Source organism: Haloprofundus salinisoli (assembly GCF_020097815.1).
Lineage (GTDB): Archaea > Halobacteriota > Halobacteria > Halobacteriales > Haloferacaceae > Haloprofundus > Haloprofundus salinisoli.
In genome coordinates this window covers 162,022-215,974 of sequence record NZ_CP083663.1, presented here as the reverse complement: position 1 = coordinate 215,974, position 53,953 = coordinate 162,022, and the positions used below count along the sequence as shown (strand labels likewise).

At 67.0% G+C, this 53,953-nt stretch carries 60 protein-coding genes (2 of these 60 running past the window's edge); 28 read left to right on the top strand and 32 right to left on the bottom strand.

Going from position 1 to position 53,953, the window contains the following annotated elements; all coding sequences use genetic code 11:
• Positions 1 to 757: the 5' portion of a zinc-dependent alcohol dehydrogenase gene (locus LAQ73_RS01155; RefSeq protein ID WP_224269432.1), read on the bottom strand. 290 nt of this gene lie to the left of the window's left edge; 757 of the gene's 1,047 nt are visible here — the first part of the coding sequence; it begins with the start codon at positions 755 to 757; its stop codon lies off the left edge, out of view.
• A gap of 2 nt (positions 758 to 759) precedes the next feature.
• Positions 760 to 1,539, bottom strand: a complete 780-nt coding sequence (locus LAQ73_RS01150) for a GTP cyclohydrolase III (RefSeq protein ID WP_224269431.1) — start codon at positions 1,537 to 1,539, stop codon at positions 760 to 762.
• A 177-nt stretch (positions 1,540 to 1,716) separates the two neighbouring features.
• Here LAQ73_RS01150 and LAQ73_RS01145 point away from each other — a divergent pair, with 177 nt between their 5' ends.
• The gene (locus LAQ73_RS01145) at positions 1,717 to 2,511 is read left to right on the top strand and encodes an HAD-IIA family hydrolase (protein WP_224269430.1); all 795 of its coding nucleotides are present in this window, start codon (positions 1,717 to 1,719) and stop codon (positions 2,509 to 2,511) included.
• Between the two features lie 10 nt (positions 2,512 to 2,521).
• Here the strand turns inward: LAQ73_RS01145 and LAQ73_RS01140 are convergent, their stop codons facing one another.
• Positions 2,522 to 3,085 (bottom strand): cupin domain-containing protein, encoded by a 564-nt coding sequence (locus tag LAQ73_RS01140; RefSeq protein WP_224269429.1) that lies wholly within the window; start codon positions 3,083 to 3,085, stop codon positions 2,522 to 2,524.
• 113 nt (positions 3,086 to 3,198) lie between these two features.
• Between LAQ73_RS01140 and LAQ73_RS01135 the strand changes: the two genes are divergently transcribed.
• Together LAQ73_RS01135 and LAQ73_RS17575 are read left to right on the top strand one after the other, a co-directional pair.
• Entirely contained in the window at positions 3,199 to 3,795 is a 597-nt protein-coding gene (locus LAQ73_RS01135) for a DJ-1/PfpI family protein (RefSeq protein ID WP_224269428.1), read from the top strand.
• 74 nt (positions 3,796 to 3,869) lie between these two features.
• A complete protein-coding gene (locus LAQ73_RS17575; RefSeq protein WP_255634951.1) occupies positions 3,870 to 4,001 on the top strand; it encodes a hypothetical protein in 132 nt (43 codons plus the stop codon).
• Positions 4,002 to 4,058: 57 nt separating this feature from the next.
• On the opposite strand, the gene LAQ73_RS01130 is transcribed toward LAQ73_RS17575, so the two are convergent.
• The 5 genes from LAQ73_RS01130 to LAQ73_RS01110 form a co-directional block, all read right to left on the bottom strand.
• Positions 4,059 to 4,454 carry an OsmC family protein gene (locus LAQ73_RS01130; protein WP_224269427.1) on the bottom strand — a complete coding sequence of 132 codons (396 nt, stop codon included), beginning with the start codon at positions 4,452 to 4,454 and terminating at the stop codon, positions 4,059 to 4,061.
• Between the two features lie 163 nt (positions 4,455 to 4,617).
• On the bottom strand, positions 4,618 to 5,013 hold the full coding sequence (locus tag LAQ73_RS01125; protein ID WP_224269426.1) for an OsmC family protein: 396 nt from the start codon (positions 5,011 to 5,013) through the stop codon (positions 4,618 to 4,620).
• A 98-nt stretch (positions 5,014 to 5,111) separates the two neighbouring features.
• Positions 5,112 to 5,846, bottom strand: a complete 735-nt coding sequence (locus LAQ73_RS01120; protein ID WP_224269425.1) for a metal-dependent hydrolase — start codon at positions 5,844 to 5,846, stop codon at positions 5,112 to 5,114.
• A 137-nt stretch (positions 5,847 to 5,983) separates the two neighbouring features.
• Entirely contained in the window at positions 5,984 to 7,096 is a 1,113-nt protein-coding gene (locus LAQ73_RS01115) for a M24 family metallopeptidase (RefSeq protein ID WP_224269424.1), read from the bottom strand.
• Between the two features lie 51 nt (positions 7,097 to 7,147).
• The gene (locus LAQ73_RS01110) at positions 7,148 to 7,471 is read right to left on the bottom strand and encodes a hypothetical protein (protein ID WP_224269423.1); all 324 of its coding nucleotides are present in this window, start codon (positions 7,469 to 7,471) and stop codon (positions 7,148 to 7,150) included.
• A 134-nt stretch (positions 7,472 to 7,605) separates the two neighbouring features.
• Between LAQ73_RS01110 and LAQ73_RS01105 the strand changes: the two genes are divergently transcribed.
• From LAQ73_RS01105 to LAQ73_RS01080, 6 genes are all read left to right on the top strand, one after another.
• On the top strand, positions 7,606 to 8,337 hold the full coding sequence (locus tag LAQ73_RS01105; protein ID WP_224269422.1) for a fumarylacetoacetate hydrolase family protein: 732 nt from the start codon (positions 7,606 to 7,608) through the stop codon (positions 8,335 to 8,337).
• Positions 8,338 to 8,556: 219 nt separating this feature from the next.
• Entirely contained in the window at positions 8,557 to 9,498 is a 942-nt protein-coding gene (locus tag LAQ73_RS01100; RefSeq protein ID WP_224269421.1) for an ABC transporter substrate-binding protein, read from the top strand.
• Between the two features lie 201 nt (positions 9,499 to 9,699).
• On the top strand, positions 9,700 to 10,782 hold the full coding sequence (gene hisC / locus LAQ73_RS01095) for a histidinol-phosphate transaminase (RefSeq protein ID WP_224269420.1): 1,083 nt from the start codon (positions 9,700 to 9,702) through the stop codon (positions 10,780 to 10,782).
• Positions 10,779 to 11,363: an adenylate kinase family protein gene (locus LAQ73_RS01090; protein ID WP_224269419.1), complete on the top strand. Its 585-nt coding sequence runs from the start codon at positions 10,779 to 10,781 to the stop codon at positions 11,361 to 11,363. Before hisC ends, LAQ73_RS01090 begins: the two co-directional genes overlap by 4 nt.
• Entirely contained in the window at positions 11,360 to 11,974 is a 615-nt protein-coding gene (locus LAQ73_RS01085; protein WP_224269418.1) for a CDP-alcohol phosphatidyltransferase family protein, read from the top strand. The genes LAQ73_RS01090 and LAQ73_RS01085 overlap by 4 nt, the downstream gene beginning before the upstream one ends.
• A gap of 57 nt (positions 11,975 to 12,031) precedes the next feature.
• A complete protein-coding gene (locus LAQ73_RS01080) occupies positions 12,032 to 12,562 on the top strand; it encodes a multiprotein bridging factor aMBF1 (RefSeq protein ID WP_224269417.1) in 531 nt (176 codons plus the stop codon).
• Between the two features lie 6 nt (positions 12,563 to 12,568).
• Here LAQ73_RS01080 and LAQ73_RS01075 read toward each other — a convergent pair whose 3' ends face one another.
• The gene (locus tag LAQ73_RS01075) at positions 12,569 to 12,787 is read right to left on the bottom strand and encodes a DUF8028 family protein (protein ID WP_224269416.1); all 219 of its coding nucleotides are present in this window, start codon (positions 12,785 to 12,787) and stop codon (positions 12,569 to 12,571) included.
• Positions 12,788 to 12,960: 173 nt separating this feature from the next.
• Between LAQ73_RS01075 and tpiA the strand changes: the two genes are divergently transcribed.
• Positions 12,961 to 13,605 (top strand): triose-phosphate isomerase, encoded by a 645-nt coding sequence (tpiA, locus tag LAQ73_RS01070; RefSeq protein ID WP_224269415.1) that lies wholly within the window; start codon positions 12,961 to 12,963, stop codon positions 13,603 to 13,605.
• Between the two features lie 158 nt (positions 13,606 to 13,763).
• Here tpiA and LAQ73_RS01065 read toward each other — a convergent pair whose 3' ends face one another.
• The 3 genes from LAQ73_RS01065 to LAQ73_RS01055 form a co-directional block, all read right to left on the bottom strand.
• The gene (locus LAQ73_RS01065) at positions 13,764 to 15,839 is read right to left on the bottom strand and encodes a helicase HerA domain-containing protein (RefSeq protein ID WP_224269414.1); all 2,076 of its coding nucleotides are present in this window, start codon (positions 15,837 to 15,839) and stop codon (positions 13,764 to 13,766) included.
• An 86-nt stretch (positions 15,840 to 15,925) separates the two neighbouring features.
• Positions 15,926 to 16,555 carry a hypothetical protein gene (locus LAQ73_RS01060; protein WP_224269413.1) on the bottom strand — a complete coding sequence of 210 codons (630 nt, stop codon included), beginning with the start codon at positions 16,553 to 16,555 and terminating at the stop codon, positions 15,926 to 15,928.
• Between the two features lie 63 nt (positions 16,556 to 16,618).
• Positions 16,619 to 18,031 (bottom strand): DNA polymerase Y family protein, encoded by a 1,413-nt coding sequence (locus tag LAQ73_RS01055; RefSeq protein WP_224269412.1) that lies wholly within the window; start codon positions 18,029 to 18,031, stop codon positions 16,619 to 16,621.
• A gap of 100 nt (positions 18,032 to 18,131) precedes the next feature.
• On the opposite strand from LAQ73_RS01055, the gene LAQ73_RS01050 reads away from it, so the two are divergent.
• On the top strand, positions 18,132 to 18,446 hold the full coding sequence (locus LAQ73_RS01050) for a MotA/TolQ/ExbB proton channel family protein (RefSeq protein ID WP_224269411.1): 315 nt from the start codon (positions 18,132 to 18,134) through the stop codon (positions 18,444 to 18,446).
• Positions 18,447 to 18,453: 7 nt separating this feature from the next.
• Here the strand turns inward: LAQ73_RS01050 and lrpA1 are convergent, their stop codons facing one another.
• From lrpA1 to aroC, 4 genes are all read right to left on the bottom strand, one after another.
• Positions 18,454 to 18,882, bottom strand: a complete 429-nt coding sequence (gene lrpA1, locus LAQ73_RS01045) for an HTH-type transcriptional regulator LrpA1 (protein WP_224269410.1) — start codon at positions 18,880 to 18,882, stop codon at positions 18,454 to 18,456.
• 150 nt (positions 18,883 to 19,032) lie between these two features.
• Entirely contained in the window at positions 19,033 to 19,971 is a 939-nt protein-coding gene (locus LAQ73_RS01040) for a thiamine pyrophosphate-dependent enzyme (protein ID WP_224269409.1), read from the bottom strand.
• Between the two features lie 2 nt (positions 19,972 to 19,973).
• A complete protein-coding gene (locus LAQ73_RS01035; protein WP_224269408.1) occupies positions 19,974 to 21,875 on the bottom strand; it encodes a 2-oxoacid:acceptor oxidoreductase subunit alpha in 1,902 nt (633 codons plus the stop codon).
• A 244-nt stretch (positions 21,876 to 22,119) separates the two neighbouring features.
• Positions 22,120 to 23,277 (bottom strand): chorismate synthase, encoded by a 1,158-nt coding sequence (gene aroC, locus LAQ73_RS01030; RefSeq protein WP_224269407.1) that lies wholly within the window; start codon positions 23,275 to 23,277, stop codon positions 22,120 to 22,122.
• A 122-nt stretch (positions 23,278 to 23,399) separates the two neighbouring features.
• On the opposite strand from aroC, the gene LAQ73_RS01025 reads away from it, so the two are divergent.
• Entirely contained in the window at positions 23,400 to 23,873 is a 474-nt protein-coding gene (locus LAQ73_RS01025) for a DUF6653 family protein (RefSeq protein ID WP_224269406.1), read from the top strand.
• Between the two features lie 209 nt (positions 23,874 to 24,082).
• Here the strand turns inward: LAQ73_RS01025 and aroA are convergent, their stop codons facing one another.
• Positions 24,083 to 25,378 (bottom strand): 3-phosphoshikimate 1-carboxyvinyltransferase, encoded by a 1,296-nt coding sequence (gene aroA, locus LAQ73_RS01020; protein WP_224269405.1) that lies wholly within the window; start codon positions 25,376 to 25,378, stop codon positions 24,083 to 24,085.
• Between the two features lie 113 nt (positions 25,379 to 25,491).
• On the opposite strand from aroA, the gene LAQ73_RS01015 reads away from it, so the two are divergent.
• The gene (locus LAQ73_RS01015; RefSeq protein WP_224269404.1) at positions 25,492 to 26,670 is read left to right on the top strand and encodes a M24 family metallopeptidase; all 1,179 of its coding nucleotides are present in this window, start codon (positions 25,492 to 25,494) and stop codon (positions 26,668 to 26,670) included.
• A gap of 24 nt (positions 26,671 to 26,694) precedes the next feature.
• Here the strand turns inward: LAQ73_RS01015 and LAQ73_RS01010 are convergent, their stop codons facing one another.
• Both LAQ73_RS01010 and LAQ73_RS01005 read right to left on the bottom strand, forming a co-directional pair.
• The gene (locus LAQ73_RS01010) at positions 26,695 to 27,540 is read right to left on the bottom strand and encodes an SDR family oxidoreductase (RefSeq protein WP_224269403.1); all 846 of its coding nucleotides are present in this window, start codon (positions 27,538 to 27,540) and stop codon (positions 26,695 to 26,697) included.
• Positions 27,537 to 27,824, bottom strand: a complete 288-nt coding sequence (locus LAQ73_RS01005; RefSeq protein ID WP_224269402.1) for an NAD(P)H-binding protein — start codon at positions 27,822 to 27,824, stop codon at positions 27,537 to 27,539. Before LAQ73_RS01005 ends, LAQ73_RS01010 begins: the two co-directional genes overlap by 4 nt.
• 117 nt (positions 27,825 to 27,941) lie before the next feature.
• Here LAQ73_RS01005 and LAQ73_RS01000 point away from each other — a divergent pair, with 117 nt between their 5' ends.
• Positions 27,942 to 29,114, top strand: a complete 1,173-nt coding sequence (locus tag LAQ73_RS01000; RefSeq protein WP_224269401.1) for an MFS transporter — start codon at positions 27,942 to 27,944, stop codon at positions 29,112 to 29,114.
• Between the two features lie 26 nt (positions 29,115 to 29,140).
• Here the strand turns inward: LAQ73_RS01000 and LAQ73_RS00995 are convergent, their stop codons facing one another.
• Positions 29,141 to 29,359 carry a hypothetical protein gene (locus LAQ73_RS00995; protein ID WP_224269400.1) on the bottom strand — a complete coding sequence of 73 codons (219 nt, stop codon included), beginning with the start codon at positions 29,357 to 29,359 and terminating at the stop codon, positions 29,141 to 29,143.
• 108 nt (positions 29,360 to 29,467) lie between these two features.
• Between LAQ73_RS00995 and LAQ73_RS00990 the strand changes: the two genes are divergently transcribed.
• Both LAQ73_RS00990 and LAQ73_RS00985 read left to right on the top strand, forming a co-directional pair.
• Positions 29,468 to 30,256 (top strand): prephenate dehydrogenase/arogenate dehydrogenase family protein, encoded by a 789-nt coding sequence (locus tag LAQ73_RS00990; RefSeq protein ID WP_224269399.1) that lies wholly within the window; start codon positions 29,468 to 29,470, stop codon positions 30,254 to 30,256.
• Positions 30,253 to 31,659 (top strand): small ribosomal subunit Rsm22 family protein, encoded by a 1,407-nt coding sequence (locus tag LAQ73_RS00985; RefSeq protein ID WP_224269398.1) that lies wholly within the window; start codon positions 30,253 to 30,255, stop codon positions 31,657 to 31,659. The genes LAQ73_RS00990 and LAQ73_RS00985 overlap by 4 nt, the downstream gene beginning before the upstream one ends.
• A gap of 49 nt (positions 31,660 to 31,708) precedes the next feature.
• Here the strand turns inward: LAQ73_RS00985 and LAQ73_RS00980 are convergent, their stop codons facing one another.
• The 4 genes from LAQ73_RS00980 to LAQ73_RS00965 are packed head-to-tail and all read right to left on the bottom strand — an operon-like array spanning position 31,709 to position 36,246.
• Positions 31,709 to 32,341, bottom strand: coding sequence for an SDR family oxidoreductase (locus tag LAQ73_RS00980; RefSeq protein ID WP_224269397.1), 633 nt, complete (start codon positions 32,339 to 32,341; stop codon positions 31,709 to 31,711).
• 59 nt (positions 32,342 to 32,400) lie between these two features.
• A complete protein-coding gene (locus LAQ73_RS00975; protein WP_224269396.1) occupies positions 32,401 to 33,450 on the bottom strand; it encodes an ABC transporter permease in 1,050 nt (349 codons plus the stop codon).
• Entirely contained in the window at positions 33,443 to 35,335 is a 1,893-nt protein-coding gene (locus LAQ73_RS00970) for an ABC transporter permease (RefSeq protein ID WP_224269395.1), read from the bottom strand. The genes LAQ73_RS00975 and LAQ73_RS00970 overlap by 8 nt, the downstream gene beginning before the upstream one ends.
• Positions 35,332 to 36,246 (bottom strand): ABC transporter ATP-binding protein, encoded by a 915-nt coding sequence (locus LAQ73_RS00965; protein WP_224269394.1) that lies wholly within the window; start codon positions 36,244 to 36,246, stop codon positions 35,332 to 35,334. The genes LAQ73_RS00970 and LAQ73_RS00965 overlap by 4 nt, the downstream gene beginning before the upstream one ends.
• Before the next feature lie 165 nt (positions 36,247 to 36,411).
• Here LAQ73_RS00965 and LAQ73_RS00960 point away from each other — a divergent pair, with 165 nt between their 5' ends.
• Entirely contained in the window at positions 36,412 to 36,624 is a 213-nt protein-coding gene (locus tag LAQ73_RS00960; protein ID WP_224269393.1) for a hypothetical protein, read from the top strand.
• Positions 36,625 to 36,644: 20 nt separating this feature from the next.
• On the opposite strand, the gene LAQ73_RS00955 is transcribed toward LAQ73_RS00960, so the two are convergent.
• The 4 genes from LAQ73_RS00955 to LAQ73_RS00940 form a co-directional block, all read right to left on the bottom strand.
• A complete protein-coding gene (locus LAQ73_RS00955; RefSeq protein ID WP_224269392.1) occupies positions 36,645 to 36,785 on the bottom strand; it encodes a DUF7989 family protein in 141 nt (46 codons plus the stop codon).
• Between the two features lie 257 nt (positions 36,786 to 37,042).
• Complete coding sequence (locus tag LAQ73_RS00950; protein ID WP_224269391.1) at positions 37,043 to 37,627, bottom strand: flavin reductase family protein; 585 nt, start codon at positions 37,625 to 37,627, stop codon at positions 37,043 to 37,045.
• Positions 37,628 to 38,113, bottom strand: coding sequence for a VOC family protein (locus tag LAQ73_RS00945; RefSeq protein ID WP_224269390.1), 486 nt, complete (start codon positions 38,111 to 38,113; stop codon positions 37,628 to 37,630).
• Positions 38,114 to 38,177: 64 nt separating this feature from the next.
• A complete protein-coding gene (locus tag LAQ73_RS00940; protein WP_425601137.1) occupies positions 38,178 to 38,597 on the bottom strand; it encodes a DoxX family protein in 420 nt (139 codons plus the stop codon).
• 152 nt (positions 38,598 to 38,749) lie between these two features.
• Between LAQ73_RS00940 and LAQ73_RS00935 the strand changes: the two genes are divergently transcribed.
• The 3 genes from LAQ73_RS00935 (at position 38,750) to LAQ73_RS00925 (ending at position 40,684) form a co-directional block, all read left to right on the top strand.
• Complete coding sequence (locus tag LAQ73_RS00935) at positions 38,750 to 39,115, top strand: winged helix-turn-helix transcriptional regulator (protein WP_224269388.1); 366 nt, start codon at positions 38,750 to 38,752, stop codon at positions 39,113 to 39,115.
• A gap of 451 nt (positions 39,116 to 39,566) precedes the next feature.
• Positions 39,567 to 39,998, top strand: coding sequence for a DUF7960 family protein (locus LAQ73_RS00930; RefSeq protein ID WP_224269387.1), 432 nt, complete (start codon positions 39,567 to 39,569; stop codon positions 39,996 to 39,998).
• Positions 39,999 to 40,126: 128 nt separating this feature from the next.
• Positions 40,127 to 40,684 carry a response regulator gene (locus tag LAQ73_RS00925; RefSeq protein WP_224269386.1) on the top strand — a complete coding sequence of 186 codons (558 nt, stop codon included), beginning with the start codon at positions 40,127 to 40,129 and terminating at the stop codon, positions 40,682 to 40,684.
• Between the two features lie 97 nt (positions 40,685 to 40,781).
• On the opposite strand, the gene LAQ73_RS00920 is transcribed toward LAQ73_RS00925, so the two are convergent.
• On the bottom strand, positions 40,782 to 41,744 hold the full coding sequence (locus tag LAQ73_RS00920; RefSeq protein ID WP_224269385.1) for a sensor histidine kinase: 963 nt from the start codon (positions 41,742 to 41,744) through the stop codon (positions 40,782 to 40,784).
• A 256-nt stretch (positions 41,745 to 42,000) separates the two neighbouring features.
• On the opposite strand from LAQ73_RS00920, the gene LAQ73_RS00915 reads away from it, so the two are divergent.
• From LAQ73_RS00915 to LAQ73_RS00900, 4 genes are all read left to right on the top strand, one after another.
• On the top strand, positions 42,001 to 43,533 hold the full coding sequence (locus tag LAQ73_RS00915) for a COG1361 S-layer family protein (protein WP_224269384.1): 1,533 nt from the start codon (positions 42,001 to 42,003) through the stop codon (positions 43,531 to 43,533).
• Positions 43,534 to 43,535: 2 nt separating this feature from the next.
• A complete protein-coding gene (locus LAQ73_RS00910; protein ID WP_224269383.1) occupies positions 43,536 to 46,076 on the top strand; it encodes an efflux RND transporter permease subunit in 2,541 nt (846 codons plus the stop codon).
• A complete protein-coding gene (locus LAQ73_RS00905; protein ID WP_224269382.1) occupies positions 46,073 to 46,861 on the top strand; it encodes a TrmB family transcriptional regulator in 789 nt (262 codons plus the stop codon). The genes LAQ73_RS00910 and LAQ73_RS00905 overlap by 4 nt, the downstream gene beginning before the upstream one ends.
• A gap of 236 nt (positions 46,862 to 47,097) precedes the next feature.
• Complete coding sequence (locus tag LAQ73_RS00900) at positions 47,098 to 48,003, top strand: DMT family transporter (protein WP_224269381.1); 906 nt, start codon at positions 47,098 to 47,100, stop codon at positions 48,001 to 48,003.
• Positions 48,004 to 48,109: 106 nt separating this feature from the next.
• Here the strand turns inward: LAQ73_RS00900 and LAQ73_RS00895 are convergent, their stop codons facing one another.
• The 3 genes from LAQ73_RS00895 to LAQ73_RS00885 form a co-directional block, all read right to left on the bottom strand.
• Entirely contained in the window at positions 48,110 to 48,319 is a 210-nt protein-coding gene (locus LAQ73_RS00895; RefSeq protein ID WP_224269380.1) for a DUF8132 family protein, read from the bottom strand.
• A 120-nt stretch (positions 48,320 to 48,439) separates the two neighbouring features.
• Positions 48,440 to 48,934, bottom strand: coding sequence for an SRPBCC domain-containing protein (locus LAQ73_RS00890; RefSeq protein ID WP_224269379.1), 495 nt, complete (start codon positions 48,932 to 48,934; stop codon positions 48,440 to 48,442).
• Positions 48,935 to 49,024: 90 nt separating this feature from the next.
• Positions 49,025 to 49,321, bottom strand: a complete 297-nt coding sequence (locus LAQ73_RS00885; RefSeq protein ID WP_224269378.1) for an acylphosphatase — start codon at positions 49,319 to 49,321, stop codon at positions 49,025 to 49,027.
• Between the two features lie 92 nt (positions 49,322 to 49,413).
• Here LAQ73_RS00885 and LAQ73_RS00880 point away from each other — a divergent pair, with 92 nt between their 5' ends.
• The 4 genes from LAQ73_RS00880 to LAQ73_RS00865 form a co-directional block, all read left to right on the top strand.
• Positions 49,414 to 50,778 (top strand): phosphohexomutase domain-containing protein, encoded by a 1,365-nt coding sequence (locus LAQ73_RS00880; RefSeq protein ID WP_224269377.1) that lies wholly within the window; start codon positions 49,414 to 49,416, stop codon positions 50,776 to 50,778.
• 93 nt (positions 50,779 to 50,871) lie between these two features.
• Positions 50,872 to 52,017 carry a BMP family lipoprotein gene (locus tag LAQ73_RS00875; RefSeq protein ID WP_345778389.1) on the top strand — a complete coding sequence of 382 codons (1,146 nt, stop codon included), beginning with the start codon at positions 50,872 to 50,874 and terminating at the stop codon, positions 52,015 to 52,017.
• 88 nt (positions 52,018 to 52,105) lie between these two features.
• On the top strand, positions 52,106 to 53,758 hold the full coding sequence (locus tag LAQ73_RS00870; protein ID WP_224269376.1) for an ABC transporter ATP-binding protein: 1,653 nt from the start codon (positions 52,106 to 52,108) through the stop codon (positions 53,756 to 53,758).
• On the top strand, positions 53,755 to 53,953 hold the 5' end (the start) of the coding sequence (locus LAQ73_RS00865; RefSeq protein ID WP_224269375.1) for an ABC transporter permease. It continues 1,124 nt past the right edge of the window; the window shows 199 of its 1,323 coding nt (coding positions 1-199); it begins with the start codon at positions 53,755 to 53,757; the stop codon falls past the right edge of the window. Before LAQ73_RS00870 ends, LAQ73_RS00865 begins: the two co-directional genes overlap by 4 nt.

Genomic DNA, 53,953 nt, shown 5'->3' with positions numbered 1-53,953 from the left:
CGACGACGCGGCCGTCGTACCCCGTCACGCCGACGGCGGCGTCGAGCGCCGCCGGATTACCCGACAGCTCGAACGTCAGATCCGCGCCGTCGCTGGTGTGTCCGCGCGCGTCGCCGTCCAGCGACGGACCCGAGGGGTCGAAGCGGTCGTCTATCTCCTCCGGCGCGACGCTCTCGTCGGCACCGAACGCCCGTGAGAGGGCGCGGCGCTCGGCGACGCTGTCGACGGTGACGAGTTCGGCGAGCGGAAACGACGAGAGCACTGCCGTCGTCAGCAGACCGACCAACCCCTGTCCGAAGACGACGACGCGCTCGCCGACCATCGGCCGGCCGTCCATGACGAAGTTGACCGCCGTCTCGACGTTCGGAAGCAGCGCCGCCGCCGCCGTCGAGCAGTCGTCGGGCACCGGGTGGAGTTCGGTCGGCGGGGCGCAGAAGTGACTCTCGTGGGGGTGAAACGCGAACACGCGACGGTCCAGCCACGCCTCGTCGACGGCGTCGCCGACGGCGGCGACGGTACCGACGGCGGCGTAGCCGTACCGCAGCGGGTAGTCGAGCGAGCCGTCGAGCGCGCCGATGGTCTCGTCGGCTTCCAGTTCCCGGGGGGCTTCGCCGCGGTAGATGAGCAGTTCCGTCCCCGGACTGATAGCCGAGTACGCCGTCTCGACGAGCACCTCGCCGTCGTCGGGCGTCGGAACTTCGGACTCCGTGACGCGGACTTCGCGTGGAGCGGTGAACGTCACGGAGCGTGCGGGCATGGTCAGTCGTCGCTGACGTGCGCCGGTGCGGCGGCGAACTCGATGTCGGTGCCGCGGTGTCGACAGTCTTCGAGCGCGTGTTTGGCGGCGAAGCCGGCGACGTGGGCGCTCTCGCCCGCGCCGACGCCGACTTTCAGCTCGACGCCGACTTCCGACTCGACGTGTTCGATGGCGCTTCGGTACTTGCTCTCCGACAGCGAGGGGCAGACGGAGATGATGTTGTCGCCGCCGACGAAAAAGGAGAGCGCGCCGTGGGCCTCGCGCATGTGGCGCATCAGGCTCGCGTAGCCCTGTTCGATGTGGATGAACGAGTCGAACTCGTTGAGGCGGTCGGTGTACTTACCGGTGGCGTCGTTGACGTCGAAGTGGGCGATGTGGAGGTCGTCGGTGCCCGAGGAGGCGTGGAACTCGCCGCCGAGCACCTCGCGGCGGTCGCCGTCCTGGGCGCTGCCGGCGAGTTGAACCTCCTCGGTGGCGCGTTCGAGGGCCTCGACGGGTACCTCGTCGACGCCGACGCCGAGGCTGAGCGTCACGGGGTAGCGGTTCCGAATCGACTCCTGCATGAGCTCGTGGTCGGCGCGGTCGAGGCCGTTCGTCACCGCGACCATGTTGTCGAAGCGTGTGAAGAAGGCGTAGCCGTCGCGGCTGCCGACGAACTGCGCGAGGTCCGCAAAGAGGCGAGACTGCAGCGTCTGGAGGTCCATCTCCCGTCTCGGTTCGGGGGTGACCGTCCAGGGTCCGTAGTTGTCTATCTGGATGAGCGTCAACTGCGTGTTCGTCACGGTGGCCGATAGAAGGGTTCGGTATACATTGTTCTTTGGTTCGATTCCGACCGTCGTCGCGAAAACGCCCTGCACGGGGACGAATACGACCGAACGCCTCACTGGAGACTGCACGACAACGACTGACGGTGCACGGTCACCGCCGGGTTCAACATCGCGGGTGTCCTACGGCGGACGATGGAGTTTCGCGGGGCAGTACTCGACGTCGATGGGACGGTTCTCAGGGGAAACGAACGGATACCGGGAGCGACGACCGGGCTCGACGCCCTGCGTCGGGCGGGCGTCGACCGCGTCTTCTTCTCGAACAACCCGACGAAAGCGCCCCCGGTGTACGCCGAGCGCTTCGCCCGCGCCGGTATCGACGTCGACCCCGACGAGGTGCTCACGTCGGGGACGGCGACGACGGCGTACCTCGAAGCCGAACACGCCGCCGACTCGCTGTTCGTCGTGGGCGAGACCGGCCTCACGGCCCAGTTCGAGGACGCGGGCCTGACCGTCACGGCGGACCCGACGGCCGCCGACGCCGTCGTCGTCTCCGTCGACCGCGAGTTCCACTACGACGACCTCGTGGCGGCGATGGTCGCGCTCGAAGACGAGTCGGTTCCCTTCCTGAGCACCGACCCCGACATGACTATCCCGGCGGTCGACCGCGACGTACCGGGTTCCGGGGCGATGACCCACGCCGTCGCGGGCGTCGCCGGCCGCTCGCCGGACGCGACGCTCGGCAAACCCTCCGCGCACGCCCGCCGATCGGCGCTCGACCGCCTCGGCCACGACGCCGAGCGATGTTTGATTGTCGGCGACAGACTCGACACCGACATCGCGCTGGGCGCGTCGGCGGGGATGACGACGGTGCTCGTGAAAACCGGCATCACCGACGACCGCGCGCTGGCCGAGTCGGCGGTCGAACCCGACTACGTACTCGACGCTTTCGCCGACATCGAGCAGGTGCTGGGCGGCCGCCGTTTCTGATCCGACGCGCTCAGATGTGGTCTTCGAACTCGCCTCCGCAGTCGGGACACGCGGCGACGATTTTTCCCGCTTTACTCAGCGCGACGCGCATCTCGGCGTGACCGCAGGCCGGGCACGGTTGCGGCGAATACGCGGCGTCGCAGGCCGGACAGATGAGTTCGGGGTCGCCGTCGGCGGCTCTCAGCCGTAACTCGTCGTGACCGCACTCACGGCACCGAAGCGGCACTCGGACGTCGCGGCTCTCTCGGGGTGCGCCGACTGCCAGCACCACGAGCTCGTCGTCGGAACCGTTTCGTCCCGACTGGAACTCGCCGGGAGCGAACCGAATCACCTCGCTCTGCTCGACGACGACTTCCCCGTCCAACGTCTCGAAGGTCGCCTCGCCTTCCGTGACGACGAACGCCTCCTCTTGGTCGGCGTGCGCGTGGAGACCACCGGGGAGGCCACTGCCGGGCGGAACGCGGTAGCGGTTGAGCGCGATAGCGGCCGTCTCCAGCGAATCGGAGAGGCGGTGGCGCTCCGTACCGTCGTCGAAGGTGGTCGATTCGACGTCGTCGACGGCGGTTCGTCTCATACTCCTCGCGTCGTGCGGTGCGTACTACCGCTTTGGGGTGGCGCTGTCGGCGGCGTCGCAAACGGGCGCTCCGACGAAACGTTATCACTCTGCGTGAGTCACTCATACATGCCATGTCAGGTAAGAAACTACTCATGATAGTCGGCGACTTCGGCGAAGACCTCGAACTCATGGTGCCGTTCCAGGCGCTGCAGATGGTCGGTCACGAAGTCGACGCCGTCTGCCCGGAGAAAGAAGCGGGCGAGACGGTCAAGACCGCCGTCCACGACTTCCGCGGCGACCAGACGTATCTGGAGGAGCGCGGCCACGACTTCACGCTGAACGCGACGTTCGACGACGTAAATCCCGAAGCGTACGACGGCCTCGTCGTCCCCGGCGGGCGCGCGCCGGAGTACCTCCGTACGTACGACGCGGTGCTGGAGTACGTCCGGCACTTCTTCGAGGAGAACAAGCCCGTCGCGTCGCTCTGTCACGGCCCGCAGATTCTCGCCGCGGCGGGCGTCCTCGACGGCTACGAGATGACCTCCTACCCCGCTGTGCGCGCCGAGTGCGAGGCCGCCGGTTGCGCGTGGGTCGACGAGGTGACCACCGACGGCAACCTCGTCACCGGCCACGACTGGTCGGACCACCCCGAGTGGCTCTCGCAGTTCCTCAATGTTTTGGGGACGAGCGTCGACCACGAACCGGCCTCCGTCGCGGCCGACGACTGAGAGCGAGTCGCCCACGATATGTGGTCATTGAGAACACACCACACTGTTTTGTACGAGAACGACGAACGGATGGTATGGAAGGTGACGACAGTCCCTACCGCTTCCGCGACGAGCGGATGTCTGCCCCCATGTACGACCCCGAGGAACGCGAGACGGTCATCGTCGACGGCCACGCGATGAGCTATCGAAGCTATCGCCGACAGTAGTTACTTCTCGACTCGTCCTCCGGTCCGGAAAAAATTCGGTGTCGCGTCGAGCGTCGCTTAGAACGCGTCGTCGGTGACCGAAACCTCTGCGTGCAGTCCCTCGCGGAGCCCCGCGTGGACGTGACAGATGTCCTCTGCACGCGAGACGACTTCGTCGACTTCGTCGCCGAGGTCGGCCTCGACGTAGATATCGAAGCGAATCCCCGTGAGGTCGTCGTCGTCGTCGAGGTTCGCTTCGGCGTCGATCTGGACCGTACCGAGATCGTCGAAGCCGCGCTGGGAGCCGCCGACGCGGAACGCGGGCAGGAAACACGACGCGTAGTCCGCGACGAGCACCGAGTTCGGGTCCGGTCCCTGCTCGCCGGTGGCGTCGATAGAGAGTTCGAAATCGCCGACCTCGCTCGTGCTCGCGTAGCCCTCTTCGCTGACCGTGGTCGTCTGGATATCCGTCATACGTACTAAGCGTGGAACTGGAACGTCCTAAAGATTGCTTCATCGGCGACCAAATGACGGCGCGGTCGTCTGGAAATTAATCGCCTACGTCACCCTGCTACCGATTCGAAGGGTCCGCGCGGGGACGACGCGACTCCACCGACGTGGATCCGACCGCTGCGGGTTAGCCTGACCCGCCTTCGATGGTCGTGTCCGCGTGGAGGCTCTCCTTGAGCGCGTCGTGGACCTTGCAGAGTTCGAAGGCGCGCTCGAGGATCTCCTCACCCTGACCGTCTTCGAGCGTCGGTTCGACGTGGACGTCGAAGGTGACCGATTCGAGCTTGTCGTCGTCGTTCAACTCCCCGGTCACGTCGATCTCGATGCGTCCGAGGTCGTCGGCGCCCCGCTGTTGCGCTCCGACGCGGAGCGCCGGAACGAAGCAGGACGCGTATGCGGCGAGCAGGCTCTCGAGCGTGTCGGGGGCCTCCTCGCCGTTCGAGTCGATATCCACCTCGAACTCCCGTATCTGACTGGTCGCGCTGTACCCTTCCTCGGAAACGGTATGTACTTCTTTCGCCATACACCTCTCTCAACCACTGCCGCGCACAAAAATGGTCGTTTCAGTGGGATGAATAACTCGAAATTTGAACAATCGCTGACGCCGACCGACCCCGCGGTTCAGTATCCCTCTTTGAGCGTGAACGACTCGTCCGCTTCGGGGACGACGACTTCCGCGTCAGAGCCCGTCGCCTCCACCTCGCGCCGGAACGCTTCGGGGTCCTGTTCGATGGGCGGGAACGTGTCGTAGTGCATCGGATACGCGTAGTCGACGTCCAACCAGTCAACGGCGATGGCCGCCTGCCACGGACCCATCGTGAAGTGGTCGCCGATGGGAACCGCCACCGCGTCGGGTTCGAGGTACGGACCGATGACGTCGCGCATCTCGGTCATCAGCCCGGTGTCGCCGGCGTGGTAGAAGGCGGTCGACTCTTCGTCGGACATCTGTGTCGGCTTGGTGTCGGAGATGACGAACCCGCCGGGCATCCCGACGTCGTACTCGTAGCCGGTGTTGACGCCGTTGGTGTGGTCGGCGCGGTGCATCGTCACGTAGGCGTCGCCGCACTCGACGGTGCCGCCGATGTTCATCCCCATGCCGCCGACGGCGTCCTCGAAGCCCATCTCCTCTTTCGCGTAGGAGACGAGTTCCGGCACCGCGACGAGCGTTGCGTCGGAGAACTCGCCGGCGTGGCCGATGTGGTCGGCGTGGCCGTGCGTCAATAGCACGTAGTCGGGCTCGTCGACGTCCGAGGGGTCGAGCGACGTCTTCGGGTTGTCGAAGAACGGGTCGATGAGCAGGTCGGTGTCGCCGACGGTGACGTACCACGTCGAGTGTCCGTGCCAAGTGAGTTCCATAGCGTGTCGTTCTACGGAGCAATTACGCATAAAAATACGTCCGGCGGTCGGATTCGCTGGCGGCAAAACTCACAAGCGAGCGTTTGCGTCCGCCACCTGTCGGAGTCGGCGTCTGCCGAGCGGAACGTCGAACCGCCCTACAGAATCCGTAGGTCCCGGGGCGTCTCGGTCAGCACTTCCGCCCCCTCTTCGGTCAACAGCACGTCGTCTTCGACTCTGACGCCGCCGACGCCGTCGACGTAGACGCCAGGTTCGACGGTGAACGCGTCGCCGACGTCGAGCGTCGCCTCGTTACCTTCGACCAGATACGGCGGTTCGTGGCCCTCAAGGCCGAGACCGTGACCGAGGCGGTGCGGGAAGTAGTCGCCATAGCCGGCGTCGTCGATGACGCGTCGTGCGGCGCGGTCGACGTTTTGGTAGGGAACTCCCTCAGCGACCGCTTCGCGCCCCGCGCGGGCGGCCTCGCGGACGACCTCATATACCTCGCGACACTTCTCACCCGGGTCGCCGACGGCGACGGTCCGGGTGATGTCCGAGAAGTAGCCGTCGACGCGGATGTAGAAATCTATCATCACGAGGTCGCCTTCCTCGACTTTCGTGTGACCGGTGTCCGCGTGCGGAAACGCCGTCCGCTCGCCGACGGTGACGATGCCACCCGCGTAGCTGTCGGCGTCGCTGTCGATGACGCGCTTCTCGATGGCGCGCTCTACGTCGCGCTCACTCATCCCCACCTCGATATCCTCGAACGTCTCCTGTAACACGCGGTCGGCGATGCGTGCCGCCTTCCGCATCGACTCGCGCTCCGAGTCGTCCTTTCGAGCGCGCAACGCCGCCGCGGCGGGTTCGAGGTCGCGTATCGACGCTGGGTCGTGGTAGTCGGTGAGGAGGTTGTACTCCAGGACGCGCGTCGAACGGAACTCGACGGCCGCCTCGCCGGATAGCTCCCTCTCTTCGGCGAGTCGGTCGAACGCCTCGCTCGCCGCCCGCGTCGGGTCCGTCGCGTCGCCGTAGGTGTAGAACGACACGTCGTCACCGAGGGCGTCTGCGACGCGGTCGGTCTCCAGTTTGGGAAGGACGGCCGCCGGCTCCGTCTCCCGCGAGAGGACCAGCAGCGTCGGACGCTCGCTCTGGTGCATCGACAGTCCCGAGAGATAACGAAGCGTCTCGCTCGGGGCGACGTACACTGTCTCGACCGACTCCGGCAGTTCGTCGAACAGCGCCGACCGCCGAGTCTCGTATCTATCTGTCACGCGTGAGCGAGACGCACGACGCCTACTAAGTGTATGGCTCCCGGCGGTCGGCTACGGATTCTCGTCGGTCACCTCGACGACGACGGCGTCGTCGACGTACTCTTCCTCTCCATCCTTGCGGATCTGTACCGCCACGCCGGGGAGCCCACCGTCGGGTTCGGCGACGTCTCTGGGCACCGAGACGGCGGTGACCTCCTCGAACGTGAGCGCGCGACGCAACACCGTCCGGTCACCGTAGTCGACCGACTCCCACTCTTCGTCCTCGGTCGCGTCGAGTTGCTCGCCGAAGTACGACTCGGTGTCCGTGTCCGTACTCTCGCCGCCGACCGTCTCCTTGGCGTCCGACTCCCGATACTGATGCAGGTAGACCAGCATAAGCGACTGTCAACGAGCAGCACGATAATCGCTGGGGCGTTCGGGACGCTCGCGGGTGCGAGCGAATCCGACGAGTGACCAGTCCGAGTCGCCGCCTCACAAAGAACTAAGCGACGAGCTACACACTCTCGTCCATGCATCACGTCCGATTCCGAGACCCCGCGGGAGCGGTTCGAACCGGCGAGTGGCACGACGACGCGATAACGTTCGGCGGCGAGACGTACAACCACGACGACGTCGAGATTCTGCCGCCGTGCGAGCCCTCGAAGATCGTCTGCATCGGCCGGAACTACGCCGACCACGCGGCCGAACACGGTGCCGACGTCCCCGACAGACCGATGCTCTTTCTGAAGGGTCCGAACACGGTCGCCGGTCACGGCGACACCGTGACGCTCCCGGCCGGGAAAGAGCGCGTCGAGTGGGAGGCGGAGCTGGGCGTCGTCATCGGCGAGCAGTGCCGGAACGTCGCCGCCGAAGACGCGATGGACGTCGTCGCCGGCTTCACCTGCTTCAACGACATCTCGAACCGCGACGACCAGCGTCAGGAGCAGAACTGGATTCGCGGCAAGGCGTTCGACGGCAGCGCGCCGATGGGGCCGGTGCTTGCCGACCCCGAACACGTCCCCGACGACGCCCGCGTGACGCTCCGCGTCAACGGCGAGACGAAGCAGGATGGGAGCCGAGACCAGATGGTGTTCGACGTCCCGACGCTCGTCGAGGAGATAACGACGTATCTGACGCTCGAACCGGGCGACGTCATCGCGACCGGCACGCCGGAGGGCGTCGGCCCGCTCTCGGACGGCGATCACGTCGAAGTCGAGATCGAGGGCGTCGGCACGCTCGAACACGGCGTCCGGATTCCGTAGATAGCGAACAGACGGCGCACGGACTGTTTCGTGAGGGGCGCGCCGTACATCCGCCTCGACCCCGTCACGTCCGGTTTCAGTTCACGGAGACGGTTGGGTCCGTTCTCGGTGATAAACGTTCGTGGCGTGGCAGTTCGGCGTGCCGGGGAACCGAATGAAATTTCTCAGGAAAGGGACCGAAACCAGATATACTTTCGTCGAGCAGTCTGAACGCGCGGCATGGAGAGACGCCGCTTTCTGAGTGCGGCCGTAGGAGGGACGGCAGCGACGCTCGGCGGCTGTGCGGAGCGCGACGTAGAACCCGGGGCCGCGTCGTCCAGCGACGACGCCGCGGCGAGCGACGACCGAACCCTCACGCTCGCCACGGCGACGACGGCGTACGACACGGGATTGCTCGACGTGTTGCACGCGGCGTTCGAGAGCCGATTCGGCGTACGGGTGAAGACGCTCGTCGAGGGAACCGGCGCGGCGCTCGAAACGGCCGGAAACGGCGACGCCGACGCGGTCATCGTCCATGCGCGAAGCGCCGAAGACACGTTCATCCGCGAGGGTCACGGTATCAACCGCCGCGACCTGATGTACAACGACTTTCTGGTCGTCGGCCTCGCGGACGACCCTGCCGGGGTCGGTGAGGCGGACGGCCCCTTGGAGGCGTTTCGACGCGTCGCCGCCGCGGAAGCGCTGTTTCTCTCCCGCGGCGACGACTCGGGAACGCACTGGCGAGAGCGACAGCTGTGGGACGCCGCGGGCGTCGACCCCGGCGGGTCGTGGTACCAAGCGACCGGTAACGGGATGGCGGCGACGCTCCGACAGGCGGGCCAACGCGGCGCGTACGCGCTCACCGACCGCGGCACCCACCAGGTCACTGCGGCAGAAACCGGTCTCGTCGCCCACGTCACCGGACCGCTCGACGGCGGCTCCGGGCGACTGAAAAACGACTACGGCGTCGTCCTCACCAACCCAGCACGTCACGAGGTGAACTACGAACTGGCGACGGCGTATCTCGGCTTTCTCACCGGTCGGGAGGGACAGACGCTGATTCGGAGCCACACGGCCGAGGGGGACGACCGACTGTTCGTTCCGAACGCGCTCTCGGCCGACCCGCGGTTCGAGCAGTACGTACCGACGGGGGGAACAGCCGAGCGCGACGATTCTCGCTGACTCGGTCTCTCTGTCTCTCGGTCGTGTCGTCGATTACCGAACGGCGACGAAGGCCATCGCTAGCAGCGGTATCCGCGCGACGAACATCGATCGAAACGAAAGCCACCGAACGTGGTGAGCGGTCGTTCGCCGGCGTTCACTGAAACCCGTCTCTCGTCCGGTGTAAGCACCCTTAAGACCCGCCACAAACACGTACCGAACATGGAACCACGGGACCTCTCTGCGAACTCACCGTACGTCCCCGGTCGGGGAATCGAGGAGGTCGCCCGCGAACTCGGTCTCGACCCCGACGACCTCGTGAAACTCTCGTCGAACGAGAACCCCCACGGGCCGAGTCCCGACGCGGTCACGGCGGTCGAATCCGCGGCACCGGACCTCGACGTCTACCCGACCACCTCACACGCCGACCTCACCGAGAGGCTGGCGTCGAAGTGGGGCGTGACGCCCGAACAGGTGTGGGTCAGCCCCGGCGCGGACGGCGCTATCGACTATCTCCACCGCGCGATGCTCGACCCCGGCGACGAGATTCTCGTCCCCGAACCCGGCTTCGCCTACTACTCGATGAGCGCCCGGTACGTCCACGGCAGTTCGTCGACCTACGGCCTCTCGAAGGAGGACGACTTCGAACAGACCGCCCAGGGACTCCTCGACGTCTACGACGGCGAGCGCGTCGTCTACCTCACCTCGCCACACAACCCGACGGGGTCGGAGTTCCCGCGCGAGGAACTCGTCTCGCTGCTCTCGGCCGTCGAGGACCGCACGCTCGTCGTGGTCGACGAGGCCTACGGCGAGTACGCCGAGCAACCGAGCGCCGTCGACCTGCTCGACGACCACGACAATCTCGCCGTTTTGCGCACGTTCTCGAAGGCGTACGGCCTCGCCGGACTCCGCATCGGCTACGGCGTCGTCCCCGAGGCGTGGGCAAACGCGTATGTTCGAGTCAACACCCCCTTCGCCGCGAACGAACTCGCCTGCCGTGCGGCGCTCGCTGCGCTCGACGACGACGAACACGTCGAGAAGTCCGTCAAGAGCGCTCGGTGGGCACGCGAGTGCCTGTACGGGAACCTCGACGCGCCGACGTGGGAGAGCGCGGGCAACTTCGTACTCGCCGAAGTCGGTGACGGAACCGCCGTCGCCGACGCCTGCCAGCGCGAGGGCGTCATCGTCCGCGACTGTTCGAGTTTCGGCCTCCCGGCCTGCATCCGCATCTCCTGCGGCAGCGAGGAACAGACGAAGCGCGCGGTGGAGACGCTCAACCGCGTGCTGACCGAGGCCAAAGTATGAGAGTCGTCGTCACCGGGACGCCCGGCACCGGCAAGACGAGCGCGACGGCGCTGTTGGAAGACGAGTTCGCCGTCGCCCACCTCAACGACGAGGTGCGCGACCGGGAGTTTTGGACCGAACGTGACGAGGAGCGCGACTCGCTCGTCGTCGACGTCGACGCGCTCGAATCCTGGGTCGACGAGGAGTACGGCGAAGCGGGCGACGACGACTCCGACGTGACTCTCGTCGAATCGCATCTCGCGCACTTGCTTCCCGCCGACCGGGTCGTCGTGCTCCGCTGTCGCCCGGACGTGCTCGAATCTCGCCTGCTCGACCGAGGCGAGAGCGACGCGAGGGCGGCCGAAAACGTTGCGTCGACGAAGTCGCCTCGAGCCCGCACTCGCGAAGCTCGTGAGAACCGAGAGAGCGAAGCGCTCGACGTGATTCTCGCCGAGGCGGTCGAGGAACACGGTGTCGACTCCGTGTACGAGATCGAGACGACCGACCGGTCGCCGGCGGCCGTCGCCGACGCGATTCGCGCCGTCGTCGCCGGCGAGCGGGAGCCGTCGGCCGGCACGGTCGACTATCTGGAGTATCTATGACGCTTGACCAACTGCGCCCCGTCGCAGACCGGATGCTCGACCCGCTCGTCACGGGGGCGAACAAGTTGGGACTGACGCCCGACGGCGTGAGCGTCATCGCCTTCGGCTTCGCCATTGCCGCCGGCGGCGCGTTCTGGATCGCCTCCGCCGACGCGACGCTGTGGTACGTTTTGGGAGCGTTTTTCGTCTTCGTCAACGGCTGGCTGGACCTCTTAGACGGCGCACTCGCCCGCGAACAGGGCGTCGCCTCCTCGGGCGGCGATCTCTTGGACCACGTTCTCGACCGGTACGCCGACATCGCCGTACTGGTCGGCCTCGCAGCGGGAGTCAGTCGCTACGGCCTCGGCCTCGCGGCCGTGACGGGCGTGCTGATGACCTCCTATCTGGGGACGCAGATTCAGGCGGTCGGCCTCGGCCGCCAGTACGGCGGTCTGCTGGGCCGCGCGGACCGCCTCGCGCTCGTCGGCGTCGTCGGCGTCGTCGCCGCCGTCGTTCCCGGGCCGTTGGTCGCGGGACTCTCTGCGGTCGGCCTGCTGCTCGTGCTGTTCGCCGTTGTCGGCCACCTCACCGCGCTCCAGCGTTTCTGGGGCGCGTGGTCGGACCTGAACTGAACCGGACGCCGACGCTGCCGTCGTGTATTTTATACCACGTCGTCGTCTACGGAGCGTATGCCACAGTGCGAGATGTGTGGTGCCGAGCAGGCATCGCTCACAACCACGAAAGTCGAAGGTGCCGAACTCGAACTCTGTGAGAACTGCAAGGGGTTCGGGACCGAGGTCCGCACTGAGTCTACCAGTTCCGCGTCGACGAAGTACTCCACCTCGTCGACCGGGAAGTCGGGGTCCTCCTCCAGTTCGTCCTCCTCGTCTTCGTCCTCTTCGGGCGGGTCGCGCCGACGTCGCCGCGACATGTTCGACGACATGGACGAGATCGTCGGCGACTACGACGACCGTATTCGCCAGGCCCGCGAGGCCGAGAGCCTCAGCCAGGAGGACCTCGCCAAGCTACTCAACGAGAAGGCGAGTCTCATCCGAAAGCTCGAACGCGGCGACATCCTCCCGAGCGACGCCGTGCGGAAGAAGCTCGAACGCAAACTCGACATCTCGCTCACCGAGGGCGGGAGCGCCGACGACACCGAGTGGTCCGGCGGCGGGTCGACGACGACGACGCTCGGCGACGTCGTCAAGCGGAAAGACTGAGTCGCGCTACCGGTTGTGGCGGTGACCGACGACGAGTGCGATCAGGTTCAATACGAGCAAGACGAGAAACCACACTCCCCGTTCTCCTTGTAATCCCGGTTTCGTGACGATCAGCACGATGAGAATTGCCGGTATCACTACCGCCGCCCAGAAGGCGACCCCCTGTACCACGGGCCTGAGCGCCTCGAGCACCTCCTCGACCTGCGGCGAACTCCCCGCACTCACTTCTGCTCCCCTGGCATACCCTCACATAGTCGCGGAGCGAATATAGCTATACCTCGCTTACTCGCTGTAAGGCGTCAATACCGCCGCCGTTCGATCGACTCGAACGTCGAACGCGGTGCTCGCTCGGCGTCGGGAAGACGAACCTATTTGCCGTCCCCGCCGCCTCTATCGGTATGTTCATCCTGGTGAACCTGAAGGCGTACCCGTGCGACCCCGTCGAAGTAGCGTCGGCCGCCCGCGAGGTCTCCGACGACTCCGGCGTCCGAATCGCCGTCGCGCCGCAGGCGGCGCACCTCTCGCGCGTCGCCGAAACCGACGTCGAGACGTGGGCCCAACACGTCAGCCCCGTCGAGTACGGCAGCCACACCGGTAGCACGCTCGCGGAGGCCGCCGCCGAAGCGGGCGCGACCGGGACGCTTCTCAACCACTCGGAGAACCGCCTCAAACTCGCCGACATCGACGCGTCGACGCAGGCGGCCGACCGCGCGAACCTCGACACCATCGTCTGCGCGAACAACCCCGAACAGTCCGGCGCGGTCGCGGCGCTCGGACCGGACGCCGTCGCCGTCGAACCGCCGGAACTCATCGGCGGCGACGTCTCGGTCAGCAGCGCCGACCCCGACATCGTCCGCGACGCCGTCGACGCGGTGAACGCCGTCGACGACTCGGTCGACCTGTTCTGCGGCGCGGGCGTCTCGACGGGCGACGACGTGACCGCCGCCGCCGAGTTGGGCGCGGAGGGCATCCTCCTCGCCAGCGGCGTCGCCAAGGCCGACGACCCGCGAGCGGCGCTCGAAGACCTGGTTTCGGAACTGTAAGAGCCGCCTAGTCGGACCGATCTCGAACCCGGCCGGCCGTCAGCGACCCCTTACCGCTGCGACGCTGTGTTCGCATCCCGCCGACCGGCCGTCGGTCACCAGTCGTCAGTTTTCACCCGCCCGTCGCCGATTGTCCACCGTTTGTCGTCTGTCGTCGCTCAGTCGATTATCTCGGCGTCGTCGGTCGGAGTCGATCCCTCGGTATCGTCGCCCGTACTCACTGTTCCGTCCGACGAGTCGTTTCGATTCGCCGACCGGGTAGTGCTCGACTCCGCTCGGTTCTCGACCGGTTCGACGTTCTCGTCCTCGATGAGTTCGGCGTCTTCGGTCACCTGCCCGACGTCGGCGAGTGTGGTCTCGCCCGCATCCGTCTCCGAAGCCGACTCGGTCTCTGCGCCGACGGTGGTCACCTCGTCGGTTTCGTCGGTATCGGCGGTGTCGGCAGTAGTGGCGGTGTCGGCGGCTGCGCTGGACACGTTCGATTCACCGGCCGAACCGGGTTCCTCGGCGCTCCGCGTTGTTTCGGTTTCGTCGAACTGAGCGACCGAGATGTCCGAGAACGACGACTCGACGGCCGCGACGGTCGCCGCGAACTCGCCGTCGGCGAGTCGGTCGGCGTACTCGTCGCGGACGAGTTCGGGGAGCGTGTAGCGGTAGCGTCCCCGGCCGACGTGTTCGATGAACCCCGCCTGTCGGAGCGCCCGGTTCCGACCGTAGGCGAGTTGCTGGTCGCCGGAGTGACCCGCGCCGACGTGGGCGTCGACGGGCGTGCTCAGGTCCTTCGCTCTGTAGTACGCGAGCATCTCGCGGGTCACCTCGTCCAGCGACTCGATGGCTTCGTGAAGTTCGCTGACGATCGCACGTCGAGAACCGCCGGTCGGACTGTCGTCTCGGGTTACGCCCGCGCTCGGAAGCGTTGCCGGAGACTCGTCTGCCGCGGATTCGTCGGACCGCTCTCCGATTGCGACGGGTTCGGTCGCGTCTTCGCCACCCTCTTCGTCGCTCGCCTCCGACGCTTCTGTCGCTTCCGTGGTCGCCTCGTGGCCTCCATGCTGTGCCGGGTCGCTGGGGTCGACCGGTCCCACCATCTGCGGCCCGTCGTCCCGTTCGTACTCGCCGAGCGCCACCTGGTCGTGCTCGGGTCGAGCGAGATTTCGCCCCTCGCCGCCGCGGTACGGTGCCTCCGCTTTCTGGAGCAGCGCCTGCGCGAACTGGTCGGCCATCCGACTCAGGTCCTGTGCTTCCTCCAGTTCCTGCTTGAGCCGCCGGATCTCGGCGTCTTTCTTCTCTAACTCCTGTCTGAGGTCGGCGATGGTGCTCTCTTTCTGAGCCTCCTCGTCGGAGATGTCGCGCAGCTCCGAGACCAGATCGCCGCTGACGGATTTGAGCTCCGGGCGCTCGAAATCGTCGAGGCCGGGCGTCGCCCCCGCGTCGAACGTCTGCTTGCGGCGGAACTGCACCCGACGCAGGGTCTCGCTCCAGTCGGTCATCATGAACGCTTCGCCGTCGTTCATGCTCTCGATGGCGTCGGCGTACTCCTTGCCGAGGATGCGGCCGACGACCTTCGTGTCGTTGCCCCATGTGAGCCGATGCCACACCAGCCAGTCGCACTGGGTGATGTAGTCCTTCTTCACGTCGGCAGGGCGCTGGCTGATGCCGACGATTCCCAACCCGTGTTTCCGCCCGCGCTTGCCGATTTTGATGAGCATCTTCCCGGCTTCGCCCATCCCGCCCTTCTCGGGGATGTACTCGTGGCACTCCTCGACGAGCATCAAAAAGGGCTTCTTCAGCTTCTTCTCCTTGGCGAACAGCTGTCGGGCCGTCTGCAACAGCATCTCCTCGGCGTCGCTCTCGTCGAGGTAGCCCGAGACGTCGAGGATGATGGGGACGTTCTGTTCGAGCGCGAGCGTCGCGATCTTCTCGGCGTGCTCGGGGCTGACGACGATGTCGCACTCCTCGTCGGCACCGGCGTGGAGAATCTCGTACTCCTCCTTCAGTCCGTAGTACTCGCCGTCGGTGTCGACGATGAGGACGGGAAACTGCGAGTCGAGCAGTTTCTCGATGACGACGCTCGCGGTGTTGGACTTCCCCGACCCCGACTTGCCGGTGATGAAGCCGCGTCCGGTGAGGATTTCGACCGCCGGCAGGCGGACGGTCGTTCCCGGTTCGGCGTCGTCGGTCCCGCCCGGTCCGTCGCTCACATCTGCGACGGTGATGGTTTCTACGTCCGTCATGTTACTCGTTGGTGGCAACTCAGAGGCGGGCCCTATAGTTCCTGCTGTCGTCGCACCCCCGGAGATGGACGCGGCCTCGCACCGTTTCAGGCCTGCGTCGACGCCCGCGAGACGCTCTGCAGCGAGAACCCCCATCCGGTCGCGCGTTGCTCGTGGTCGTCGAAGACGAACTCGCCGCTCGTGAGTGACCCGCCGTCGATTCGAGCGGTGCGCCTCGTTCGCTGGGTCGCTCCGTTGGCGAGACGAAGCGTCGCCTCGAACGCGATATCGACGGCGAACTCGTGTTCGTTTCGGATGACGTAGTTGATAGACACCTCGTCGCCGGGGTCGTCGCCGACGCCCGCGGAGTTCGTGTGTACGTCGATCTTCTCGCGGAGGTTCTCGGGTTCTGGCGTGGACTCGGCAGTCGCGGCGGGTTCCGGCGTGGTCTCGGTCGCAGTCGCCGTCTCCTCGTCGCCACCGTTCGTCTCTGTCCCCGTCTCGTCGTCCACTGGCGTATCGGCCCACCGGTCCGTCACCTCGCTCTGAGAGGGCGACTCCGCAGGCGTCTCGCTCCCCGTTTGCCCTCGGTTCGCTTCTCCGTCTCTTCCGCCGACTGCGGCGTCGGCGTCACTGGCGTCGTCGGCGTCGTCGCTGCTACTCAGAAAGACGAACGACGCCGCGGTCCACCCGAGTGTGGTCCCCGCGACGAGGCCGAGGAGCCCTCGTTTCTTCATGATTCGATTGCGAAACAATCGTAAATAAGAGTGTCGTGTCCTGTCTGTAAGGTGACTGTTTCACTACTCGAACTCGGTCAAGGACGCTTGTCCGTCCGTCGACTCCGGCCGGTTCTCGACACCGTCGGCGTCTTCGCGGCGGGTCGAACGGACGCGGTCCTCCGCCCAATCGCTCAGCGTCGGTTCTATCCGGTCCGCCGCAGCGTCGTTCATCGCGGAGTCGGTCGGCGTCGACGACGCGGCCAGTTCCTCGGCTGCGTCGGCGTCCGTCGTCTCCCACCCGTCGAGGCTGGTCTGGTCGCTCTCGGCGAAGTCGAGGTTGGAGACGCGGACGCCTAGTTTCCGGACCCGAGCGTCGTCGAACTCCGTCAGCAACTCCAGCGCCACCGACTCGACGAGTTCGGGATCGTCGACCGGTCCCGGGAGCGACTTCGCTCGGGTGTTCACCTCGAACGGCGGCTGAACGACTTTGATGCCGATGGTTCGGTAGAGCGCGCCGCGACTCTGCGCGCGCTCTGCGACGTCCGCCGCGAGCGCCCGCACTTTCTCGCGCATCGCCTCGCTGTCGGAGGTGGGTTTCGTGAACGCCGACTCCCGCGAGAGGCTCTTCGGCAGCCCCGTCGGCGTCACCGCCCTGTCGTCGTCGCCGCGGGCGCGGCGGTGCAGGTCCCGCCCCCGTTCGCCGAACTTCTCCCCCAGGGGTCGCGGGTCCGCCGCCGCGAGGTCGCCCGCCGTCTCGATGCCCATCTCGCGGAGTTCGCGGGCGGTGACGGGGCCGACGCCGTGGACCTCCTCGATGTCCAGCGGGTCGAGAAACGACCGGACCTCCTCGGGTCGGACGACGACGAGGCCGTTCGGCTTGTCGTAGTCGCTGGCGACTTTGGCGACGCTCATGTTCGGGCCGACGCCGACGCTGGCGGTGACGCCGACTTCGCGGTCGATTCGCTGCTTGACGTGGCGAGCGTACCCCTCCGCGAGAGTTCGCTCGCATCCGCCCTCGTCCTCCCCGCCCACCGTCTGCCAGGCGGTCCGCTCGGTCACGTCGAGGTACGCCTCGTCGATGCTCACCTCCCGAACCACGTCGGCGCAGTCGTGGAGAATCTCTTTGACCTGCGCGCTCACCTCCTTGTAGAACTCCATGTCGACGGGGCGGTAGTAGCCGACCGCCGGAATCTCGGGGTCCGCGGGGGTGCCGTCGTCGTCCAACTCGGCGCCGGCGGCGCGAGGGAGCGCGTCGAGCGCCTGCGTGATGGGTTGGGCGCTGTCGACGCCGTGTTCGCGGGCCTCGTAACTCGCGGTGGCGACGGCACCGTGACCCTCGCCGGGTTCGTACCCCATGCCGACGACGACGGGCTCTCCCTCGAGCTCGGGTTCTTTGAGGCGCTCGCAGGACGCGTAGAAGCAGTCCATGTCGACGTGGAACACGATACGCTCCTCGGCGTCTCCTCTCGCGCCGGGAAGCGTCTCGCCGCTCATCGTCTCGGAGTTGGCCTCGGGGTGTTCTTAGTGTTTCCCAACCGGAGTGAAACTGATTCGGGTCCGAACGTTCATATCAGTGTGCGAACCAACGGGAGATATGGACGGCGACTGGGCGACGGGGGTGACGCTGCTCGTCGCCGGTGCGCTCGTCGTCTGGGTAGGCTCCCACATCGTCTTCGGCGACGGCGACGAGTACTTCCGGGACGCTCGGTCGCGGCGGACGGCCGACGGCGATCGAATCGCGCAGCTCGCCGGCGGGTTCTCGTTTTTCGTCGGCGTCGTGACGGCGGTGTACGGACTTATCGCCGCTACAAGCGGGTTGAACGCGACGTTGTGGGTCGGCTACGCGGCGACGGTCCTCGTCGGCTCCGCCGGTGTCGCCGTACTCGCGGGGCTCGGTCGTCGTTACTGACGGCTCGTCACTTCAGTCGTTCTTGGAGGAACGAGGGGTGGGCGGCGGTGACGCCGTCGATGCTCAGAATATCGTCGCTGATGACGTCGCCGAGTGAGTCGCCGTCCTTCGCGCGGACTTCGGCCATCAACATGTGGTCGCCCGACGAGGTGTACAGCGCCTCGACGGCGTCCAGAGATTTCATCGCGCGCGTCGCTTCGACGTAGCGTTCGCTCTCGACGTCGACGCCGACCAGCGCGATGGACTGCCCCGAGAGCTTCTTCGGGTCGACGTCGGCGGAGTAGCCGACGATGACGCCGCTGTCCTCCAGTTTCCGGATGTACTTCCGGACGGTCGGTTTCGACACCCCCGCTCGCTCCGCGATATCGGCGTAGGAGGCTTGCGCATCCTGCTCTAAGACGTCGAGGATGCGGTCCTCCGTGGATGTGGCTCCCATGTGCGTTTATTTCGGTTCACGGCAAAAATATGTTGCGAACGCGAAATCAGTTCTTCTGGATGTGAAATCCAGTCGGAAAGAGCGCTCGCTACCGGTACGCGTCCGAAAGAAAAGGCGTCGAATCACGCGACGGCGTCGCGGGACTCGCGGTTACTTGTGTTTGTCGAGGAAGTTGTCGTACGAGCGCTCCCACTCGTAGCTGTCGTCGAAGTACCGCTCCGCGAGCGGTTCCTCGGGCATCTCGCCGATCTGCTGTTTCTCCTGCTGGTAGGACGGGCGGTCGCTGTCGACGTAGTAGCGGCCCGTGAGCACTTTGCCCTCGTGGAGGGCGTCCTCGGTCTCGTGCATCATCTCCGCGGCCTCGCGGCGGTCTGTGTTGTCGAAGTCGTAGTCGTCGGATTCCTGGATGTCGACGTACGGAACGTACTGTCGGGCGTCCTTGTTCCACGTCGGACACTGCGTGAGGAAGTCGACGTGCGAGAACCCGTCGTGCTCCATCGCCTCGACGATGATGTCTTTCGCCTGGTTCGGGTTGACCGCGGCGGTGCGCGCGATGTACGACGCGCCGGAGGTCAGCGACAGCGACAGCGGCCGAAGCGGCTGCTTGGCGCTGCCGTGGGGCTGCGTCTTCGACTTGTGACCCATCGGGCTCGTCGGCGAGGTCTGACCCTTCGTCAGGCCGAAGATCTCGTTGTTGAACACGATGTAGGTCATGTTGTGGTTCTCGCGGGCGGTGTGCATGAAGTGGTTCCCGCCGATACCGTAGCCGTCGCCGTCGCCGCCGGCGGCGACGACTTCGACGCCGGGGTTGGCGAGCTTCGCCGCGCGAGCGACCGGCAGCGAGCGGCCGTGGATGGTGTGGAAGCCGTAGCTCTCGAAGTAGCTGTTGAGCTTCCCGGAGCAGCCGATACCCGTGACGAGAAGCATCTCGTCGGGCGACTTGCCGAGTTCCGCGGCCGCGCCCTTCAGCGCCTTCAGGACGCCGAAGTCACCACAGCCGGGACACCACGTCGCCTGCGGTTCGAGACCGGGCGTGTAGTCGTTGCGGTCGATTTCTTTGCCTTCTCCGATTGCGCTGAATGCACTCATGATTAGTCACCCGCTGCTGGGACGTACTTCGTTCGCGTGTGGGGATGGTCGTCGTCCTCGACGATGTTGACCTCGAAGCCCTCGACGATGTCTTCGGGCTCGAAGGGGTTGCCGTTGTACTTCAGGAGGCTCGAGAGTTTCTCGCCGTACTGACCGACTTCCTTCTGGGTCAGCCCGCGGAACTGCGCGGAGGCGTTCATCTCGACGACGAGCACCTCGTCGACGCTCTCGATGAACTCTCTCACCTGGTCGACCGGGTACGGTGCCATCTCGCTGACGCCGAGCGCCTTCACCGAGTGACCGTTCTCGTTGAGGCGGTCGACGGCCTCCTCGACGGTGCCTTGCGAGCTACCGAAGGTGAGGAAGCCGTACTGGGCGTCTTCTTCGCCGTACTCGGTGTTGTTCACGCCGTCGCTGTCGAGCTCCTCGCGGATGGCTTCGAGTTTGCGCATCCGCTTGTTCATCTGGAACACGCGGTTGTCGGGGTCCTCGCTGATGTGCCCCTCGGGCATGTGTTCGTTACCGGTCGCGAGGAAGTGCCCGCCTTTCTGGCCGGGGATCGACCGCGGCGCGACGCCGTTGTCCTTGGGCGTGTCGTAGCTGAAGCGCGAGAACTTGCCGGAGTCGTCGTGCGGCGCGTCCGCGATTTCGGCTTCGGTGAGCGTCGAGCCGAGCGACGGGTTCGGCTCCTCGTCGAAGTGGCTCGCCGGGACGTTCACGAGTTCGCCGCCGAGCTTCTGGTCGTAGAGCACGATGCTCGGAATCTGGTACTCGTAGGCGATCTGGAACGCCTTCCGCGTCTGCGTGTACGCCTCGGCGACGGTGCCGGGCGCGAAGACGATACGGTGCGAGTCGCCCTGCGAGGTGTACAGGACGTGTTCGAGGTCGCCCTGTTCGGGCTTGGTCGGCATCCCGGTCGATGGACCGGCGCGCATCGCCTCGATGAGGACGACGGGCGTCTCGGTCATCTCCGCGAGGCCGAGCGGCTCCGACATCAGCGCGAAGCCGCCGCCGGACGACCCGGACATGGCCTTCACGCCCGCGTGGCTCGCGCCGAGCGCGAGCGCCGCCGCGGCGATCTCGTCTTCGACCTGCTCGGAGATGCCGCCGAGTTCGGGCAGGTTCTGCGACATGATGGTGAACACCTCGGTCCACGGCGTCATCGGGTAGCCCGCGATGAAGCGGCAGCCCTCGTCGATGGAGCCGTAGGCGATGGCGTCCGACCCGGACATGAGCACCTGCTCCTCGTCGTGTTCGCCCTCGGGAATCTTCACGTCGTGGGCGTCGACGTCGTACTCCTCCTGAACGAGGTCGTGCGCCTCGTGGAGAATTTCGAGGTTCGGTTCGAGGATCTTCTCCGGCATCGCGTCGGTCATCAGTTCCTCGATCCACTCGAGGTCGATGCCCGCGAGCGCGCACGTCGCGCCGACACCGGCGGTGTTACGCATGACCTCGCGGCCGTGTTCGCGGGCCATCGTGCGCAGGTCGAGGTCGTAGACGTGCCAGTCGTTCTCCTCGACGCGCTCGTCGAAGTCCTCGATCTCCGACGCGTCCAGCAGGCCGGAGTCGTAGATGATGACCCCGCCCTCGCGGAGTTCGTCGAGGTTCTCCGAGAGCGGTTTGACCTCCTCGTTGCCGTAGTAGGCGTTCTGCTGCGGGTTCCGGGCGAACGAGTCACCCAGCGCCAGCAGGAAGTTGTAGCCGTCCCCGCGGGACTTGACGGGGTCGGCGGAGGCCCGAATCTCCGTGTATGTGTGGCCGCCGCGAATCCGCGACGGGTAATGTCGATGCGTGAAAACGTTGAGGCCCGAGCGCATCAGGGCCTTTGCGAAGTTCTGGCTCGTCGAGGCGATCCCGTCCCCGGATCCCCCTGCGATTCGCCAGATAAGTTCGTCGTTAGTCATATTTGAGTCCTGGCCCGTGTGGGGCCGCCAGTGTCCGATTGTAGCCATCTACCAAGTAAAGTCTTTGCTATAGGTTGTCATAGAATGATTATGAAAGATAGCCGAATCGGACAGTGTACCCCCAAATTCACGTCGTTTACTACTACGAACCGAGTTCCTCGTTTACAAATGTATTCGACGAACGGACCGATAAATTGTCTATCAGCACCGAGTTAGTCTCGCTTCGAGACGAACGTCGGGACCGTTACTCGTTCTGCGGACTGCTCGGGTGGTAGTCGGTGTCGTACTCGCCGACCTGCCCGTCCAACCGGTCCGGGTTGATCCGACCCGCGAGCAGCATGAAGTCGAGCACGGTCACCCAGAGCATCGCCTCGACGACCGGCACCGCCCGCGGCGGCAACACGGGGTCGTGGCGGCCGACGACCTGCACCTGTTTCTCCTCGCCGGTCTCCCAGTCGACGGTTGTCTGCTCTTTCGGAATCGAGGTGGGCGCGTGCCACGTCGCCTCGCCGTAGATCGGCTGGCCCGTCGTGATGCCGCCCTGCAGGCCACCGTGTTTGTTACCCACGGGGACCGGATCGCCGTCTTCTCCAAACTCCCAGTCCTCGTTTCGGTCGTGGCCGGTCCACTCGCTGGCCTCCTTGCCGAGGCCGTACTCGACGCTCGTCGTCGCCGGAATCGAGAACATCGCCCGGCCCAACCGCGAGGGAAACGACTCGAAGCGCGGCGCGCCTAGCCCGCGCGGAACGCCGCGCGCCTCGAAGTAGATGCTCCCGCCGATGGAGTCACCCTGCTTCTGGTACTCGTCGGTGAGGTCGCGCATCTTCTCGGCGGTCTCCGGGTGCGCGCAGCGGACGTCGTTCACCTCGGTGTGTTCGAGCATCTCCTCGAACGTCACTTCCGGCGCTTCGATGTCGCCGATCTTGCTGACGTGCGCTTTAATCTGGATGTCGTGCTCCGACTGGTCGAGCACCTGCTGTGCGACCGCGCCCGCGGCGACCCAGTTCACCGTCTCGCGCGCGGAGGAGCGCCCGCCGCCGCCCCAGTTGCGCGTGCCGAACTTCGCCGAGTAGGTGAAGTCGCCGTGGGACGGTCGCGGCGCGGTGACGAACGGCTCGTACTTGCCCGAGCGCGCGTCCTTGTTCTCGATGGTCATCCCGATGGGCGTCCCCGTCGTGTAGCCGTCCTGCAGGCCGCTGTGGATGGACACTTCGTCGGGTTCGCCCCTGCTGGTGGTGATCATCGACTGGCCGGGTTTGCGCCGGTCGAGTTCGCGCTGAATCTTCTCCTCGTCGAGTTCGACGCCCGCGGGACAGCCGCTGACGACGACGCCCATCGCGTCGCCGTGGCTCTCGCCGTAGGTCGAAAACTGGAACAGTCGTCCGAAGCCGTTGCCGTTCATTACCGGGCGTCGGTGTCGCGGCCATTTAGTGTTTGCAGAAAGGCGCAATCGTGGCGACGCGAGGCGAACGTTCGCCCGGTGCACGAGGAACCCTCATTCTACTGGGTGGCGTAGCCACTCGCATGACCGACCCCGCGGCCGTCGACTCGTCGAACATCGACCAGCGCTCCCTGCGCGCGCGACTCGAAGATACCTTCTGGCGCAGACACTCGAACCCGTGGAGCGCAGGCACGCGCTTCGCCATCACGCCGGCGTTGTTGTACGCCATCTATCGCAGAAAGTGGCGGCTGCTCGCGGCTGCCGTCGCCTTCACCGTCGTCAACCCCGTGCTGTTCGGCGACCCGGAGCGAACCGACAACTGGCTCAGCGAGGTCGTCCTCGCCGAAAAAGCGTGGCTCGGAGACGGGAACGGAACGATGGACCTGAGCTACCCGAACGTCCTCAACGTGCTGAACGCCGTTTCGGGAGCGCTGGCGCTCGTCTCGGCGGTTCGACGGAAGCCGGTCGGCACCGTCGTCGGCACGGCCGGGATACTCGTCTTCAAGACGTGGTGGGTCGAGGCGATTCGGCGGCGCACGGGTATCAGCGAGCGCTAAACCGACGCGTCCCGTCCGCTTCCGCGCCGCGCGTCGACGCCGTCCCCGGCCGAACCTTTTTGTACGGAAACGGGACCAGACCGCCCGTGATTTGACGAACCGCCGCGAACCGGCCGAGGCGGGTGTACGGCGTCCCGGTTCGCGTCAGTCGACGCGCCGTCTGTCAGCCAACTCGACCGCGCACCGCTCTGCTCGCCCGGGGCGTCGCGCTACTCCCGCAACCGAACGTCCGCACCCAGACCGGTGAACACGTCGAAGAAGTTCGGGAACGAGACGTCGACGTGTTCGGACCCGCGGACTATGGTGGTTCCGTCGGCGACGAGTCCGGCCACCGACAGCGCCATGACGATGCGGTGGTCGTGGTAGCCGTCGACCGTCGCGCCCAGAAGCGACGTGTCGCCGCCCATCACCGTCAGCACGTCCTGTTCTTCTTCGACGACTGCGCCCATTTCGGTCAGCTCGTCGGCCATCGCGCTCACGCGGTCGGTCTCCTTGTATCGGACGTGCTCGCAGTTCTCGATGCGCGTCTCGCCATCGGCGACGGCACCGAGCGTCGCGATCGTCGGGAGCAAGTCGGGAGTATCACCCACGTCGACGGTGACGCCCGAGAGTTCCGACTTCCTGACCGTGATGCGACCGTTCTCGCGGTCCCACTCGATAGCCGCGCCCATCCGTTCGAGGATGTCGACGATGGCGGCGTCACCCTGCGCGCTCGGGTACGCGCCCTCGACGACCACCTCGTGGTCCCCGTCGGCGGCGACGGCACCCGCGGCGAGCAGGTACGAGATAGACGAGAAGTCGCCGGGGACGCGGTACTCGCCGTCGGCGGGGTCGTACGACTGCCCGCCCGCGACCGAGAACCCGCGTTGGGTCGCTTCGGCGCTGACGCCGAACTCGCGGAGAACTTCGAGCGTGATGTCGACGTACGGCGCGGATTTGAGCTGCGTTTCGAGCTCGATCTCGATTCCGTCCTCCGTCACGGCCCCGGCCATCAACAGCGCCGAGATGTACTGCGACGACACGTCGCCCGGAATCGACACCTCTCCTCCGGAGATCGGGCCCTTCAACACCAGCGGCGCTTGGCCGTTGCCCCGAGTACTCTCGGCGCGGCCGCCGAGGTCCGAGACCGCGTCGAGAAGCGGCCCCTGCGGGCGCGAGCGGAGCGAGCCGTCGCCCGTCAAGACCGTGATGCCGTCGGCGAGCGCCGCGCACGCGGTGACGAGACGCATCGTCGTCCCGCTGTTCTCGCAGTCGGTGACGTCGTCGGGGACGCCGGGGCGGCCGCCGAAGCCGTCGACATCGAGCGTGTCACCTTCGAGGGTCACGTCGCCGCCGAACGCTTCGACGGCGCGCATCGTCGCCTTCGTGTCGGCGCTGACGAGGGGGTCGTAGACGGTCGCGCCATCGCTGTACCCGGCGGCGAGAATCGCCCGGTGGGTGTAGCTCTTCGACGGGGGTGCACGTGCCGTACCGCGTACCCGAGATTGAGAGAGTTCCGCGTCCATACTCGCCACTCTGTGCGGGCCGGTATCAGGGTACCGGAGGCGGTCACATTCCGTACCCTGCCTCCGCTTCCGGGAGGGGAACCACTTTACCGTCGCGGTGTCCCCTCCGAGATATGGAACCTGACCTCTCATCGCTCTCCGAGCATCTCGAAACCGAAGGCTTCGACGGCTACCTCCTCGACGCCGACAGCACCGACTCCAACCAGCTGTACCTGTCGGGCTTCGACGCGCCCGACCCGTTCGTGACGGTGTTCACCGGCGACGAGACGCGCCTGCTCGTCAGCGGTCTGGAGTACGGTCGCGCGAAGAAGGAGAGTCGCGCCGACGCCGTCTTCCGCCTCGAAGAGTACGACTACCGGAAGCGACTCGCCGAGTACGGATCCAAGGAGGGCCGCGCGCGGACCCTCGCGGCGTTTCTCGACGACGCGGGCGTCGAGTCCGTGCTCGCGCCCGAACGCTTCCCGCTCGGCACCGCCGACGGCCTCCGCGAGCAGGGCGGCGACGTGACCGTCGAAAAGCGCGACGTGCTCGGCGACATTCGCGCGGTGAAAACCGACGAGGAGGTCGACAACGTCCGCGCCGCCCAGAAGGCGAACGAGGCGGCGATGAGAGCCGCGGAGGACCTCATCCACGCCGCCGACGTCGACGCCGACGGGACGCTCGTCTACGAGGGCGAACCGCTGACGAGCGAGCGCGTCCAAGAGGAGATCGAAATCACGCTCCTGCGCGAGGGCTGCGCGCTCGACGAGACGATCGTCGCCTGTGGCGAGCGCGCCGCCGACCCCCACGACCGCGGTAGCGGACCGCTCCTGGCGAACGAGTCCATCATCATCGACATCTTCCCACGAAGTAAATCGACCAAGTACCACGCCGACATGACGCGGACGTTCGTGAAGGGCGAACCCTCAGCGGAGATCCGCGAGTGGTTCGAGCTGACCGCCGAGGCGAAGGACGCGGCGTTCGACGCCCTCGAACCCGGTGCGACCGGAGAAGAGGTCCACGACGCCGTCTGCGACGTGTACGAGAACGCGGGCCACGCGACGTTCCGAAGCGACCCGACGACCGAGACGGGCTTCATCCACAGTACCGGCCACGGCGTCGGCCTCGACGTCCACGAGGGTCCCCGTCTCAGCAGCGACGGCGAGGAACTGAAACCCGGCCACGTCGTCACCATCGAGCCCGGCCTCTACGACCCGACGGTCGGCGGCGTCCGCATCGAGGACATCGCCGTCGTCACCGAGGACGGCTACGAGAACTTCACCGACTACCCCGTCGAACTCGTCGTCGACTGAGACCGACGCGGGTGCCCTGCTGAACTACTCCTCTCGCCCGTACCCCGAGTCGAACAGCTGCGCCGACGTCGGCCCGGGGTCGGTCCCCTCGACGACGGCGTACTGCGAGAACTCCGAAACCCCTGCCTCGCGGAGCAGTTCCTCGTCGTAGAACTCGTTGCCCGTGCACGCCGTCGGGTCGCGGGTCACGAGTTCGAGCATCGCGTCGACGACGACCTGCGGCGTGCGCCAGTCCTCGGGTTGGCCGAGTTCGAAGTGGCGCGTCGCCTCCGTCTCGATGGCCGAGGCGGGCCAGACGCTGTTGACGGCAACCTCGTCGCTCTGCAGTTCGTGGGCGAACGACCGGGCGAGGAACGTCATCCCGTACTTCGAGAGCGCGTAGGCCGCCTTCCCGGGCGAGGGCTCCATCGTCGTCGGCGGCGAGTTCATCACGACGTGGGCGTGGTCGCTCTCGCGGAGGTGCGGCAGCGCCGCGCGCGTCGTCACGTACGCCCCGCGGGCGTTGACGTCCATCAGGAGGTCGAAGCGCTTGGCGGGAATCTCGTCGACGCCGCCGAACTGGATCGCGCCCGCGTTGTTGACGAGGAGGTCGATGCCGCCGAACTCGTCGACGGTCTCCTCGATGGCCGATTCGACGTTCGACTCGTCGCGCACGTCGAGCTGGAGGGCGATGGACTCGCCGCCGCGTTCGCGTATCTCCTCGGTCGTCCGCGTGACGGTTCCCGGCAGTCGCTCGTGTTCGTCCATCGTCTTCCCCGTCGAGACGACGGCGGCCCCGGCGTCGGCGAACGCCAGCGCCAGCGCCTTGCCGATTCCGCGACTGGTTCCGGTGATGAAGGCGACGCGCCCGTCGAGCGGTTTGTCGGTCATGGACCACGTTGACGTGGTCGGACCTTGACTGTTCGTGTCTGCTTCGCTACAGCATTCCGGTCGTCGGTCGGAATCGACGCCGCGGCGTGGACGACGACGTCCACTCCTTCGGCGGCCAGCGCCAGCGAGTCCGCGTCGAAGAGGACCCTCCGGTACGGTTCGCCGCCGCGGTCGGCGACGTGGTCGTCGCCCTCGGCGTCGCGCGTCAAGCCGACCACCTCGTGTCCGCGGTCGACGAACTGCGAGACGAGTCGGCGTCCCAACACGCCGGTCGCCCCGGCCACGAATACGCGCAGACGGTGGAAGCCGAACGCACAGACAAAAGTGCTGCTCAGATTACAGACACTCGCCCGGCGTGCCGGTATCAGAACCCACTTGCCCCGGTGTCGACAACTCTCGGCGTGAACTGGCGTTACCGGAACACGGTGCTCGTCCTCTGTACGCTCGCGTTCTTCGCGACGATGGTCGCGCGCCTCGCTATCAGTCCGGTCGTCCCCGACATCACAGCGCAGTTCGACGTTTCGAACGGCGCGGTCGGTCTCGCCCTCGCGGGAATGTGGGCCGCCTACGCGACGATGCAGTTTCCCAGCGGCGTCCTCGGCGACAGGTTCGGCGAGCGTCGCGTCATCCTCACCGCCGTCGGACTCACCGCGGTCGGCAGCCTCCTTCTGGCCGTCTCGCCGTCGTTTCCGACGTTCGCGCTGTTTACCCTCGCGCTCGGTGCGGGCGCGGGACTCCACTACACCGTCGCCACGACGTTCATCTCCAAGCAGTTCTCCAACATCGGACGCGCCATCGGCGTCCACGTCGCCGGCGGGCCGCTCGCGGGGCTCTCAGTGCCGGTGATCGCGGCGCTCGTCGCCACCCGCTACGACTGGCGCACCTCGATGCTGCTCGGCGCTATCGCCGCGGTTCCGGTGTTCCTCCTGTTCCAGCGGCGTATCGAGCCCACGACGCCCGAGCGTCCCGACCAGCCGATGCGCGAGCGGTTCGCGTTCGCGCCGCTCGTCGAGTTGCTCTCGCGGCCCGAAATCGTCTACACCACGGTTCTGGCCGTCGCCGGCGCGTTCACCTGGCAGGCGACGGCTTCCTTCCTGCCGACGTTTTTCGTCGTCTACCACGACCTCTCCGTGGCGACGGCGAGCGCGCTCTTCTCGCTGTACTTCGTCGTCCACGGCGCGACCCAGCCCGTCATGGGCTACCTGTCGGACCGTTTCGACCGAGACGCCGCCGCCTCGCTGTCGATGGGCCTCGGCGTGGTCGGCTACGCGACGCTCATCGAGGGCTCAACGCTCCCCGTCTTCGTCGTCGGTGCGTGCATGGTCGGCGTGGCGATGAGTTGGGGCGCGCCGATTCAGTCGCGCTTCATCGACAAACTCTCCGCCGACGAGCGCGGTGTGGGGTTCGGCCTCGTCCGGACGGTGTACATGCTTCTGGGCGCGACGGGGAGTTTCGTCGTCGGCGCGCTCTCGGACGCGGCGGGGTGGGACGTCGCCCTCGGTCTGCTCGTCGCCGTGATGGGCGTCGGGTTTTCGGTGCTCGCGGTGAATCGGGCGTTGAAGTTGGGGCTGTGAGGGCGGGTTACGCGGAAAAAGAGCGGTCAGCCGATTCGCTGCGGCGGTGGCCCGTTCAGGTCAGAGCCCGTCGCGATAGTGAGCGAGACGACCAGTAGGACGACGCCGGCCCCGACCCCGAACGCTATCCAGAGGGCGTGTGCACCCGCGAGAAACGGGCTGACGACCGCGGCGACGGCCAACAGGGCGAACGCGGCCGCCCCGAGCGTTCGCCGTCTGGCGTCCTCGGCTCTCGTATCTCTCATACCGTCACCGTCTCGCACGGCCGTAATAAAGTTGGACGTCTAACAGGTTCGAATGCGATACGGGCGGCATCGAACGCCTTTTGCGACGGCGTTGGCTACGAAGGCGCAATGAAACTGCTCATCGTCGGCGCCGGGTCGATGGGTCGATGGGTCGCCGACACGCTCTCGGCGGAGGTGGCGTTCGTCGATACGGAGTCGGAGGCCGCCGAGGCGGCGGCGACGGCCCACGGCGGCCGCGTCGTCTCGACGGACACTGACGAACGCTTCGACGCCGTCTGTCTCGCCGTCCCCATCTCGGCCGTCGAGTCGGCCGTCGCCGCGTACGCGCCGAACGCCGACAGCGCCGTCTTCGACGTAACGGGCGTGATGGCCGGACCGCTGTCGACGCTGCGCGAACACGCCGCCGACCGCGAACGCGCGAGCTATCACCCGCTCTTCGCCCCCGAGAACGCGCCGGGCAACGTCGCCGCCGTCGTCGACGAGGGCGGACCGACGCTCGACGCCGTCGACGAGGCGTTCGCGGCCGCCGGAAACACCGTCTTCGAGACGACCGCCGGCGAGCACGACGGCGCGATGAAGACGGTCCAGTCGGGCGCACACGCCGCGGTGCTCGCCTACGCGCTCGCGGCCGAAGACGTGCGCGAGGAGTTCGCAACCCCCGTCTCCGCCGCGCTGGACGACGTCGTCGACACCGTCACCGGCGGCACCCCGCGCGTGTACGCGGAGATTCAGGAGACGTTCGACGGCGCGTCGGCCGTCGCGGACGCGGCCGCCCGAATTGCCGACGCCGACGGCGAAGCGTTCGAGCGACTGTACCGGGAGGCGGGCCGCCACGAGACCGCAGACCCCGAAGACCTCGGGCGCAACGCCGGCAACGACGGAGGCGGGGACCGATGACCGACCGCGAGGCCGTCGTCTCGAACGCGAAGTATCTCAGGAACGTCCGCCCCATCGACCCCGAGGAGATAGCCGAGTATATCGAGGGCTACCCGCACCCGGCCGTCGTCCGACAGACCCTGCGCGAGGAGGCGTTCGACCTCGGACTGGTCGAACGGGAGGACGGCACGTTCGTCCCGGTCGACGACGCGCCCGCTCCGGTCCGCGACTGGCGACCTAAGGCGCTCCCCGAAACGTACTCGTTCGCGGTCGAAGACTTGCTCGTCGAGCGGTACGGGGCGAACTGGCACCGCGGAGCGTCGGGCGACGAACTCCGCGAGGCCGTCCGTCGGCTGAAGGAGGACTACTACTACCAGAACGACGTGGAGTACGACGAGACGGCCGCGCTCGGCTACGCCGTCTACCACCTCGCGGACTACTACGCCGAGGTGGGGTACGTGTTGAACGACCTCGCCGGGAACGGCCTGCTCCCGAGAACACTCCGCGTCGTCGACGTGGGCGCGGGCGTCGGCGGCCCTGCGCTCGGCCTGCACGATTATCTGGGCGAGGGCAGTCTGGTCGATTACCACGCGGTCGAACCGAGTCCCGCCGCCGACGTGCTCGAACGGCTGTTGGACGAGACGAACGAGAACTTCCGGACGACGGTTCACCGCGAGACGGCCGAGGCGTTCGACCTCGACGCGCTCGGGGACGTGGACCTCGTGCTGTTCGGCAACGTGCTGAGCGAAATCGACGACCCCGTCTCCGTGGTGCGGCGGTATCTCGACGCGCTGGCCGACGACGGCGCTATCGTCGCGCTCGCACCCGCCGACCGCAACACGAGCATCGGGCTTCGGGAAGTCGAACGCGCGGTCGAGTCAGAGGCGGGAGCGACGGTGTACTCGCCCGAACTCCGACTGTGGCCGGGGATGACGCCCACCGACCGCGGGTGGTCGTTCGACGTGCGTCTGGACGTGGAACTGCCGGCGTTCCAACGCCGCCTCGACGAGGGCGGCGCAGGCGACGGCACCTTCACCAAGACGTCGGTGCAGTTCTCCTACAGCATCCTCCGAAAAGACGACAGACGGCGCGTCGACCTGCGCGCAGACCGGAGTCGCCACGCGCGGATGGCCGAGATGGAAGCCCACGTCACCGACCGCATCGACCTGCTGGCGGTGAAACTCAGCCACGACCTCGCCGACGACGAGGGGAGAAACCCGGTGTTCAAAATCGGCGACGGCAGTCAGTCGGTCGACCACTACGCGGTGCTCACGAGAGAGTCGGCGCTGAACCGCGAGCTCACCGAGACCGAGTACGGCGCGATACTCGGCTTCGAGAACGTGCTCTGTCTGTGGAACGACGACGAGGGGGCGTACAACCTCGTCGTCGACGCGGAGACGGTCGTGGAACTCGTCGCGCCGTAGACGGGGAGTCGGCCGAGCACCGTCGGCGGAGTGACGTTCCACCTGCCGCTCAGTCCAGGTTCTCCAGCGCCGTCTCGATGGGGTCGTCGCCGGCGAGAATCTCGAACGTCCTGCCGACGGTGTTGTCGGCTTCGAACGCCGTGACGAGCGTCTCCGCGACGTCGTCTCTGGTGATCTCGCCGCGTTCGTCGAGTTTCTCGCGTGCGGCGATTCTGCCCGTACCCTCCTCGTCGGTGAGCGCTCCCGGCCGGACGACACTGTGTTCGAGGTCGCTCTCGCGGAGATACTCGTCGGCCGCGGCCTTCGCCTCCAGATAGTCGCCGAGCGCGTCGGGACTGGACTCCGGTTCGTCGGCGTTCATCGCGCTGAGCATGACGTAGCGCGACGCGCCGAACGTCTCTGCGGCGTCTATCGTCCGAATCGCCCCGTCGCGGTCGACGCCCTCGACGTCCTCGCCGCTGGAGCCCGCGGCGAACAGTATTCCGTCGCAGTCGCGGACTGCGCGCTCTACGTCGTCGTCGCTCCGGAGGTCGGCGACGACCGTCTCGACGCCGTACGACTCCATCTCGGGGACCTGTTTCTCGTCTCTGACCATCGCTCTGACCTCGTGGTCACTGCCGCTCAGGAGGTCGGTGGCGCGCTTTCCGACGCCGCCGTGGGAGCCAGCGATGAGTATTCGCACGGATGAGAAGACGGGCCGCAGGTGCAAAAAGTCGGTCCCGTCGAAGCGGTCTGCGCTTCTCAGACGCCCGTCGCGTCGAACCGACCGACGGCCGCCCGAACGCCGCCGTAGGCGACGAGCGCGAGGGTGACGTAGCCCGCGACGACGAGCGTCACCGTCGCGTCCGCGCTGCCGATGGCGAGGCGGGCGACGACGTTCGTGGGACTGGCGGGAGAGAGCGTCGCGCCGGCGAACGCGAGGAGGACGCCCAGCGAGTAGAGCAACTGGGCGGTCCGGCGCTCGGCGGCGACGAGCGAGACGACGACGCCCAGTCCGGCGGCGAGCACCGCCAGCGCGGCGACGAGCGCGAGGAGTCGCCCCGCACCGAAGACGGCGGTGCCGTTGAACGAGAGCACCGCCAGCCACAGCGCCGCCTGCGCGGGCGCGAGACCCGCCGCCGCCAGCAGTTTGCCGTCGACGATGTCCGAAAGCGACAGCGGCGCGACGCGGAGCAGTTCGAGCGTGCCGCGTTCGAACTCCTCGGTCACCGAGTCGACGACGAGCGACCCGCTGATGAACACCGGCAGAAAGAGCAACAGCGGAATCAGCGCCGTGTAAGTGAAGCCGTGGTACGGACTCGACGCCGGCGCGTCCGGCAGTTCCAGCGGCGTCGTCGACAGCGACCCCGAGCGCTCGAACCGCTCGCGGCGTTCGAGTTCCCGGAGCGCGTCGCGCACCTGCGTGACGGTCACCGTCGTCCGGACGTTGTCGTCGGGGACCGTCGCCGTGACGTGTATCCGCCCGCCGCGGCGGTCCGCGTGGAGCACCGCGTCGACCTGCCGACGGTCGAACGCCTGCCGTGCGGCCGCCTCCGTGTCGAAGAGAATCGGCTGCGTCCCCGACACGCTGTGGGCCGCGTAGACGAGGTCGTAGCGCGCGTCGCCAGAGACGCCGACGTCGACTTCGTAGCCGTCCGCGCTGGCTGGGTCGTACAGCGAGACGAGGCCGACGACGAGAAACGACGAGAACGCCGCGATAAACAGCTGGATGAGAAGCGCCAGCACGATAGTCTTCTCCGAGCGCAGCACCGAGAGCTCGCGGCGCGCGATCGTGAGTCGGCGGTCACGCAAGGGCGACCACCACCGCGAGGTTGTAGAAGGTGTGAACCGCGACGGCGACCACCAGCGCCGCGGCGTAGTGGAGTCGATTCTTGCTCGCGCCGACGGCAGTGAGACTCGCCGTGACGACGTGGAGGAGCAGCGGAGCCAACAAGAGCGCGAGCGCACCCGCGCCGCCGATTCCGGGGATACCCGACGGGGCGAACGCGGCCTGGCCGAGGGCCAGCTCCGGCAGGCCGACGAGTTGCACGACGGCGGTCACCTTCTCGCCGACGAAGAAGCCGACGGCCGAGAGCGAACCCAACGCGACCGCCGTCGGCACCGACCGCTCGAAGCGGTTCTTCTCGAACCCGGCGTAGACGTGGACGCTCTTGGCGAGCTCCTCGACGGCGGCGATCGATGCCAGGAGAAGCGGCATCGAGAGCTGAATCGGCAGCGCGAACAGCACCGCGACGGTGAGCAGCTCGGCGACGAAGACGAACGGGATGAACAGCGCGCTCAGAACCGCGACCGAGCGCTTCCCCGAGAGGCGACTGTCGAGCGCGTCGAGGAACTTCAGCGGCACCGGTCGCTGGGTGAACAGGTCCTCCTCGCGGTAGACGCCGACGCCGAGCAGGAACAGCACGCCCGACCCGAAGTAGAAGGAGCCGGTGGCGAAGGCGTACTCGCCCGCCGACACCGCCGCGCCCTGCAGGTCGCGGACGACGAGCGTCAGCGGCGAGATGAGCGCGATAGGCGTCACGTCGGTGAAGATGGCCGGGACGAACGCGTACGTCGTGATGAACACCGAGACGGCGACGGTGACGAACGTGAGCTCCTTGAAAGACCGCGCGAACATCGCGCCGACGAACGTCGCCGCCAGGTACGCCAGCGCCAGCGGGAACACCGCGGCGACCGAGAGGAGCCCCCCGCCGACGAGAAACGCGATGACCGTCGTCACGCCGAGAATCGCCAGCGCGTACGGGAGCGTCTTCCCGGCGACGATGCTCGTCGGCGACAGCGGCGCGACGAGTAGGAGTTCGCCGCGGCGGTTGATGCGCTCGTTCAGCATCGTACTGCCGTACGACTGGATGACGAAGTTCACCGGGACGAGGAAGGCGAACGCGAGCACGAGCGACCCGAACGGAAACGGCGGCGCGATGTCCGCGGGCGACCCGGAGCTCTGGCCGCCGAAGAGGGCACCGCCGCCGCCGACGTCGGGAACTGCGAGGCCCCCCTCCTCCTCGGCGTCCCTCGGATCGTCGGCTCCGTCAGGTTCGTTCGCCGCGCCCGAAGCACCCGACTCACTGCCGGTGGCCGACGACGAACCGTCACCACTTGACGAGTCGACACCGCCGTCGACGTCCGTCGCCGCCGACCCGCCCGACGCCTCCCCGCGGTCGTCGTAGCGTACCTCGACGACGACGGGGTACGCCGCCGACTGGTTCTCCTCGGCGAGCATCCGGCGGTCGTTGTACGACTGCACCGCCGAGCGGTAGGCGGCGGCGGCCGCGCGGCCGCGCTCGGAGTCGGCGGGGTCGACTGTGTTGCCTCGGACCAACGCATCTATCTCGCCGTCTTTCAGCGCCGCCTCGTCGGGCGGATGCACCGCGAGCGGGGGACTCTCGACCACCGCTTCGTAGTAGGGGCTGTCGGGCGCGATGCCGACGCGGTAGATGTTCTCGTCGAGGGCGACGCCCGCGCCGCCCGCCGAGAGCGCGGCGGCGCTGAACGCGCCCACGAGGAGCGCGGCGACGAACGCCGCACCGGCGGTCTTACGATCGAAGACGCCCGCCGTTCTGGAGGTCTCCCAGCGGGCGACTCTGAGCGTCTTCCGGAACCAGTCGACGAGTCGACTGACCGCGTTCCCGAGTCCGTCCGAGAGCCGGACAGCGAGGCTCCTCGACGAATCGCTCACGACTCACCCCGGGCAGTCGGTGTCTCCCCGCCGGCGATGTCGAGAAAGAGGTCTTCGAGGCTCGGTTCCTCTGTGCGGATGTCGGCCACCTCGCCGCCGTTCGCCTCGGCCTCGCTCCGGACGGCTTCCACGGCCGCCATCTCACCGACCACGCGGCGATACCGCGCCGGTGTCCCGTTTACGGGCGACGTTTCGACCGGCTCGGCACCGTCGACAGGGACCGTCGTGAACACGTGGTAGGTCGTCTCGCCGTGGCGTTCGCGGATCTCGGCGACGGTGCCGCGGGCGACGATTTCGCCGCGGTTCATGATGATGACGCGGTCGCAGACGCTCTCGACGTGGTAGAGGTTGTGCGCGCTGAACAGCACCGTCTTGCCCGCCGCGGCGAGTTCCCTCGTGAACTCCAGGACGTAGTTCGTCGTCAGCGGGTCGAGACCGCTGGCCGGTTCGTCGTAAATCAACACGTCGGGGTCGTTGACGAGCGAGCGCGCGATGGCGACCTTTCGCTTCATCCCCTTCGACATGTCGCCGAGGCGGCGGTCGCGGTGGTCGAGTTCCAATCGGTCGAGCGTCTCCTCGCTCCGGCGAACTCCGTCCGTTCGCGGCACGTCGTAAAGGTCGGCGAAAAAACGGAGATACGACCGCGGCGTCATGTCCTCGTACAGCGGCGACTCCTCGGGCAGAAAGCCGAGCGACGCCCGCATCTCCGGGTCGGCGGCGTCGTATCCCGCCACCGTCGCCTTTCCGGCGGTCGGTTCGATGAGCCCCGAGAGCATCTTCAGCGTCGTCGTCTTCCCCGCGCCGTTCGGCCCGACGACGCCGAATATCTCCCCCTCGTCGACCTGAAACGAACTCCCCTCCACGGCGACGAATCCGCCGTACTCCTTTCTGAGGTCCTCGACTGTTATCACGGGCGAGTCGAAGTAGAACCACCTGATAAAATTATGGAGTGTTCGCCGAGACTTCTATCGTGAAAATAGTTGCAGATAAGATATTATTCGAGGAACGCCGCTCGAATATGTCGACTCAGTCACTCGTGCGACCCTTTACTACGTGGAGCGTCGTTGGTACTCGGTGTGGCATACGGTGACGAACTGGCACCGCGTTCGACGCTTCTGATTACGGGAGCGATAGCGTTCGTCTGTTTCGTGTCGGCGGCGCTGCTCACGTTTCTCGGGCCGGGGTTACTCGGGACGACGGCGCTCGTCGGCGTGTTCGTCGTGCTCGGCGTCGCGATCTTCGTCGGCGGCGTCGCTGGTGCGGTGTATCTCGTCGTGTTCGAGGAGTGAGAACGATCGGCCGAACGCGGTTACTCGTCGTCGCGGTCCGAGTCGTCTCGCGTACCGCCGCGTCGCCAGACGTTGTCCGCAGAGACGCCGTTCGGCGCGGTGTGGCTCACGTCTTTCATCGTTCGTTTCTCTCCGTCTCGTGCGTTGGTGCTCCGTGACATCTTGGACCACGCTACCCAGCGGCCCTTCTTAACACTTTCAGGGAGGGAGTAATAACACTCAATACCACACTTACATCCTTATATCGAACGTCGGCCCGGCTCTACTCGTCGCCTCTCGGTCGACGACTCGTCGCCAGTCGCATCGCCGACGCTCCGGCCGACCGAACGTGGGACGTGCTGGTCGAGAGCCGATACTGGTCAGAGAGGGAACTGAGCGTCTCGTCGTCGAGTGGCGTCTCACGCGGGGGGTACGCGGCTCACGGCGGCCGTTCGAGCGAGAACCGCTCGTCGGTCGTCGCGTACTGACTGCCCGAGAGACGTCCCACGGCGTCGAGTTTCGTCACGTCCATCTTCCCGTCGGTGAGCAGCTCGTCGGCGACGTGGGCGTGGACGACTTCGCCGAGAACCATCGTCGACCGCCCGACCTCGTGGGCGTCGTAGAGGCGGCACTCGAAGGCCACTTTCGCGTCGGCGACGCGGGCGGCGTCGATAGTCGTCGCCTCCACCGTCTCCAACTTCGCGTGATCGAACTCGCTCTCGCCGTGTTCGAGCGTCGCACTCGTCGCGTTCATCGCTTCCGCGAGGTCGCGGGTGACGACGTGGACGACGAACTCCTCGGTGGCGAGGACGTTCTTCGTCGTGTCTTTCCTGTCGTCGCCGACGCCGACCGGCGAGAACATCACGACCGGCGGGTCGGGCGTGACGACGTTGAAGAAACTGTACGGCGCGAGGTTGTCGACACCCTCCTCGTTGCGACTGCTCACCCACGCGATGGGGCGCGGGACGACCGACCCCGCGAGCAGTCGATACGGAGAGCCGAAGGCGTCGGGAGCGCCCTCCATTCAGTTGTCCCCGTAGCCCTTCTCGAACGGGTCGATTTCGCCGCTACCCGGCTCTTCCTCGTCGTAGGCGAAGCCCGGACCCATCGTGGCGAGCTCGAAGACGAGACCGTCGGGGTCGGTGAAGTAGATGCTCTCGAAGTACGTCCGGTTTTTCACCTGCGAGACGCGTACCCCGTGGTCGATGAGATGTTCGCGCCACTGTTCTATGGTCTCTCTGTCCTCGACGCCGAAGGCGAAGTGGTGGCTCGCTCCCGGACCGGGCACCCCGCGGGAGTCGGGATACTCGAAGTAGGTGACGTTCGTTCCCGGTTCGCCCTCGGGCGTCGAGGAGAAGTAGTAGTGCGGCGTCCCCGGGTCGTCGTAGTTCTGGGTCATCTTCACCGTGTGCCAGCCGAGGACGTCCTCGTAGAACGCCTTGGTCTCCTCTATGTCGGTGCAGATGTTCGTCACGTGGTGCAGTCCAGTGGTCGGTGGTGCGTCGGTCATGGATGAATCGTTAGTGCGAAGATCGGTTAATCGTGTTGGCAGCTCGCGGTCGTTCGCGGTCGTCTCAGAGCGCGTACGGCCACGCTCCGGCCGCGCCGAGCGCGAGGAACGCGAGCGCGCCGCCGAGCATGGCGACGTTCTTCAGGAAGTTTATCATCTCACTCTGCTGCTGGCCTTCGGGGGCGTCCCAGAAGTCGTGCATCAGCGGCGTCGTCACCAACAGAAACACGACGAGCGCGCCCGCCGAAAGCGTCGGGAGCACTCCGAGCGCGATGCCGATGCCGCCGAACAACAGCATCCCACCGGTTAACGGCACGGCGAGTCCCGGTGCCGGGACGCCTTTTGCCTGTGCGTAGCCGACCATCTGGTCGCTGTCGAGGAAGTGATTCAGACCGTTGAACGCGAGCACGCCCCCGAAGAGCACGCGACCGACGAGGAACGCGAACCCCGCCGCGGGGCCGTCGAAGGCGACGGCGCTCTGCAGCAGCGTCATCGCGTTACCCCTGCGTGTCCGTCGCGTCGGAAGTCAGTCGTCGGTTCTGCTATCGTCGTGAAACGTAGTATCGTCACGTTACCTGGTATTCGATACGAACCTATTTATCCGTTCGCGGACATAGACGTGACCAGGTAACACCGATGTCATCCAAACCCGACACCGAGAAGCCGCTGGCGGTCTGTCCGGTCATCGACTCGCTCGAACAGATCGGTTCACAGTGGCGACTCATCGTGCTGCACGACCTCCAGGACGGCGAAAAGCGGTTCAACGAACTGAAGCGCTCGACGGACGCGAGTTCGCGCACGCTCTCGCGCGTGCTCGACGACCTCCGCGAGATGGGGTTCGTCGACCGGCGACTGGAGGAGGACGCGCCGGTGGCGACGTACTACAGCCTCACGCCGAAGGGACAGTCACTCTGCCCCGTGTTCGAGGAGATCGAGTCGTGGGCTGACGAGTGGCTGGCCGCCGACGCCGAATCGCCGGTCGAGTCGCCGCTGCAGCGGTGACGGTTCGGCACAGCCGCAGAAAAACCGGACGGCGATGACCGTCGTCGGCGTCGAGGCCGTTCCGTTGGGTCGGTCGCCGAGCGCGACGGTGAGACCGTCGTCGTCGTTCATGAGGAGTTTCGTTCGGTCGTCGACGCGACGGCCAGCGAGGCAACGCGGATTCTGGTCGACAGCTCCGAGATCCTAATTGGGTGAATGTATCGCTATTGTGGATATGAGTGTAGAACAGCAACTACATTAGAGAATATAACCACATACGGATACTGAAATCACGATTGGGCAAAAGATTATTAACGCGTCGGTGAGTTCACCGAAACGGCGCGAAAGTCCTGTGCCAACCGTGTGAGTCATCGACCAGTGCTATCGCGTCGGCGCAAACGCCGACGCGGCCTCTCGCGCCCCCGTCCCGTTTTCTCGACACGTCCAAACTCACTCGGTCCTAACCGGAGGTATGTACACGGGCAAGACCGAGAAACCGTGTTGTCTCTGCGGTGAAAGAGCGACCGTCGCCCGACTCGACCTGCCGCCGCGAGCGGTGACGCTGATGCGCAACAGCGGCCCCATCGCGTGGCGCGACATCGTCGGCGAGGTGTCGATTCACTTCTGCGCCTCCGATTGGGAGACGGTCACCGACCTCGTGTCGAATCTCGGGATGAGCCCCCTCTCGCGCTGCAACGTCGCCTACGCGTCGTTCGACCTCCGCGAGGATTTCGAGGCGTTGCTGAGCGCGACTCGCGACGAACCCGACCAGACCGAGACCGAACGACGGCTCCTCGCAAAGAGTGACCGCGTGCTGACCGACGACGACGCCGAGAGTCGGGCGGTCGTCGAGGCGAAAGTCGTTCGCTGGGCGCTCGAAGACCTCGGTGTCGCTCCCTCCTGACGCCCGGTCCGTCTCTCGGCGCGGGTGTCCGCTCGGCGTCTGACGATATTGTCAGTACCGACGACTGTGATTCATTACCGAAATATTAACAGCCTGGAAAGAAAATAGTGCACAAAGAGAGGTGCACCATGGACCACACCGTACTCGTCGTCGACGATGACCCGGACATCGCGCACGGCCACGCCGCGCGCCTGCGAGACCGATATCGCGTGCTGACCGCTACTAGCGGCGCGGAGGCGCTCGAACTCGCCTTCGACGCCGACGCCGTGTTGCTCGACCGCCGGATGCCGGGGATGTCGGGCGACGAGGTGCTCGCCGCGCTGTACGAGCGGGAGAACCCGCCGCAGGTGGCGATGGTCACCGCCGTCGACCCCACCACCGACGTCGCGGAGATGCCGTTCGACGAGTACCTCACCAAACCCGTCCGCCGCGACGACCTCTTCGCGGTCGTCGAGAGCCTGCTGGCCCGCGCGACGTACGACTCGCAGTTGCAGGAGTTCTTCGCCGTCGCCTCGAAAGTCGCGCTGTTGGAGACCGAACACGACGCCCGGCGGCTCGAATCCGACTCGAACTACCGACTGCTGAAGCGTCGCCTCGACACGCTCCGCCGGCAGACGACCGACCAGCTAGAGGAACTGGGCTCCGAAAGTTACGCCGTCGCCATCGGTCCGGGCGACGCCTCGTAGTCGTAACAGGAGTCGTCGTTTCCTCCTCGCCTCCGTTCGTTCTCGCCGCTCGCCGCGTTCGCTCGGCGTTCCTTCTCTTCGAACCTTTCTGCTCTCGTCACTCGGTCCGTACGTCGAGCGTCGCCCCGCCGTCGTTGTAGGCGGTGACGGTCCAGCCGTGGGCGTCGGCGATGCGGGCGACGATACCCAGACCCGCGCCCGAACCGTTGCCGGTGGTGTGACCCCACTCGAACAGCCGGGCGTCCTCGGGGAAGCCGGGGCCGTCGTCGCCGACGGTGAACCCCCGCGGCGTCGTCTCGACGCGGACCACTACGTCCCGGCCGCCGTGGCGGACGGCGTTTCTGAACACGTTCTCGAAGAATAGCACCAGGAGGAGCGGGTCCGCCTCCAGCGGGCGGTCGGCCTCGACGGCGAGGTCCGCGTCGGACGCCTCGACGCGCTCCCAGGCGTCGGCCGCGACGGCGTCGAGTTCGACCGTCTCCGGCGCGGCGGTCCCGCGGCCGACCGCTTCGGCTTCGTCGGCCAGCCGTCGGAGGCGCGAGAGCACCCGGTCGAGCCGTACCGCCTGGTCGTCGTCGGTCACCGACTCCGCCGCGAAGTCGAGTTTCATCAACTGGTTTCCGAGTTCGTGGCCGAGCGTCGACCCGTACGCGCCGACGGAGTCGGGGGTCGTCGACGCGGGAACGTCGTCTGCGGCCGAGTCGAGCAACGCCCGGCGGACCCGCGTCGTCGCGTGCGTCGCGTCCGCCGGAACCTGTTCGACCGCCGGCGGAAGCGCGGCCGTCTCGTCGCTCACGTACAGGCCGGGGGCGGTCGTTCGCCTGCGCGCGAGCGAGAATAACTCCGCCGGCGGCGTCAGAAACGAGTCGCCGGCGACGACGACGAAACAGTCGACGGGTCCGTCGTCGAGCGCCGAAAGCGCCGACGGCGCCTCGGTGACGTGCGTGGCCGTGATGGCGGCGTCGCGGAGCGTCTCCACGAACCCGTCGGCGAACTCGCCGTGGCCGAGGACGACGACCCGACGTCGGTCGGCCCCGGTCTGTGCGAGCGGCACTGTCATCTACCGTGACGTTACGCTCAGAGGATATATTTCTTGTCACTCTGTCGAACCAAATCGTGGAGTCCCGAAACTCTCCGACGGCGGCGAGGTCGAAACCGACCGCGGCGCGAACCCGAGAGTAGTTTGTAGAAATTTACAACAACTTATGTATTCCCGATGTGTACCGTCGGAGTGATGCCAGTCGACCGTTCCGTGTCGACACCGACCGACCCGCCCGGCACCGGTCGACCATCGCCGTCCGGGCACCCCTCTACACATGCGAAGAAAGGCACTCAGCGTACTTCTCGTCCTCGCACTGCTCACGACGCCGTCGACGGTGTCGGCCATCGAAGACCCGCGGTTCGAGGTGTACGTCCCCGAACCGACGCTCACACCCGGCGAACAGTCGACGCTCGGAGTCCAACTCGTCAACGACGCCGAAGACGTCGACGAACAGGTCCGAAACGCCCGTAACGTCCAGGCGACGCTCCGGTCCGGCGGAACTCCGATTACGGTTCGGTCCGGCGCGCGCCTCGTCGGCACGATGCAGGACGGACAGCCGGCGAATCTGGAGTTCCAGATCGGCGTCCCTAACGACATCGAGTCGGGGACGTACGACCTGGCGCTTGACCTGACCTACGAGTACGACAGCGACGAGCGAACGACCGAGACCGTCGACGTGACGGTCCGCGTCGACGACCGCGCGCGCTTCGTCGTCACCGACGTCGAGACGGACGCGCCCGCCGGCGGCAGCGGGACGATGAACGTCACGATGCGGAACGTCGGCGAGAGCGTCGCCCGCAACGCCTCCGTCGCCGTCCAGACGACGAACGCCGACGTTCGCTTCGGCGAGAGCGAGTCGGCGAGTCGGTTCGTCCAGCGGTGGGAGCCCGGCGAGACCCGGACGCTGCAGTACGACGTAACCGTCGCCGGAAACGCGAACCCGGGGGCGTACACGATGCGTGCGACCACCTCCTACGAGAACGGAAACGGCGAGAGAGCCGAGACCGCCCCCGTCTCCTTCGGTGTGACCCCGCTCGCCGAACAGACGTTCGAGTTGGAGAACGTCGAGGGGTCGCTGTACGTCGGCAAGGAGGGCTCGCTGTCGGGCGAACTCGTCAACACCGGCGAGACGGCCGCTCGCAACGTCGTCCTCGTCTTCGAGAGTCAGAACGCGAACGTGAACCCCGTCGAGACGGAGTACGCCCTCGGCACGCTCGAACCGGGCGAACGCGCGGCGTTCGACTTCTCGACGGAGGTGACCGACAACGCCGCCGCCGGTCCGCGGCAGTTCTCGCTGGAGGCGAAGTACCGAACCGCCGACGGCACCCAGCGCACGAGCGACCCGCTCGACGTGCAGGTCGACATCGGCGAACGGCGCGACGAGTTCGACCTCCGAGGCGTCAACGCGACCTTCGCGGCGGGCGAGAGCGGTGAACTCGTCGTCGAACTGACGAACAACCGCGACGAACCGCTCCGTCAGGTGTCGGCGAAGATATTCCCCGAGTCGCCCATCAGCACCGACAGCAGCGAGGCGTACGTCGACGAGCTCGCGCCGGGCGAGAGCGCCGAGCTCGTCTTCGGCGTCAGCGTCGGCGGCGACGCGCTGGCGAAGACGTACCCGGTGCAGATGGACTTCCGGTACGAGGACGCCTCCGGCAACGAACGGATTTCGGACACCTACCGACTGCCCGTCGGGGTGACGAACGACGAGGGCGGTACCGTCTCGCTGACGCTCGTCGGCGTCGGAGCCATCGCCCTCGTCGGCGTCGGCGCGGTACTGTACCGCCGACGCACCGGCGGCCTCTGAGCATGGCGCTGGACCACCAGCGCGCCATCGACTGGGTGGACGAGCGCATCGTCGAGCGGTCGGGGCGGGTCGTCGTGCTGTTTCTCGTCTTGACGCTCGTCTTCACCGCCGGTCTCGGCAACGTCTCGACGGAGTCGGGCACCGAGCAGTTCGCAGAAGACATCCCCGCGAATCAGGCGCTCGAAGACATCAACCGCGAGTTCGGCGCGTCGTTCGAGAGCGAACCGGGCTCGACGCAGTTGATTCAGCGCGGCCAGAACGTGCTGGCGAAGCCGGCGCTGTTGGAGATGTTGCGCACGCAGGAGGCGCTCGAAGACCGGACCGACCTCCGCGTGTCGTCGACGAGCAGCGCCGCGAGCGTCGTCGCGCAGACGCTCGACCCCGAGGCGAGGACGCTCGACGCGCAGATAACCGCCGTCGAGCGGGCGTCACCGAGCGAAATCGGGGCGGCGGTCAGAGAGAACGCGAACAACCCCGGCTTCACCGGGACGCTGAGCAACGACTTCAACCGCCGGTCGGCGTCCGCGTCGGCGACCATCGGCGTCGTCCAACACGACGTCCCCGGCTACGAGTCGTCGTCGGCCGGCCAGGGCGGGACGAGTCCGCTCACCCCGATTCAAAAGCAGGCGCAGCGCGTCGTCCAGACGACGAGCGACGACATCACCGTCTTCGGCAGCGGCGTCACCGCCGACGAGTTCAGCTCGGTCATCTCCGACTCGCTTCTCATCGTCACGCCCGCGGCGGTCATCTTCATCGTGTTCTTCCTCGTCGTCGCCTACCGCGACCTCGTCGACCTGCTCTTAGGGGGGTTGTCGCTTCTCATGGCCATCGTCTGGACGTTCGGCTTCCTCGGCCTCGCCGGCATCCCGTTCAGCCAGATGATGATCGCGGTGCCGCCGCTGCTGCTCGCGGTCGGCATCGACTTCGGTATCCACGCCATCAACCGCTACCGCGAGGACAGAGCCGACGGTCACGACATCGACGGCGCGATGCGACTGGCGACCGACCAACTGCTCGTCGCCTTTTTCATCGTCACCGGAACGACGGTCATCGGCTTCCTCTCGAACCTCGTGTCGGATCTCGCGCCGATACGGGACTTCGGCGTCGTCGCCGCCGTCGGCATCGTGTTCACGTTTCTCATCTTCGGCGTCTTTCTCCCGGCGGCGAAGGTGTGGATCGACCGCCGCCGCGAGGACTGGCCGATTCCGACGTTCAGCGAGACGCCGCTGGGCGCGGAGGGGTCGCGCTTCGGCGAGGCGCTCCGCGGTGGCGTCGTCGTCGCCGGGAACGCCCCCGCGCTGTTCCTGCTCGCCGTCGTGCTCTTGAGCGCCGGCGCGGGCGCGTACGCGACAGGCGTCGACACGAGTTTCTCGCAGGAGGACTTCCTCCCGCCGGAGGAGACGCCCGACTACCTCGACGCGCTTCCCGAACCGTTCGCGCCGTCGGAGTACTCCGTCGTGGCGACGCTGAACTTCCTCGAAGAGAAGTTCGAGACGACGCAGGGCGGCAGCGCGACCGTTTACTGGGAGACGAACATGGAGCGGGACACGGCGCTCGAAGAGATTCACCGCGCCGGCGACGACCCGCCGGACTCGTTCGTACGGTCGGGCGGCCGCGCCGACGCCGAGAGTCTCGTGACGGTCGTCCGGTCGCAAGCCGACCGCGACCCCGAGTTTCGGGCCGTGGTCGACCGCAACGACGCCGACGGCAACGGCGTTCCCGACCGGAACCTCGACGACGTGTACGACGCGCTGCTGAACACGCCGGCGAGCGCCGAGGCCCAGGAGTACCTCTCGGACGACCGTCGGAGCACCCGCGTCACCTACTCGACGGAGGCCAGCGCCAGTCAGACCGCGGTCACCGAAGACGCCCGGGCCGTCGCCGAGAGGTTCCGCGGCGACAGCGCCGTCGCCACCGGCAACACGGTCGTGTTCAAGGCGGTGTCGGACCTCATCCTCCAGTCGGCGATCTCGAGTCTCGCCTTCGCGCTCGGTTCGACGGTGGTGTTTCTCGTCTTCGTCTACTGGGTCGTCGAGGGCTACCCGTCGCTGGGGGTCGTCAACACCGTCCCCATCGGCGTCGCCGTCGCGCTTATCGCGGGGACGATGCGCCTCCTCGGTATCTCGTTCAACGCGTTCACGGCGACGATTCTCGCCATCACCATCGGCCTCGGCATCGACTACTCGGTCCACGTCGTCCACCGGTTCGTCGACGAGCGTCGGACGCACTCGCTCTTCACGGCGCTCGACCGGACCGTCCGCGGGACGGGCGGTGCGCTCGCGGGGAGCATGCTCACGACGACGTTCGGCATCGGCGTGCTCGTGCTCTCGGTGCTGAACGTGCTCGGACAGTTCGGCGTGCTGACCGCGCTCAGCATCGCGTACTCCTTCTTCGTCTCGCTGCTCGTGCTCCCGTCGGTGCTCGTGCTCTGGGACCGGTATCAGGGCCACGACCCCGCAGTCCCCATCGGCCGCGGAGCGAGTCGTCCGGATCGGCCAAAAACGAAACAGCCGAAAGGGCGAGCGACGAGGGTGGAACGATGACCGACGACAGGCCCGACGAACGCGACATCGAAGAGGCGCTCGAACGCCTCGGCCTCTCGAACTACGAGGCACGGGTCTTCGTCGCGCTGCACCGACTCGGCACCGGCACGGCCAAAGATATCCACGACCTCGCGGGCGTCCCGCGCTCGCAGGTGTACGGCGCGGCAGAGGACCTCGAAGAACGGGGGCTCGTCGAGCTCCAGCAGTCGACGCCGAAGCGGTATCGCCCGGTCGGCTTGGAGGCGGCGAAGGAACTGTTGACCGCTCGCCTCGAACGCGAACGGGACCGCGCCTTCGACGCGCTCGCGGAACTCCGAAGCGAGGAGCACGGCGAGGAGACCCGCGACGACGTCTGGACCGTCCGCGGCCGCAAACCCATCGACGACCGGACTGTCGACCTGATCCGTCGCGCTGAAAGTCGGGTCGTCTTCGGTGCGGACTCCGTCGACTTGCTCGGCGACGCCGTCGTGGCCGCGCTTCGAGAACGCGTCGCCGCCGGCGTGGACGTACACGTCGTCAGCGCCAGCGCCGCCGTCCGCGAGCGGTTCGACGGCGACGAGGGCGTCGACGTCGCCGCCCCGCCGGCGGACGCGCCCGGCGACTTCACCGGCAGAGTCGTCTTGGCCGACGACGACATCTTCCTGCTCTCGGTCCTCTACGAGGGCGACGGCTCGACCCCGCCCGAGGAGACGGCCATCTGGAGCGCCGGAACCGCGATGGCGGCGGTGCTGACCCGTGCGGCCGGAAACGGTATCGACGCGCTCATCGGCAGAAACGGGCCGTAGGTCCCGAAACGGCCCCTCCGCCGCCGCCTCGTTCGAGACGTGTTCGCTCGTCATTCTGTCCGAAAACCAAACGTTTCTGGTCGTCGGCGACGACGTACCGGCCGTGATGGACGACGACGATGCGAGTACCGACTTCGGCCGAGAACGAGCTCCCGTGACGGAGACGCGCGAACGGGGAGAGGGTAGCCACCGCGCTGACGCGCGCCACCAGCTCCGCGGAGCCGCCCTCGCCTGAGGTGTTCCGAACCCGCTCCGGCGCACGGGGGTACGCCTTCGCGCTCGCACCGCTGTCGGCGGCGGCGCTCTGGGGCGGCATGTACGTCGTCTCGAAGTGGACGTTCGCGGCGATACCGCCGATAACGCTCGGCTTTCTGCGCGTCGCCCTCGGCGCGCTCGTGCTGCTCGCCGTCACGAAGAGCCGAGGCGTCCACGTCCAGCGCGGCGATTACGGGAGATTCGTCGTCCTCGGCGGCTGGGTGGCGCTCACTATCGTCACGCAGTTCGTCGGCACCGAACTGACGAACGCGAGCCAGGGGTCGCTTCTCACCGTCCTCACCCCGGTTTTCACCGTCGTCCTCGGCGTCGCCGTGCTGGACGAACGATTGACGGCGAAGAAAATCGGCGGCATGGCGCTGGCCGTCGCCGGGACGCTTCTGGTCGTCGCCGGACAGTACCGCCTCGCGGGCCTCGCCGCCGGGAACCTCGCGGGACTGGCCGCGCTCGTCGCCGCGAGCGTCGCGTGGGCGGGCTACACCGTCTGGGGCGTGCCGGTCGTCCGTCGCTACTCGGCGCTGACGGCGGCGACGTACGCGACGATCGCCGCGACGCCGATGCTGGCCGTGCTCTCGCTGGCGGAGCTCGCCACCGCCGGCGTTCCCGCGGCGGTCAGTGTGCCGTCGCTCCCGACGCTCGCGGCGGTGGTGTACCTCGGCGTCGCGGCGACGGCGGCGGCGTGGTACCTGTGGTACAAGGGTCTGGAGTACGTCGGTGCCGGCACCGTCGCCGTCTTCTTCTTCGCGCAACCGGTCGTCGGCGCGGCGCTCGGAGCGGCGCTGCTGGGCGAACCGGTCGGCCCGACGTTTCTCGTCGGCGGTCTCGTGATGGCCGCCGGCGTCGTCGCCGTGAGCACGGCCCGCGCCTGAGCCGACCGGACCCCGGTTTTCGAATGCTCGACCGGAAGAACGCTCCTCGACGACGAGTTCGGGATTTTCTGTGCGTCGCCGGTGGCGAAAGCAACCCAGACGCGACTCAGAACAGGACGGTGCGCGCCAGTTTCGACCCGCCGAACGCGAGGACGATGATGGCGGCGATGAACCCGCCGGTGGCGACGAGAAGCGAGAGCGGTTCAAGCGTCGGCCCGCCGAAGAACGGCCCCCGGACGATGAGAAAGCCGGTCGAGAGGGTAGCGACGAGCCCGACGACGGTCAGAACCGTCCACGGAATCGCGGCGACTCTCACGAGCGACCTCCGACGAGTTGCGGACGGAGGTGTGCGCGTCGGTGCGTCACCGACGACCGTGCAGAGTACATTAGCACGGGACTCACACGGATGAAATAAGAATGTTGCCCTCGGTCAGGGTCACGCCGCCGCGGTCGACGCAGCGCCGCCAGTACGGCCGTCGTTCGCGGCCACGCTCTCGGCCCAAATCGACTCCGCACGGGTTTTGAGCGCCTCGTTCACGCCGCGGAAGTTCGCCTCGGTGTCGGTGCCGATGCGCCGCAGAACCGGTCCCGCGAGAAGACCCGAGAAGGACTCCGACTGGACGAGGCGAGAGCGCTTCTCGTCGAGGGGTTCGACCGCGAACCGGTGTTCGCCGTCGAAGAGACCGCGGACGTAGAGGTGTCCGAGCCACCAGAGTTCGCGGTTCGGGTCGGCGCGGAGCACGCGCGGGCGGAACGTCGGCGCGCGCCCGGTTTCCGGGCCGGGCGAGACGCGGAGACGCGTCCCTTCCTCGGCACGGCCGGAGACGACGGTGTAGGGGTTCCACTCGGGGTACGCTTCGAAGTCGGTGAGGACGCGCCAGACGGTTTCGGCGGGCGCGTCGATGTCGATGGACGTGGAGATGTCGTTCACGAGATACTGGATGGGCGGCCGAGGAGATAGCCTTCGCGTGACAGCGAATCGCCGACCCTGACCGCCGGAGGCGACGGAACACGGCGACCGTTAGCGTCGGACTTCGAAGCCGTCGAGATCCTCCGGGTCTTCGTACTCCACCTCCACGTCGTCGACCTCCGCGTCGGGACTGCCGGTCTCGCACCACTCGACCATCGACTCGACGGCGTCGGGCACCCCCTCGAAGACGGCTTCGACGCGGCCGTCGTCGAGGTTGCGAACCCAGCCGTCGACGCCCTGTTCGCGCGCCGTATCTCGGGTGTTCGCCCGGTAGAAGACGCCCTGGACGCGGCCGGTGACGAAGACGTGAGCACGGACTCGGTCGGATTCGGACGGTGTCTCGCTCATGGGGGACGTTCGAAGTCGACCGGCAAAATAGGTCGGGCCACAAGCGCGGTCGAATCGGGACCATCTAAGTACACCGCGCGAGATTTCCGCGTATGGAACTGTTCGGAACTGCCGGAATCAGGGGGAGCGCGACCGAACGCGTGACGCCCGAACTCGCTCTCGCCGTCGGCCGTGCGGTCGGTCGCGACGGCGCGGAGGTCGTTGTCGCCCGCGACGGCCGGGTGACCGGACCGGGGCTCGCTGCCGCCGTCGAGGCGGGACTGCTCTCCGCCGGCGCTGACGTTCGTCGCGCCGGAATGCTGCCGACACCCGCGCTCGCGTTCGCCTCGCGGGGCCGACGCGGCGTGATTCTCACCGCCTCGCACAACCCGCCGACCGACAACGGCATCAAGGTGTTCGACAGCGGCGTCGAGTACGACCGGGCGGCCGAGCAGGCGGTCGAAGAGCGTGTCGCCGCCGACGAGCCATCGGCCGCGTGGGACGACTGGGGCGACAGCGGAGACGAGACGGTGCTCTCCGCGTATCGCCGCGCAGTCACCGACTACGCCCGCGGCCGCGGCGCGCCGCTCTCCGGCCTCCGCGTCGCCGTCGACTGCGGGAACGGGATGGCCGGTCTCGCCACCCCGCAGGTGCTTCGCTCGCTCGGCGCGGAGGTCATCACGCTCAACGGGAACGTCGACGGGCACTTCCCCGGCCGCGAGAGCAAGCCGACGGCCGAGTCGCTTCGGGACCTTCGGAGGTTCGTCGCCGACGCCGGCGACGACGGAGAGCCGTTCGCCTTCGGCATCGGTCACGACGGCGACGCCGACCGAGTCGTCCTCGTCACCCCCGACGGCGAGGTGATTCACGAAGACACCGTCGTGGCGATTCTCGCCGAACACTACGTCCGCAGCGTCGACACCGACGACCCCGTCGTCGTCACGACGCCCAACGCCTCCGCGCGCATCGACGAACGCGTCCGCGAGGCCGGTGGCCGCGTCGAGCGCGTCCGTCTCGGGGCGCTGCACGAGGGCATCGCGGCCGCAGAGAACGCGGGCGGAACCGTCGTCTTCGCCGCCGAACCGTGGAAACACATCCACACTCAGTTCGGCGGGTGGATAGACGGCATCGCCTCCGCCGCGGTCGTCAGCCGTCTCGTCGCCGACGTCGGCCTCGACGCCCTGTGCGACCCCGTCACCGAACGCCCCTACCGGAAGGTGAGCGTCGACTGCCCCGACGTGGCCAAACGCGAGGCGATGGCCACGCTCGAACGGACGCTTCCCGACGCCTTCCCGGAGGCGAGCGTCGAGACCGAGTACGGGGTCAGACTGGAGTTCCCCGACAGCTCGTGGCTGCTCGTCCGGCCGAGCGGCACCGAACCGTACGTCCGCCTCTACGTCGAGAGCGACGACGTGGACTCGCTCGTCGCCGACGCCGGTGCCGTCGTCGAAAACGCCGTGGAGACATCGAAGAACTGACCCTCCGACGGGCGATTAGACGCTCTTGGGCGCCGTCCGGCGCAAACGACGCCTTTATGCCTATTTCGCTGCCACCTTCGCCCAGACGTAACCATGAATGTGGATAGGCGGACACTCCTGAAAGCGACAGGCGCGGCGGGTATCGCGGGACTGGCCGGCTGTACCGGCGGTCCGACCGACGACGGCGGCGACACCGACAACCAGAGCAGCGGCGGCGACGGCGGCTCGGGTAACGAGTCGACCGACGGCGGCGCGGAGGCCTCCGGCAGCGCCGACGTGAGCGTCGGGATGGTGTACGCGACGGGCGGCCTCGGCGACGGGTCGTTCAACGACCAGGCGCAGACGGGCGTCCAGCAGGCGGCCGACGAGTTCGGCGCCACTCACGACAACGTCCAGCCGAGCGAAGTGACGGAGTTCAAGACGTATCAGCAGCAGTTCGCCCAGAGCGGCGAACACGACCTCATCTGCTGTATCGGCTACCTGCAGGCGGAGGCGCTCGCGGAGAACGCCCCCGACTACCCCGAGCAGAACTTCATGATCGTCGACAGCGTCGTCGAAGAGCCGAACGTCGCAAGCTACGTGTTCGGCGAAGAGGAGGGGTCGTTCCTCGTCGGTCAGATGGCCGGCCTCCTCACCCAGCAGGAGTTCAGCGCCGGCGGCGGCGAGACGAACCCCGACCAGACGTCGGTCGGTTTCGTCGGCGGCGTCGAGGGCGACCTCATCGGCAAGTTCGAGGCGGGATACCGCGCGGGCGTCGCCGAGGTCAGCCAGGACATCGACGTTCAGGTCAGCTACGTCGGCAACTTCAACGACACCCAGGCGGGTAACGAGGCGGCGACGGCGATGTACAACGACGGCGTCGACATCGTCTACCACGCCGCCGGCAACGCCGGAACGGGCGTCTTCCAGGCCGCACAGGAGGCCGGCAAGTTCGCCATCGGCGTCGACCAGGACCAGTCGCTCACGAAATCCGGCTACGCGGATGTCATCCTCGCGAGCATGGTCAAGCGCGTCGACACGGCCGTGTACACCTCCATCGAGAGCGTCGTCAACGCCGAGTTCGAAGGTGGCAACGTCACCACGCTCGGCCTCGAACAGGAGGGCGTCGCAGCCGTCTACGGCGACCAACTCGGCGGCGACATCCCCGACGACGTCAAATCAACCGTCGACGAGACGCGACAGTCCATCATCGACGGCGACATCTCGGTGCCGGTCGACCCCTCGGAACTGAACCTGTAACTCGGTCCGCCGGGGACCGAGAACGGTCCGTCAGTTGAACCATCCGCGAAACCACGCTCTTAAGCACACACTCAACAAGCCACAACCAATGGAACCGGCCGTCCATCTCGACGGAATCACCAAACGTTTCCCCGGCGTCGTCGCCAACGACGACGTCGACTTACGCGTCGAGCGGGGGTCGGTGCACGCGCTCCTCGGCGAGAACGGCGCGGGGAAGACGACGTTGATGAACGTCCTCTACGGACTGTACGAACCGACCGAGGGCGACGTCTACGTCGACGGCGACGGACTCGAAACCGGAGACGAGACGACTCACCGCTACGTACAGCCACCCAGACGCTTCGACTCGCCGGGCGACGCCATCGACGCCGGCGTCGGGATGATTCACCAGCACTTCATGCTGGTCGATCCGATGACGGTCACTGAGAACATCACCCTCGGCAACGAACCGCGAAAGTGGGGCGGGTTGGCCGTCGACAGCACCCGCGCCCGAAGCGAGGTGGTCGACCTCTGCGACCGCTACGGCTTCGACGTCGACCCCGACGCGACCATCGCCGAGGTCAGCGTCGGCGTCCAACAGCGCGTCGAGATCCTGAAAGCGCTCTACCGCGGCGCGGACGTCCTCATCCTCGACGAACCGACGGCCGTGCTCACGCCGCAGGAGGTCGAGGACCTCTTCGCCGTCCTCGAGGAGCTCACCGCCCAGGGCAAGACAATCGTCTTCATCACCCACAAGCTGGGCGAGGCGATGCACGCCGCCGACGCCATCACCGTCCTCCGCGACGGCAAGAACGTCGGCACCGTCGCCGCCGAGAGCGTGACCCGCGAGCGGCTCGCGGAGATGATGGTCGGCCGCGAGGTGCTGGAGACGGTCGAGAAGCCGCACGTCGAACGCGGGGAACCGGTGCTCGCCGTCGACGACCTCTCCGCCGAGGACGAACGCGGCGTCGAAGCGGTTTCGGACGTCTCCTTCTCGGTCCACGAGGGAGAAGTGTTCGGCATCGCGGGCGTCGACGGGAACGGACAGTCGGAGCTCATCGAGGCCGTCACCGGCCTCCGAACGCCGACCGCGGGCACCGTCTCCTTCGGGCGCGACGACATCACGGCGTGGCCGCGCCAGCGCCGCATCGACGAGGGGATGGCCTACATCCCCGAGGACCGCCACGAGCGCGGTCTCGTGATGGAGTTCGACCTCACCGAGAACGGCCTCCTCGGGAGCCAACACACGCCGCCGTTCGCCGAGAACGGCCGCATCGAGTGGGACCGCGCGCGGACCCACGCTCAGGACATCATCGAGGAGTACGACGTCCGCCCGCCGAACCGCGACGCGAGAGCGGCCTCGTTCTCGGGCGGCAACCAGCAGAAGTTCATCGTCGGCCGCGAGTTCGAGCGCGACCCCTCGCTCGTCGTCGCCACCCACCCGACCCGCGGCGTCGACATCGGGTCGACGGAGTTCATCCACGACCGACTGCTCGACCTGCGCTCGGACGGGAAGGCAATCCTGCTGGTCTCCTCGAAACTCGAAGAGGTACAGGGGCTCTCCGACCGCCTCGCGGTGATGCACGACGGCGAACTCATGGACGTCGTCGACCCCGGGACGGTGACGGAGGAGGAGATCGGCCTGCTGATGGCGGGCGAACAGCTACCCGAGGAGTCGACGGCGACGAGTCTCCGCGACGACGCCGGTGGGCGGACCCCCGCCGACGACACGGGCGTCACCGCGGGAGGTGAGAGCCAGTGAGCGCCGGCGACTGGCGCGCGCGCGGTCGGAGCGCGCTCGAACGGCTCGTCCGCGCCTCGGCGTTCGAGCGGGTGCTCATCAGCACCGCCGCGCTCGTGCTCTCGATGTTCGTCGGCGTGCTCATCATCCTCGCCGCCGGCCGGATGACGACGTGCGCGACGGCGGCGACGACGTTCTTCGGCGTCGGCTTCTGTT

Excerpts from the sequence above, each read along its gene's own strand:
- LAQ73_RS00990 (WP_224269399.1), top strand. The coding sequence starts at position 29,468 with ATGAAACTGCTCATCGTCGGCGCCGGGTCGATGGGTCGATGGGTCGCC.
- LAQ73_RS01010 (WP_224269403.1), bottom strand. The coding sequence starts at position 27,540 with ATGACCGACAAACCGCTCGACGGGCGCGTCGCCTTCATCACCGGAACC.
- LAQ73_RS01120 (WP_224269425.1), bottom strand. The coding sequence starts at position 5,846 with ATGGAACTCACTTGGCACGGACACTCGACGTGGTACGTCACCGTCGGC.
- LAQ73_RS01040 (WP_224269409.1), bottom strand. The coding sequence starts at position 19,971 with ATGAGTGCATTCAGCGCAATCGGAGAAGGCAAAGAAATCGACCGCAAC.
- LAQ73_RS00925 (WP_224269386.1), top strand. The coding sequence starts at position 40,127 with ATGGACCACACCGTACTCGTCGTCGACGATGACCCGGACATCGCGCAC.
- LAQ73_RS00915 (WP_224269384.1), top strand. The coding sequence starts at position 42,001 with ATGCGAAGAAAGGCACTCAGCGTACTTCTCGTCCTCGCACTGCTCACG.
- LAQ73_RS00910 (WP_224269383.1), top strand. The coding sequence starts at position 43,536 with ATGGCGCTGGACCACCAGCGCGCCATCGACTGGGTGGACGAGCGCATC.
- LAQ73_RS00935 (WP_224269388.1), top strand. The coding sequence starts at position 38,750 with ATGTCATCCAAACCCGACACCGAGAAGCCGCTGGCGGTCTGTCCGGTC.
- LAQ73_RS00930 (WP_224269387.1), top strand. The coding sequence starts at position 39,567 with ATGTACACGGGCAAGACCGAGAAACCGTGTTGTCTCTGCGGTGAAAGA.
- LAQ73_RS00950 (WP_224269391.1), bottom strand. The coding sequence starts at position 37,627 with ATGGAGGGCGCTCCCGACGCCTTCGGCTCTCCGTATCGACTGCTCGCG.
- LAQ73_RS01100 (WP_224269421.1), top strand. The coding sequence starts at position 8,557 with ATGGAGAGACGCCGCTTTCTGAGTGCGGCCGTAGGAGGGACGGCAGCG.
- LAQ73_RS01090 (WP_224269419.1), top strand. The coding sequence starts at position 10,779 with ATGAGAGTCGTCGTCACCGGGACGCCCGGCACCGGCAAGACGAGCGCG.
- LAQ73_RS01060 (WP_224269413.1), bottom strand. The coding sequence starts at position 16,555 with ATGAAGAAACGAGGGCTCCTCGGCCTCGTCGCGGGGACCACACTCGGG.
- LAQ73_RS01025 (WP_224269406.1), top strand. The coding sequence starts at position 23,400 with ATGACCGACCCCGCGGCCGTCGACTCGTCGAACATCGACCAGCGCTCC.
- LAQ73_RS01015 (WP_224269404.1), top strand. The coding sequence starts at position 25,492 with ATGGAACCTGACCTCTCATCGCTCTCCGAGCATCTCGAAACCGAAGGC.
- LAQ73_RS01135 (WP_224269428.1), top strand. The coding sequence starts at position 3,199 with ATGTCAGGTAAGAAACTACTCATGATAGTCGGCGACTTCGGCGAAGAC.
- LAQ73_RS00995 (WP_224269400.1), bottom strand. The coding sequence starts at position 29,359 with ATGAGAGATACGAGAGCCGAGGACGCCAGACGGCGAACGCTCGGGGCG.
- LAQ73_RS00920 (WP_224269385.1), bottom strand. The coding sequence starts at position 41,744 with ATGACAGTGCCGCTCGCACAGACCGGGGCCGACCGACGTCGGGTCGTC.
- LAQ73_RS00945 (WP_224269390.1), bottom strand. The coding sequence starts at position 38,113 with ATGACCGACGCACCACCGACCACTGGACTGCACCACGTGACGAACATC.
- LAQ73_RS17575 (WP_255634951.1), top strand. The coding sequence starts at position 3,870 with ATGGAAGGTGACGACAGTCCCTACCGCTTCCGCGACGAGCGGATGTCT.
- aroC (WP_224269407.1), bottom strand. The coding sequence starts at position 23,277 with ATGAACGGCAACGGCTTCGGACGACTGTTCCAGTTTTCGACCTACGGC.
- LAQ73_RS01145 (WP_224269430.1), top strand. The coding sequence starts at position 1,717 with ATGGAGTTTCGCGGGGCAGTACTCGACGTCGATGGGACGGTTCTCAGG.
- LAQ73_RS01080 (WP_224269417.1), top strand. The coding sequence starts at position 12,032 with ATGCCACAGTGCGAGATGTGTGGTGCCGAGCAGGCATCGCTCACAACC.
- LAQ73_RS01055 (WP_224269412.1), bottom strand. The coding sequence starts at position 18,031 with ATGAGCGGCGAGACGCTTCCCGGCGCGAGAGGAGACGCCGAGGAGCGT.
- LAQ73_RS00875 (WP_345778389.1), top strand. The coding sequence starts at position 50,872 with ATGAATGTGGATAGGCGGACACTCCTGAAAGCGACAGGCGCGGCGGGT.
- LAQ73_RS01125 (WP_224269426.1), bottom strand. The coding sequence starts at position 5,013 with ATGGCGAAAGAAGTACATACCGTTTCCGAGGAAGGGTACAGCGCGACC.
- LAQ73_RS00985 (WP_224269398.1), top strand. The coding sequence starts at position 30,253 with ATGACCGACCGCGAGGCCGTCGTCTCGAACGCGAAGTATCTCAGGAAC.
- LAQ73_RS01050 (WP_224269411.1), top strand. The coding sequence starts at position 18,132 with ATGGACGGCGACTGGGCGACGGGGGTGACGCTGCTCGTCGCCGGTGCG.
- LAQ73_RS00885 (WP_224269378.1), bottom strand. The coding sequence starts at position 49,321 with ATGAGCGAGACACCGTCCGAATCCGACCGAGTCCGTGCTCACGTCTTC.
- tpiA (WP_224269415.1), top strand. The coding sequence starts at position 12,961 with ATGTTCATCCTGGTGAACCTGAAGGCGTACCCGTGCGACCCCGTCGAA.
- lrpA1 (WP_224269410.1), bottom strand. The coding sequence starts at position 18,882 with ATGGGAGCCACATCCACGGAGGACCGCATCCTCGACGTCTTAGAGCAG.
- LAQ73_RS01110 (WP_224269423.1), bottom strand. The coding sequence starts at position 7,471 with ATGCTGGTCTACCTGCATCAGTATCGGGAGTCGGACGCCAAGGAGACG.
- LAQ73_RS00905 (WP_224269382.1), top strand. The coding sequence starts at position 46,073 with ATGACCGACGACAGGCCCGACGAACGCGACATCGAAGAGGCGCTCGAA.
- LAQ73_RS01105 (WP_224269422.1), top strand. The coding sequence starts at position 7,606 with ATGCATCACGTCCGATTCCGAGACCCCGCGGGAGCGGTTCGAACCGGC.
- hisC (WP_224269420.1), top strand. The coding sequence starts at position 9,700 with ATGGAACCACGGGACCTCTCTGCGAACTCACCGTACGTCCCCGGTCGG.
- aroA (WP_224269405.1), bottom strand. The coding sequence starts at position 25,378 with ATGGACGCGGAACTCTCTCAATCTCGGGTACGCGGTACGGCACGTGCA.
- LAQ73_RS01140 (WP_224269429.1), bottom strand. The coding sequence starts at position 3,085 with ATGAGACGAACCGCCGTCGACGACGTCGAATCGACCACCTTCGACGAC.
- LAQ73_RS01065 (WP_224269414.1), bottom strand. The coding sequence starts at position 15,839 with ATGACGGACGTAGAAACCATCACCGTCGCAGATGTGAGCGACGGACCG.
- LAQ73_RS00880 (WP_224269377.1), top strand. The coding sequence starts at position 49,414 with ATGGAACTGTTCGGAACTGCCGGAATCAGGGGGAGCGCGACCGAACGC.
- LAQ73_RS00955 (WP_224269392.1), bottom strand. The coding sequence starts at position 36,785 with ATGTCACGGAGCACCAACGCACGAGACGGAGAGAAACGAACGATGAAA.
- LAQ73_RS01035 (WP_224269408.1), bottom strand. The coding sequence starts at position 21,875 with ATGACTAACGACGAACTTATCTGGCGAATCGCAGGGGGATCCGGGGAC.
- LAQ73_RS00870 (WP_224269376.1), top strand. The coding sequence starts at position 52,106 with ATGGAACCGGCCGTCCATCTCGACGGAATCACCAAACGTTTCCCCGGC.
- LAQ73_RS01130 (WP_224269427.1), bottom strand. The coding sequence starts at position 4,454 with ATGACGGATATCCAGACGACCACGGTCAGCGAAGAGGGCTACGCGAGC.
- LAQ73_RS01085 (WP_224269418.1), top strand. The coding sequence starts at position 11,360 with ATGACGCTTGACCAACTGCGCCCCGTCGCAGACCGGATGCTCGACCCG.